Consider the following 57,671-nt stretch of genomic DNA (forward strand, 5'->3'; position numbering starts at 1 on the left):
AGAGAGCGCCGATCAGGTTGTCGCGACGCTCGCTCAGCAATGCCTCATCGGTGACGGTACCCGGGGTGACAATCCGCACCACCTGCCGCTCGACCGGGCCTTTGCTCAAGGCCGGATCGCCGATCTGCTCGCAGATCGCCACCGACTCGCCGAGCTGTACCAGCTTGGCCAGATAGCCTTCTACCGCATGATAAGGTACCCCAGCCATAGGGATCGGATTGCCCGCCGACTGACCGCGTTTGGTCAGGGAAATATCCAGTAATTGGGATGCCTTGCGCGCATCCTCGTAGAACAGCTCGTAAAAATCCCCCATCCGATAAAACAGAAGGATCTCCGGATGCTGGGCCTTCAAGCCCAAATACTGCTGCATCATGGGCGTGTGCTGTTCCAGATTACGTTTTTCCATTCGAGGGTACCGATTGATTGTCTGTCTAGGTCATTGATAAGCGGCGAATTTATATGCAACACCTAGGGTGAGGTCTCGCGCTGCTCATCAGGCATATTACAATTTCACACCGCTGAGCGGGTAGGTTTTTCCGGCGCAGTGTGAGGGAATGGTTCGGATCATAACTAGAACACCAGGGGATAGAGGGAACAGCCGAAACCGCTGTGCTTCAAGACGCAGCAGATTCCTCAATTCATCGGCTAAGGCGTCGGTGCATTGAGGAGCTTAGTGCTTCAGAACGTGGAGATAAAAGCGAAATGCCAGTCAGAATGATCTGACTGGCATTTTTGCTATGGCTTATCTACCAATGAGATGAGGTGGTTGCAACGATATAAGGTCATTCTGTACTTCTGGCGATGACCTCATATTGAACGGCTCTAGCCATTGTCCTCGACCTCAACGGAGACCGCTAAACCATCTTGATGTGGTGCCGGTGTTGTTACCTTGATCTCTAGGCTACCTTTGGTTTTCTTATTTGGCTCGTCTTCCGGGAATATTGCCACGCAGTAAAACATCGGGCGTGTCGTGGATGGGTACGGACTGTATACATCGGAATTACAGTTGCCACCAGAAAATGCCAGAGTCTTTACTTTGCCGCCATTGTCGTTGGTGACACTGAAGGTGCTGCCTGCCGGGATTGGGTTTACTCCCCGCAAATCGTAGTAGGCGGTTAAGTCTCCGAAATTGCTGATGTCACCGAGGCTCTTGGGAATTGGATTTGCCAATCGCAAGTCTTCGTTATCACTGGCATCGTGTGGAATATGCATGGGCAGGATCCGCACATACTTGACTTTGTTATCCCGTAAGTCGACATGAACACCATTCTCTGGGGTTGGTGTTACCCATATTCCATCACCTTGTTTGGGATTATTGGTCACAACAAAAACTTGCAAAGGTAGAGCGCCGTTACCTGCTAGTGAACTGTTCAATCCAGTAAAGATAAACTCGGCGTTGCGGAATAGGGTGGTCAGTTCACGTTTGCAGAAGCCGCGGCCGATGGTTTCTTTATCGCATACCAGACCGGTGTAGACTCCATCGCCCAAATCTCGGTTGCCGTTACCATTCAGGTCTTCATACAAGTCAACACCAGCACGGAAACCATCAATGTCAGCACTTGGATTCGTTTTCGCCGTGTCATCGACGTTCACATCCATGAAGCGTTCACCGATATCGTTGTAGGCGCGGACGTAATTGGGAACGTCAGATGCATATTGATCATCCGATACCCCGGTCAACTCTCCCTTATCGAAGATACCGTTGCCGTTATAATCGAGGAAACTCTCTTCACCTGAAATATAGGCACTGACAGTAACCCGACCATCGGCAGGACGTGGGTCCTGTGAGCTCAGCGTTGCTGTGCAGACCCCTGCCTTGGAGGTGCAGACACCTGTCACATCCCCATCTTCACCGGGCAGGTCGCTCTTTATGCTGCCACCTTCGGTGGTGAAGTAAACCTTGGTGCCGTCGGCGACTGGGTTGTTGAAGCGATCCGCCAGCCGAAGAGTGATTTTCGCTTCTTCACCGTCGTAACCCGCACCATTGATGTTGTATTTATCCGCAGAGAAAGAGACGCTGTTGTCGTCGGCATAGCCGATACCGACACCAATCTGCTTGGATGCCGCACGGATTTCAGGATTTTCATCGAAGGTCGCGATAACGCTGATGGGGGTTGGCAAGTTACCTGAGTTGATGGTCACAGTTGCCATGCCGTCAATGTTGGTGGTCGCGTTCAACGGGCTCAGGGTGTAGTCCTGATAGTTGACGTTGTTGCTGATGTTGCCGCCGAAGGTGAAGTTCAGCTGCTTGCCGCTTACCGGTTTATTCTGGGCATCCTTCAGGGTAAAGGTTACTGTTGATTTTTCGCCCTTTCCTGAACCACGCAGATACATAAATTCAGGATTGGGTGTCCCAGCGGTGATGGAACGAGTCTCGGCTGTCTGGTTGGCGATGGTCACGGATGCCAGTTCATTCAGTCCAGCCACAGTTGCGGTAATGGTGTCATTGCCGGCACAGGCGTAAGTATCCGTCATCCCCTTATAGGTTGCGATGGCTGTGCCTTGTTGCGTGGCGACTTTAGCATCCAGAGTCGCCTTATCCGCGCTGGCGCAGGCAGAGCTGAAGTTGACATCGATGGGATAGGGATAGGGTTGATCATTGAGTGTCACGAGAGCCGTTAATACCGCTACACTCCCGGCAGGAAGCGTGGTTTTATCGCTGGTTAACGAGATCTTGAGATTGCTGGCTCCAAATTCATAGTTTTTAGCTGCGGTGATATCCCCGGTGGGCACAGTGGTACTGACGGTAAAAGTTCCGGCCGTTTGAGCCGAGTCTGTTGTGCTAGCCAGCAGGAAGGTTGCCTTACCTGCGCTGTCGGTGAGACGGGCATCAGAGGGTCGAATTTCACCCTTGGTCGCGATTGCATTGATGATCGCATCAACGACTGGTTCACCTTTGGGGTCCAACAGGATGGCCTCAGCCAAGCTGGCCCGCTCGGTCGGCAACTTGGATTGCTCTGTGCAGGTGCTCAGATCGGATATATCGGTACAGACCTTGAGGGTTAATGTTAATTGGTAATTATCACTACTGGTCGCACCCGGTTTATAAGTAAAGACCTTGTTCCCTGTATAATCTTTACCATCTTGGGTATAAGTCAAAGTGACGGAGCCGGCACCTTCGGTATTGGCGGCTGGTGCGGTCAGGGTGAAGACCGCAAGGCCTTGGCTATCTGTGATTTGTTTGGCCGGGGTAATGGAGCCGTTATCTGTGGTTGCGGCGACAAGAACGCCTGCGACGGCTTTACCATCGGCATCAACGACCAGACCCTCTACACGATTGGGCTTTTCTGCTGGCAGTTCAGTGGCAGCAGTGCAGGTGGTCGGCGTTGCAATATCGGTACACGACTTGGTGGTTACGGTTACGGATGGTGTTCCTGAATTGTCGCCGCCGCCATTATCGGTATCACCGCCACCGGATAAATCTTTGGCGCCACCGCCGCCACACGCGGCTAACACTAGCGAGCCAAATAGAATGGCGAAAAGTCGTTTGGATTGGGTCATCTTTCCCTTCCTTGGTAAACCTTAAAAACGGATGTCTTTATCCTAATCGCTCGAAGGTTCGCAGTTAAGGGCTCACCTGGGAGCAAACTGAGAGCTACAGCACCAAATTCAATCTCTGGTGTTAGTTCAGGATAAACGAGGTTAAGCAATGCAAATGTTTGGCATCATTTTTAGCATAAATCGATAAACCATGTTTGGTTTCAAGTGAATTCTATAGGGCAAATAACACAAAGGCACCCTCAGGTGCCTTTGTCTGACGATAATTTGTGATCTGGGCTCAAGCCATCTGCACTAACAAGGTCAGCGCGGCGGCCGAGACCAAAAATGCAAATCCGTAACACAGGTAGTGATGCAGGCGTGTAGTGCGGATCCCCAGATCGTGCAGCCCATGATAGATACGGTGCATACCGTGAAAAATCGGCAGCGCTATGATTGCCAACAGTATGGGGGCTCCCCACCAGGAAGTTGCCAAGCCATGGAGCTTATCGTAGCTGAGCGTATCGGCAGGCAAGATCCCGATCGGGACCAGAATGCCAGTTATCAACACGACGATAGGTAACAGCATGGCGGTGACAACACCACCTGCGCCAAACAATCCCCAGTAAATAGGTTCATCAGAACGTCGCATCATTCTCTCCTTCAAGCGACCAGCGCTACGACAAGCACCAGCAGCGACACAGCCGCCAGCGCTATGTACTGAGCCAGCACTATGGGTTTATCCGGGATCGGCTCTTCCCCATGCATGATGCGCATGGCTTTCGGTGCCAATTCAAACCAGGTTTTGGCATGGAATAAACAAGCGGCCAGAACCACCAGGTGAAACAGCACGGCTAGCGGATGACTCAAGGCATCCAGCCAACCTTGAAACGCGCTAGCGCCCTGGCTCAGACGTAGTAATCCCATCAGAAGTATCACTGCATAGATGGAGACAAATACGCTAGTGCCTTCACGCAGCATGTAGTGAATATAAAAGTTGTTCTTCAACCACCACCCTTTTTCAACGGGGCGGAGATAGGGCTTACGTTTACTTTGCGTGCTATCCATCGAGTTATTCCCCTGGTTTGAACATGGCAATCAGGTAATCCTTACTGCTTTCCACCTTACCCAATTGAATGGCGGCAGCCGGATCGACGCCTTTTGGGCAAACCTGTGAACAGTAACCGACGAAGGTACAGCTCCACACGCCGGAGTCTTGATTGACGATCTTCATTCGTTCAGCCTTGCCGCCGTCGCGACTGTCGGCGTTATAGCGGTGCAGAAGCGCTAATGCTGCCGGACCCGTAAAACTCTTGTTGATCTTGTACTGCGGGCACGCGGAATAACAAAGCCCGCAGTTGATGCACATCGAGAACTGACGATACTTGGCCAGTTCAGCCGGGGTCTGTATGTATTCCCCCTCGCTGAGATCCCGCGTAACCTTGGGGATAATATAGGGCTTGATCGCTTCCAGTTTGTCGATGAAATCGCTCATATCTACGACCAGATCCCGTTCAATAGGGAAGTTGGCCAAGGGTTCGATCTTCATCTTGCCGGACGGATAGTCGCGCAAAAAGGTTTTGCAACCCAGCTTGGGGATGCCGTTCACCATCATGCCGCAGGAGCCACAAATGGCCATGCGGCAGGACCAGCGAAAGCTCAGCGTCTGATCCAACTCATCCTTAATATGGTTCAAGGCCTCCAGCAGCGACATTTCATGGCTGAAGGGAACCTTGAAACTTTGCCACCAAGGTTCGGCATCCTCTTCTGGACGATAGCGCAGTACCTCAATATCCATCATCTCAGTCATGTTTTGCGGCCTCCTGTTTGTCGGCTTCGGCGCCATAAACCCGTTTGGCCGGTTGTGATTTGGTAATTTTCACCGGACTATAATCGATGGTCGGTGTTCCTGCGGCGTTATGGAAGGCGAGAGTATGTTTTAGGAAATTGACGTCATCCCGCTCTTCATAGCCATCCAGGCGCTGGTGCGAACCGCGGGATTCTTTCCGGGCGATGGCGGAGTGGGCCATCGATTCTGCGACGTCGAGTAAGAAACCGAGTTCAATGGCGTACAGCCAGTCGGTATTGAAGACAGATGATTTATCTTTGATCTGGATATTCTTGTAACGCTGTTTGAGTTCGGCCAGTTTGTCGATGGTTTCTTGCATCAAGGTTTCGGTGCGATAAATACCGACCCCTTTTTCCATGGCGTCGCCCATCTCGTTACGGATGTCGGCCGGGTTTTCCGTGCCATCGCCTTCCATCAGCGACATGGCTTTGGCTACAGAAGCAACCGCTTGTTTATAGAGTGTTTCGGTATTGCCGTGGGGGCGAGAGCTGGCGAATTTGGCTGCTTCTTCACCAGCTATTTTGCCGAAAACCACGATTTCAACCAGTGAGTTAGATCCTAAGCGATTAGCACCATGAATACCGACCGATGCGCATTCGCCGACGGCATACAGACCGGGCATCCGAGTGGCACAGCGACCATCGGTTTCGATCCCGCCCATGGTGTAGTGCACCGTCGGACGCACCGGGATCGGATCCTTGGCGGGATCCACACCGACGTAAGCCTTGGACAATTCGCAGATGAAGGGCAGGCGCTCTTCCAGATATTTGGCACCCAAGTGACGCAGATCCAGGTAGACCACATCGCCCAGTCGAGTTTGCACCGTGCGGCCCTTTTGCTGCTCGCCCCAAAAGGCTTGGGACAACCGATCCCGTGGACCCAACTCCATGTATTTGTTCTTGGTCTGTCCGACGGGAATTTCCGGCCCGAGGCCATAATCTTGCAGATAACGATAGCCATCCTTGTTGATCATGATGCCACCCTCTCCCCGGCAGCCTTCGGTCATCAGGATGCCGCAACCGGGCAAACCGGTGGGATGATATTGTACAAATTCCATATCCCGCAGCGGCACGCCATGGCGATAGGCCAAGGCCATACCGTCACCGGTGACAATGCCACCATTGGTATTGAAACGATAAGTGCGGCTGCCACCACCGGTCGCAATGATGACCGACTTGGCCTGAATCATCCGAGTGACGCCATTTTGAATATCGAAGCAGACCACACCCTGGACGCGCCCATCCTCGACTAGCAGGTCGAGACAAAAGTGTTCATCGAAACGTTTGATTGATGGGTATTTGATCGAGGTTTGAAACAGGGTATGCAGCATGTGGAAACCGGATTTGTCGGCAGCAAACCAGGTGCGGGGGATTTTCATGCCACCAAAAGGGCGTACGTTGACCTTGCCATCTGGTTTCCGGCTCCACGGGCAACCCCAATGCTCGAGTTGGATCAGCTCTTTGGTACAGTTCTCGACAAAGTTCTGCACAACATCCTGCTCACAGAGCCAGTCGCCCCCTGAGACCGTATCGTTGAAGTGATTTTCTAAACTGTCATCTTCCCGGACCACGCCAGCCGCTCCACCTTCGGCCGCCACTGTATGGCTGCGCATGGGGTAGACTTTGGAGATCAGGGCGATCTCGAGAGATGGATTGGCTTCGGCAATGGCGATGGCAGCACGAAGGCCACCACCACCAGCACCAACGATGGCAACATCGGTCTTTACTATGTCCACTTCTGCCTCCTTGAGAAAAGATGCACAACAGACTCCGGCACAGAGCCCATGGTGAATAGCATTCCAAGCTTGGATGTTGAGATGAAGCTCGACGCCTATAAACAGCCGGATCAGGAATCGAACGACGAAAATTGTTACGAAATTGTAGGCAAAATCCCACGACAAAAATGAGAAACAACTCTCCTTTTACCTGATACAAAAGGAGCCTATGTTATCGAGTGGGATTGTGGCGATGATTACAATGTAACGCTTTGTTTTATATCAAATTAGCAAACAGTCTGCCCTATTGCGCTAGAAAACTCCCCGGCCTCGGTGGTTCTGAGGCCGGGGATGAGGGATCAAACGTGGAAGTTGTTCACCTGTTCGTTGATGCGACGCGCAATATCTTTGAGCTGGGTTGCTAGTTGATTCGCATTGGTAGCGGCGTAACTGAGTTCGTCGGTCACATCCTTGGTGGCTTGAATGTTACGACCTACTTCATCGGTGACGGCTCGTTGTTCCTCGGCGGCACTGGAAATCTGGGTTGCCATGTCCGATATTTCGCCGATAGATTGGGTAATTTGCTCCAGGGCGAGTGTTGCATTCTTCGCATCATCGACGCTGTTTTGCGCTAGCTGCTGGCTCTGACTCATGGTCCCAACGGCTTGTTGTGTGTTGCGCTGCAGAGTTTCGATCATGGCCCGGATCTCCTCTGTTGAAGAGTGCGTCCGTTTCGACAAGACTCGAACCTCATCCGCCACGACAGCAAAGCCGCGTCCTTGTTCTCCCGCTCGCGCGGCCTCGATGGCCGCATTCAATGCCAGTAAATTGGTTTGCTCCGCGATGCCTTGGATGGTTGAAAGGATGGTATTGATTTGCTGCGCATTTTTTTCGAGTTCCTGAATGATATTCGAGGCGCACTCGACCTGCTGGGCTAGGTTGGTAATCGAGCTTTGGTTGCGTGCTATCACCTGTTTGCCATGTTCACAGTTGCTGGCTGAGGCATGGGCGGCGGCAGCTGCTTGTTCAGCATTGCTGGCAACCTCACTGGCGGTAGCCGACATCTCGTGGACTGCGGTCGCAATCTGCGAGATTTCCGATTGCTGGCGGGCGAGGCTCTGGTCGTTATGACCAGCCATGCTATGAGACTGTTTGGCCTGTTCATCCAGCTCGCGGGCTGAGTTGGCCAAGTCACTGACCATAGTTTGCAGCATGTCGATAAACAGGTTGATTTGTCGGGCAACCATGCCTACTTCGTCATCCCGCAGGATTTTGAGTCGACGTGTCAGGTCGCCGTTACCTCGGGATAGTTCGGCTACCGCATCTCCCATGGCAGACAAGGGCTGCAGAGAACGTGAAATGCTATAGGCGGCGCCACCGGCGACGATCAATAGCTGTAACAAGGTGGCGACCAAGGATTGCTGCAAGAGTCTATTGCTGTCGGCAAAGGCGGTATTTTCATCGTACACAAGTCCGAAGTACCAGTCATAGCCGGGAACCGGAGCGAAAAATAGAATACTGTCCTGACCGGAGATGTTCATCTTCACCGGTTTGCCCTGAGTGGCCAGTTGTTGAATGGTTGTTTGATCCAGTTGTGAGGCTAGTTGAGTGGCTGGCTTTAGCGTCAAAGCCGGGTCTTTATGGGCGATCAGGTTTCCCTGTCCATCGACCAGCAAGCCATATACGCCCTCACGGGCAATACTATTTATATTTTCAACCAGGCTCTTGATGCTGATGTCACCGGCAATTACCCCCTTGCGGCTGCCATCGTGAAATGGCTCGGCGAAGCTGATGATGAGTTCCCCTGAGCTGGCATCGGCATAGGGGGCGGTCACCACCATGCGATTGGCGGCGGTCGCATCCTGATACCAGGGGCGTTGTCGCGGATCATATCCATCCGGCGCTTTCCAGCCCTGGGTCGAGGCGATCATCTCTCCTTGGTCAGTACCGACATAGATCATGTCAAATTTACCGCCCTGAGCGGCCTGGGCAAGCGCCGTTTCTGGGTCTTTGGCGGCAGAAAATCCTTTCTGGGCACTACTGACGATGGCGGCGCTGGTGTCCAGCCAGTTTTTCAAGCCATTGATTTGTACTTCGGCCACACTGGTTTCGAAACGCTCTACTCCCTCGTTAGCCGCAGAAATTAATGCTTGTCGGTTATACAGTTGTTGCAGCCCCGCCGTAACAATCAATAACGCAGCTAGCGCCAATAGCAGCTTTTGTCGAATATTCAGCTTCATTGTATGCACCTTATCGAGTTTTTATCGTCAGGAGCCTGGTGACGGCTCGTCCATGAACCAGTTTTTCGTGTCAAGTCATGTAATTGGATGATTGATCCGTTAGTCAGTCGAGCGGTTGAGACCACGCTTTGGCCGGGACATTTGTATTGGCGTGGAGTTATTGCTGTAGCCAATACGGCCGTTATGAAAACTATAGTGCAGAAAGGAATAGTCGGTGCAGGGTTGTAAGCAGGTGGTATTTGGAGCGCGAGATCATCCAGGTATCCGCAGTTGATAACGGGTGATCGGTCTGGCAATAAAAGAATAAAGGGCCCATCGTGAGCCCCTGTGACCTTGGATTTGGGCCTAGCGAATGCGGCCGAAGATTTGCCCCATGCGGGTTGTTGCGCCCGGTTGCAGGTTGTCGGCAAAGCTGATGGTTTCTGGTGGAAACAGACACACCACGGTACTGCCCAATTTGAACAATCCCATTTCCTCGCCCTTTTTCAGGGTGATGGCTTGTTCGCCCGAATAATCCCAACGGGTTACCGTCTTCCCCGCCGGGGGGGTGATAGTACCGGCCCATATGGTCTCGATGCTGGCCACTATGGTGGCTCCGACCAGGACCAGAGCCATGGGGCCCAGCTCCGTTCGGAAGAGACAGGCAACCCGTTCGTTACGGGCAAACAGATTGGGTACATGCTCTGCAGTTAATGGATTGACAGAAAACAGATCACCAGGAATGTAAATCATGCTCTCCAGTACACCATCCAGAGGCATATGAATGCGGTGATAGTCCTTGGGAGAGAGGTAGATGGTGGCAAACTTGCCGCCCTGGAATGGCGCCGCCAGTTTGGCATCACCGCCGAGTAACTCTCTGGCGCTAAAATCATGCCCTTTGGCCTGCACGACACGACCTTGACTGATATCACCAAGTTGGCTCACACAGCCATCAACGGGGAGGGCCAGGAGCAGGGGATCATCCACCACAGGCCGCAGCCCGGGCTTGAGGGCGCGGGTGAAGAAGGCATTGAAAGTCTTGTAGTGAGCCGGATCCTCGTGCGCGGCTTCGCTCATGTCGATGCCGAAGCGAGCGATAAACAAGCGGATCAATCGGGTCGTCAGACTTCCGGCCTCGGCGGCAGCCAATTTGCCAACCCAGCGCGAGAGTGCATGTTTGGGCAGGCAGTACTGACCGGCGATTTTCAGGGCATCAATCAGAGTCATGGTCTTCTTCTCATCGGTAAGAGGCTTAACGCCCTGGTTGGGCGCTAAGCGTGGTTAGCTTTTTTTAATGTGACGCGTCGGCCGAGCCTCATCCATCGAGGCCAGGATCCGGTGATAATTCTGGTAGCGTTCCTGACTGATGTCACCTGCTTCGACGGCTTGGCGGATCAGGCATCCCGGATCATCACCATGGGTGCAATCGCGGAACTTGCACCCACCAAGGTAACGACGAAATTCGATGAAACACCAAGTGATGCGCTCCGCCTCCAGATGCCAGAGTGCAAATTCGCGGATACCCGGTGAATCGATCAGAATTCCGCCACTGGGAAAGTGGTAGAGGCGGGCTGTGGTGGTGGTATGTTGCCCCAGTCCTGAACTATCGGAAATCTCTCCGGTTAAGGCGGCTGCTTCCGGCATCAGGCTGTTGACCAGGGTCGACTTACCGACCCCGGATTGGCCGACAAAGACATTGATCTTGTCTTTGAGTCGAGCCTGGAGTTCCTCCATCCCCTCATTGCTTTCGCAACTGACTAGTAGTACCTCGTAACCAATGTGGCGATATTGAGCCAACTGCGGTTCCAGTTGCTGGCGAGCTTCAGCCGTCAGCATATCGATTTTGTTCAGCACCAACAGGGGCGGAATTTCCATGGTTTCGGCGGCGACCAGATAGCGATCGACCAGGTTGGTCGAGAACTCGGGCATCACGGCTGAAACGATCACAATCTGATCGATGTTGGCCGCAACCGGCTTGAGGCCATCGTAATAATCCGGACGAGAAAACTCGGTGCGGCGAGGATGAACAGCCTCGACCACACTACTGATGCCGTGCAGATGTTCATCTCCGAGCCGGAAGACGACCCGATCGCCGGTAACCAGGCTGCCCACGGTACGGCGTAGGTTACAGCGATGGACGATGCCGGATTGGTCTTCGACATCGGCGTGCTGGCCGAAACGACTGATCACCAAGCCTTCCTGAGGCGCGCCCAGCAGGCTTTCATCAACCTCTGGCGCTTCCTTTTTCAGACGGCGGGTCTGGTTGGCATTGACTCTGCGCTGCTGACCTTGAGTTAACTTGCTCTTTTTTGCCACGCGTTTGCTGCTTTCGTAATTTTGCAATCAAGGGTTTATGATACATGGGAGCGAGCTGACTTGTCCCACAAAGGTGAAAAGATGACGCAAGATGCGCAAAATTTGATTTGGGTTGATATGGAGATGACCGGGCTGGATCCGGATACGGACAAGGTGCTGGAAATCGCCATGATAGTGACAGACAAGGAGTTACGAGTCCTGGCGGAAGGGCCTGTCATAGCCGTGCATCAAACCGATGCTGTTCTGGCCGCAATGGATGATTGGTGCACCCGGACACATACCGAGTCAGGACTTGTCGCCCGTGTCCGGGCTAGCGCTTATGACGAAACGGCTGCCGCACGAGAATGTCTGGAGTTTCTCCGGGCTTGGGTGCCGGAGCGCAGCAGCCCCATGTGTGGCAACAGTATCGGCCAGGACCGTCGTTTCATGGTGCGCCATCTGCCAGAGCTGGAGCAGTTTTTCCACTATCGCAATGTGGATGTCAGCACCATTAAGGAACTCGTTCGTCGTTGGCAGCCTGAATTGCTCAATGGCTTTAAAAAGCAGGGCACCCATCTGGCCATGGATGATATTCGCGAGTCGATTGCCGAATTGCAGTTTTATCGGGAAACCGTGTTTAAAGTGTGATTTTGCAGAAAAAAAGAGCAGCCGCACCCGTGGTTGCTCTGTTCTTGAGCGAACGAGAAAAAAGCCCTTGCAATCAAGCGGTCGCTCCTTATAATTCGGCTCCCGTGCTAGAGAGCATATTGCGGGAATAGCTCAGTTGGTAGAGCACGACCTTGCCAAGGTCGGGGTCGCGAGTTCGAGTCTCGTTTCCCGCTCCAAAAACTCTCTCTAACACACCCTTGTGATGCGGGAATAGCTCAGTTGGTAGAGCACGACCTTGCCAAGGTCGGGGTCGCGAGTTCGAGTCTCGTTTCCCGCTCCAATCACAAGTTCCGGTTTGCGGGAATAGCTCAGTTGGTAGAGCACGACCTTGCCAAGGTCGGGGTCGCGAGTTCGAGTCTCGTTTCCCGCTCCAACTCCGGACTTGCTGATTTCACAAGAATTTACGTTGCGGGAATAGCTCAGTTGGTAGAGCACGACCTTGCCAAGGTCGGGGTCGCGAGTTCGAGTCTCGTTTCCCGCTCCAATCACGACAGTGAAACGTAAAGCCCATCTTTCAAGCGGGAATAGCTCAGTTGGTAGAGCACGACCTTGCCAAGGTCGGGGTCGCGAGTTCGAGTCTCGTTTCCCGCTCCAATCTCATATCTCCTCAAGCATTCGTTATGTGCTGACTATGGTCGGCTGTTGTTGTTTTGGTTATTTTTTCTTCAAGCGACACAAAAAAACCGGGCGCTATCGGCCCGGTTGCAGTTTGTATCACACTCTTTCAGCTCAAATTACTGTGTTTGTCGACCTGCTCTTCGGCATATAGGGCTGCACCTATGATGCCCGCCTGATTCAGGCTTTGCGCTGGAACCACCGGAGCGCGCACATGAAGTTCATCTTCGAATCGGTCGAAGCGTTGTGCCGTGCCGCCACCCAGAATGAAGAGATCCGGATTGAATAGGAACTCCAGACGTTGCAGATACCGGTTAAAGCGGCGTCCCCACTTGCCCCAGCTCAGATCCTCGCGCTGCCGGACGGCGTCGGAGCAATAGTGTTCGGCAATGCGCCCCTTCATCTTCAGATGACCCAGTTCGGTATTGGGATGCAACTGACCATTGACAAAAATGGCGCTGCCCAGACCGGTACCAATAGTGATCAGCATGACCACGCCATCGCGATTCCTGCCCTGGCCAAAGCGCATTTCGGCAAGCCCTGCGGCGTCTGCATCATTGAGAACGAAGCAGGGACGGCCCGTGGTCTGACTGAACAGTTCCTCGACACTGGTATTGACCCAACTGGCGTCAATATTGGCGGCACTGAATGCGACGCCATGATGAATGGTGGCCGGGAAGCCGCAACCGATGGGTCCTTGCCAGTCGAAGTGAGTAACCAATTCCTTGAGCGTTTGTGCCATGGCGACCGGGGTTGCAGGTTGCGGGGTGGCTATCCGGTGTCGCTCACCGATGACCAGGCCACTGTCGGTATCCACAATGGCTCCCTTGATGCCTGAGCCACCAATGTCCACTCCTAGAATCATCATATCCTGTTGCTCTCCTTCAAGCGTGATCGGGCATGCCCTTGTCGATACAGCGGATCAAGCGTTCTGTTTTGAGCGTGCGCGGATCCAAGCTCCGCTTGCGCTCCTGTTCCTGCAAGGCCCAGGTGATATGTTCCTGCACCAGCGCAGATGCGCTATCAAATTGATGGCTGAGTGCCGAGACAATTGCCGACGAGTATGGCGCGTTGCCTAAGGCAACGGCAAGATTTCGTTGCCATTTTTCAAAGCCAATGCGGCGAATGGGGCTGCCTTCGGTATGTTGCAAAAATTCGGGTTCATGCCATTGCCAGAGGGTGAGCAGATCCGGGGTGTGCAAGGCCGAGCGCGCTTTGAAATCAGCCTCCGGACTGGCGCTGGCATAACGATTCCAGGGGCAAATGAGTTGGCAATCATCACAGCCATAGATGCGATTCCCCATCAGCGGCCTTAACTCCAGGGGAATAGCGCCTGCGTATTCAATGGTGAGGTAGGAGATGCAGCGCCGGGCATCGACGGTATAGGGGGCCACGATAGCGGCGGTCGGACAGATGGTCATGCAGGCCACGCACTTGCCACAGCTGCCGCTGCCGGGGGAATCCACGGGCAACGGCAGATCAACCAGTAGCTCGCCCAGAAAGAAAAAGGATCCGGCTTGTTCATGAAGTAGCAACGAGTGTTTGCCAATCCAGCCTAAACCGGCTTTTGCCGCCAATGGCCGCTCCAGCACCGGGGCTGAATCGACAAATGGTCGAGCAGCCAAGGGACCCGCTCCCAAGGTAGTCATCGCGTGCTCTATCCGCTGGGCCAGCTGTTTCAAGCGTTGGCGCATGACCTTGTGGTAGTCGCGGCCGAGGGCATAGCGGCTGATATAGCCTTTTTCGGGCTGGCCCAGGGTTCGGGCTATGCTGGCGGCTGGAGGGAGATAATTCATGCGAACCGAGATCACCGCCCGGGTACCGGGATGCAATTCGGCTGGACGAGCGCGCATCATGTCATGCCGTGCCATATACTCCATATCACCGTGGTAGCCGGCATCCAACCAGGCTTGCAGGCGCGGCTCCTCATCACCCAGATCGGTTCCGGTGATGCCTATCTGGTCGAAACCTAGCTCGTGTCCCCAGAGCTTGATATCGTGGGCCAGTTTCTCCAGTTGTTGGTACGTCATGACTTCCATACTCGATGAATCGCAGCTCACTTTAGCATATCGTCTCTGGCTCCCGGAGCAGATCCGCATGCTGGAACAGCAACTGGCGTTGCACAATCCTGAAGGCCTCTATGGGCTCATGGAACGAGCCGGTGCGGCGTTGGATGCCCATCTGCAGCGCGATTGGCCTCACGCGCAACGGCTGTGGATCTTCTGTGGACAAGGCAATAATGGCGGCGACGGCTATGTCCTGGCCCGCTTGGCGCGCCAGCGTGGGCTCACTGTTGAGGTCTATGCCCTAGGGGCGCCCAAGCCGGATAGCGAAGCCGCCCGGGCCTATCAGTTATGGCTAGCCGATGGTGGTCAGGTGCAGGCATCCCTGCCCATGGATCCTGACGCCACCCATCAGCCGGATTTGCTGGTGGACGCTTTATTGGGGATCGGCCCACAGACCTTGTTACAAGGCCGGATTCTGGAATGGATTGATTACATCAATCGACAGTCGGCTCCTGTGCTAGCCGTGGATCTGCCGAGTGGTTTGCACTGCGTGAGCGGGACTCCGTTAGGTTCGGCCGTGCGAGCCTCCCGAACGCTGACCTTTATCGGCTGGAAGCCCGGTTTGTTGACAGGGCAGGGACCGGAGCTGACGGGGCCGATAACGCTTTGTCCGTTGGTTACTGAATCAATGGTTACTGAGTCGATGGCGGCGGTAGCGTTGGGACATGATGAGGTTGCTGTCTCCCGCTTCGGGACGCTATTGCGTGCTGATTATGGGCTGGCTCGTTATGCCCTGCCTCCCCGTGCGCGGACGGCTCATAAAGGAAGTTGTGGACGAGTTTTGGTGTTGGGTGGTGGTTTGGGTATGCCGGGGGCTATCCGTTTAGCTGCGGAGGCGGCCTTGCGGGCAGGGGCTGGACTGGTGAGGGTCGCGTCTCGAGCTGAACATCAGTTGCTGGTTCTCGCTGGGCGACCCGAGTTGATGTGGTCAGCCTCCGGTACCAGCAATACTGATTATGCCGCCTCTGCAGCCTGGGCCTCGGTGCGGGTGTTAGGTCCGGGGCTGGGCCAGGATGAGTGGGCGAGAACCCTCTGGGCGGCGCAGCTGGCATTGCCGGGGCCCCTGGTTTTAGATGCTGATGGTTTGAATCTGCTGGCCGAGGCTCCCGTCTATCGGGAGGAGTGGATCCTGACGCCGCATCCAGGCGAGGCGGCCCGCCTGTTAGCCTGCACTGTGGCTGAAGTTGAGCAGGATCGATTGTTCGCTGTGCGCCGCTTACAGCAACGATACGGCGGTGTGGTGCTGCTCAAGGGCGCAGGAACTCTGGTATGTGATGGTAAAACCATCTGGTTGTGTCAAGAAGGTAATCCCGGCATGGCCAGTGGCGGCATGGGGGATCTGTTATCTGGTATAATCGCCGCGCTTTGGGGGCAGGGGCTATCACCGGCGACCGCCGCCTGGGTGGGGGCTTGTGTGCATGGCGAGGCTGCCGATATCGCGGCGCGTGATGGAGAACGTGGCATGTTGGCGTCCGATCTGCTTCCCTTTATTCGTCGACTGGTTAATCCTGTGGAATCTTTGGATGAGTATTGAATATATCGAGTTACTGCATGATGAAGCCGCTACCCTGGCTTTTGGTAAACGGCTGGCTCATGCCTGTCAAAGTGCAGCGACATTTTTTCTGCATGGGGACCTTGGCGCAGGAAAAACCACCCTAACCCGTGGTTTTGTGCAAGCGTTAGGGCATTCTGGACGGGTCAAGAGTCCAACCTATACCCTGGTCGAGGCGTATGAATTACCGGCATGGCAGGTGTATCATTTCGACCTGTATCGGCTTGCCGATCCGGAAGAACTGGAATTTATGGGCATTCGTGATTATTTTGGGCCCGATTGCCTATGTCTGGTCGAGTGGCCAGAGAAAGGGGAAGGGTGGTTACCGCATCCTGACCTGGATATCACACTGAAGTACGAGGGAGAACAGCGCGAGATCCATGTCCGCGGCTGTACTTCCAAGGGTGAAGCCATACTGAGATCTTTGTAGTCGCCGTGAAAAAATTTCTGATCAGTTGTTTGTGTTGTCTGCTGGCGTTGCCGGTTTGGGCTAATCAGCTCAAAAGCCTGCGCGTCGCGCCGACGGAAGAAAAGACCCGTGTGGTCTTCGATCTGTCATCGGCGCCTGCTTATCGTTATTCCTTGACCGGGAATCGTCTCACCATAGAAATCGACTCGGTGACGGCTTCACTGGCGAATTTGGAACGGCAGGGGGCCAAGCTCGGTCCTGTGATCAAGTCGATTCACCGTCAAAACTCGGCAACTGACCCAACGTTGCAACTGGTGTTTGAACTCAATGGCAATGTGAAACCTCAGATGTTCACCTTGCAGCCCCAGCAGCGCTATGGACACCGTCTGGTTCTGGACTTTTTACACCGGGATTTGACGACTGCTTCCGCTTCGTCCTCCCCATCGCAGTCGGCAAACAAGGATCGAACTGTGGTCTCTACGCCTACTCGAAGCGCCTCCGCATCGGTGCAGCTGACGAGGAGTAGTGCAAACCCTGCTGTGGGGACATCGGGCAAGCCGACTGCGGGTCGGGTGATCCCGATGAGCGAGTTTTCACCGAATCCCGCCCCGACCAGAATCAAACCCGGAGACGTGTCGATCAAGGAGGAAACGATCTCCTCACAAGTGAGAACCGTATCACCAACTCCTTCAGCAAAGCAGGAAACGCCTGTTCCGGCGGTTCGCTCCACTCCGGCATCGACTACTGTTGAACGAGCATCGAACGGCGTGGTGGTCATTGCCGTCGATGCCGGACATGGTGGCAAAGATCCTGGCGCCATAGGCCCTCGCGGCACCCATGAGAAAACCGTGACTTTGGCTGTGGCCCGCGAGTTAGCGGAACTGATCAATCGACAACCAGGGATGCGCGCCGTCATGACGCGGACCGGTGACTACTTTGTGGATCTGGATGCCCGCTCGGAAATTGCCCGGCGTCAGAAGGCTCAACTGCTAATTTCGATCCATGCCGATAGTGTCGATAACGCGACCGCACGGGGTGCCTCGGTCTGGATCCTATCCAACAAGCGCGTCGATCGGGAAATGAACAAGCTGCTAGGGCAGCAAGATAAGCATACTCAACTGCTGGGGGGGGCCGGGAAGGTGATTGCCGAGGCCGAGCCCAATCCCTACCTGGCGCAGACGATTCTGGATCTTTCCTGGGATAACTCGCGCAGTGAGGGCTATAACATCGGGGAAGAGGTGCTCAACCAGATCGGTCGGGTGGCGCGCCTGCACAAGTCCAAGCCAGTACATGCCAGCCTGGCAGTGCTCAAGGCACCGGATATCCCTTCCTTGCTGATTGAAACCGGGTTTATCTCCAACCATTTTGAAGAGAAACAACTGAGTTCCCATGCTTACCAGCGCCAAATTGCGACTGCAATTTTCCGCGGTGTCCGGGGTTATTATGCCGATAACCCGCCAGAAGGTTCGGTACGCGTAGCGGCTCGTCAAACGGCCACCCAAAGCACACCGGATAATCGTGGCGAGGCGATCCGTCATGTTGTGAGCTCAGGCGAAAGCCTCTCAGGCCTTGCCCAGCGCTACGGGGTCTCCAAGCGCCGGTTGCGGGATCACAACAGTCTGAAATCCGAGAACCTGCTGATTGGGCAGGTGCTCTATATCCCTGCCAGTTAAGATGCCAATTCGTATTCTACCGCCGATCCTGGCAAACCAGATTGCCGCCGGTGAGGTGGTCGAGCGTCCAGCCTCTGTGGTTAAGGAGCTGGTCGAGAACAGTCTGGATGCCGGAGCCTCGCGCATCGAGATTGAGTTGGAGAAAGGCGGCTGCAAGCTGATCCGGATCCGCGATAACGGCAGTGGTATCCCTCAAGCCGATTTGGCTCTGGCGCTGGCGCGTCATGCAACCTCGAAGGTGAGTTCGCTGGATGATCTGGAAGCTATCTGCAGCCTCGGTTTTCGCGGGGAGGCGCTGGCCTCCATCAGTTCGGTCTCCCGGTTGACTCTGACCTCTCGCACTGCGGAACAAACCGAAGCCTGGCAAGCAACGGCCGAGGGACGGGATATGGAAGTTCAGGTTCGCCCGGCCGCCCATCCAGTGGGCACCACCCTGGAAGTCGTCGACCTGTTTTTCAATACCCCCGCTCGGCGTAAGTTTTTGCGCAGTGAAAAAACAGAATATGGTCATATCGATGAGTTGATCCGTCGTCTGGCGCTCAGCCGGTTCGATGTGACATTTATACTGAAACATAATGGCAAAGTGGTGCGCCAGTACCGGAGTGCCGTCCATGATGAAGAGCGGTTACGCCGCATCGCCAGTGCCTGTGGCTCCGCATTTCTGACCGATGCCATCCAGGTGCGCAGCGAGCATCTGGGGTTGACGCTGCAAGGCTGGTTACTACCGCCGGCTCGTCGGACGGATACCACTCCAGAAATCCAGTACTGCTACGTCAATGGGCGCGTGATGCGCGATAAGTTGATCAATCACGGCATTCGTCAGGGCTATCTGGAGGCTCTTGGCCTGGAATGCTCTCCGTCCTATGTTCTGTATCTCACGCTGGACTCCCATCAGGTCGATGTGAATGTGCATCCGGCTAAGCATGAGGTTCGTTTCCATGAATCCCGGCTGGTACATGATTTTGTGGTCGGAGTGGTGCGAGATGGATTGCAGCAGGGATTTGTTGTCGAGCAAACCCGTGACGGAGTGGATCCTCATGTCGCGTCGGCTACGCCACCTGCGACTCGAAATGATGCAGTTCCCCCGACGTTACGGGAACGGCCTGTCGGCGATTACGCTGCCGCCACCCTGCGACCTCGGGAACATGGCTATCAGACTTCCGCGCCTAAGGCTCCGAGTCGCGCTGCAACGGATGGTTACCAGGCATTGATGACCCCTCTGGCCCTGCCTGAAACCAGTCCCCATGGTGCCGAGGTGTCGCCGTCAGGTGAGCTCTGTCGGGCCTTATCCTTTGTGCACCCGCAGATCCTGTTATGGCAACAGGGGAACGAGTTCCGACTGCTACATGTCGCGCATGCTGAGCGACTGTTGCTGGTGGGACGACTCAAGAAGCAACTCCGGACCGGTTTGATCGCACAACCGTTGTTAATGCCGGTGAGCCTAGTGCTTGAGCCTGAGCTCAGGTCTCGGTTGGATGAGCGAGCTGACTGGATTCAGCGTTTGGGTCTGGAGTGGCGAGCTGGCCATGGCTGCAGCATCACCGTGCTGCGGGTGCCTGCTGTTTTACGGCAGAGTAATCTGGTGGCGACTCTGGTGACCCTGTTGGAGCGGCTGGGAGCGCAGGATGAGAGCCTTGAATCGCAAGAACAACTCTGCCAGTGGCTAGCCAGTCTGGCGCCCACTCGTCAGGATGGCTCCTTGTCTGCCGCCATGCAGTTGCTGGTGGAGATCGAGGACGAATGTCCAGAGCTTTTGTGCTTGCCTGAACTAGCCAGGAGCTTGTCATTGGATCCCGTGATTGAGGAGTTATTGCGGCATGAGTAAACCTCTGGCCATTTTTTTGATGGGCCCTACCGCCTCGGGCAAGAGTGCCTTGGCCATGGAGCTGGTGCGGCGTTTGCCATGCGATATCATCAGTGTGGATTCCGCCCTGGTCTACCGGGGCATGGATATCGGTACCGCCAAACCGACTCCGGCTGAGCTGGCCGTCGCTCCGCATCGACTGATCGATGTTCGAGATCCGTTGCAGAGTTATTCTGCTGCCGATTTTTGTCAGGATGCCTTGCAGGAAATGGCGGCTATTAGCGCCCTGGGCCGCATCCCGCTGCTGGTGGGTGGTACCATGCTCTATTACAAGGCACTACTGGAGGGCTTGTCGCCATTGCCGGAGGCGGATCCGCACATCCGCGCCACAATTGAAGCACAGGCAGCCGAGTCGGGATGGGGAGCGTTACACGCCGAGTTGTGCCGGATCGATCCGGTTGCCGGAGCACGTATACATCGCAACGATCCCCAACGTCTTTCCCGTGCACTCGAGGTTTTCCGAATTACCGGTAAAACCTTAACCGAATTGACACAACAGCAGGGGCCCGGTTTACCCTACCAGACGTTGCAATATGCTATCGCGCCTCTGGATCGCCAGATGTTGCGGCAGCGGATTGCTGAACGCTTCGATGCCATGTTAGCGCTTGGTTTTGAGGCTGAAGTGAGGAACTTGGTGGCGCGGGGCGATCTGCATCCGGAGTTGCCGTCCATGCGCTGTGTCGGATATCGTCAAATGTGGGATTATTTGTCCGGGGTGCTAGATTATGCAGAAATGCGGTATCGTGGCATCGTTGCCACTAACCAATTAGCCAAAAGGCAGATGACCTGGTTGAGAGGTTGGTCACATCCTTTGATTTGGCTGGAGACAGGAAGCCAGCTGAATCCTGATATCATTTTGCGCGACGTTGGTTCCTGTGAGTGAGCACGCTATAATCGCTAACGTCTTTTTAAAGAAATGGCAATAATTTAGTACTACAAAATATAAGGATTAAAACATATGGCTAAGGGGCAATCACTTCAGGATCCGTTTTTGAACGCGCTGCGTCGTGAGCGTATTCCTGTTTCTATCTATCTGGTCAACGGAATCAAGCTGCAAGGTCAGATTGAGTCGTTTGATCAGTTTGTCATTCTGCTGAAGAACACCGTCAGTCAGATGGTGTACAAGCATGCCATTTCTACTGTGGTACCTGCGCGCGCTGTGCCGCACCATCAGCATACCGGTGGTACCGGCGTCGATGGTCAGAGCGAAGAGTGATTCGCCTCCCGGCTCGATGTTTCTTGTGATGAGTTTTTTCCTGGAGTGCGTTTTGCCTCTGTTTAAGGAGCGTTTGCTTGTTTGACCGTTATGAAGCTGGCGAACAGGCCATTCTGGTTCACGTTGATTTCACGGATGAAGGCGCACGGGAAGATCTGGCCGAGCTACGGATGTTGGTCAGCTCGGCCGGCGCCAATGTGCTGTCCGTCATTACCTGCCGACGTAGTAATCCGCAACCCAAATTTTTCATTGGCACGGGCAAGGCCCAGGAAGTGGCCATGGAAGTTAAAAATCTGGGGGCTGATGTCGTCATTTTTAACCATGCACTGACTCCTGCGCAGGAACGAAATCTTGAACGGCTGTTTGAATGTCGCGTTCTGGATCGCACAACTCTGATCCTGGACATCTTTGCCCAACGAGCCCGAACCCATGAGGGAAAGTTGCAGGTCGAGCTGGCGCAACTGAGACATATCTCTTCCCGGCTGGTCCGCGGCTGGACCCACCTTGAACGACAAAAAGGCGGGATTGGCTTGCGCGGTCCAGGCGAAACTCAGCTGGAAACGGACCGTCGTCTGATCCGCGAACGGATCACCAATATTCTCAAGCGCCTGGAAAAGGTCGAAAAGCAGCGCGAACAAGGGCGTCGGGCCAGAATACGCAACGAGATCCCGGTGGTATCCCTGGTGGGTTATACCAATGCAGGTAAATCAACCTTGTTTAATCGCCTGACACAGTCTGACGTTTATGCTGCCGATCAACTCTTTGCGACTCTGGATCCGACATTGCGCCGTATTCAGATCGAGGATATTGGCACCGTGATCATGGCGGACACAGTTGGTTTTATTCGTCACCTTCCCCATGATCTGGTCGCCGCATTTAAAGCGACGCTACAGGAAACCCGCGAAGCTGATTTACAACTGCATGTCATTGATTGCGCCGATGAGCGACTGCAAGACAATGTTGCACAGGTCGAGCTGGTTCTGGAAGAAATTGAAGCTAATGAATTGCCACAGCTCCTGGTCTATAACAAAGTCGACATGCTTCCCGACACAGTTCCGCGCGTAGAGCGGGATGATGGCGGCCGACCTCGGGCGGTATGGGTTTCGGCCTTGACTGGGGAGGGGCTGGAGTTGTTATTGCAGGTGATCGGTGAGTTTCTGTTGCCGGGGATTGCACAACATCGACTTGAACTCCCATCCTCGGCGGGCCGCTTGCGGAGCCTGCTTTATCAAATGAAAGCCATACAGTCAGAACAGATCACCGAGCATGGCAGCTTGTTGTTGGCAATCCGGATGCCACAGAGTGACTGGAATCGCTTGTTGAAGCAGGAAGGTGAAGCGCTCTCTGCCTTTATTGTCAGCTGATTGCTTGATAGAGTTCATCAAACTACAAAAATTTGGAGACGCCAATGGCTTGGAATGAGCCCGGAAATAATGGGAAAGACCGAGATCCGTGGGGGAACAGCGGTAAGAACCAGACGCCCCCTGATTTGGACAAGGTGTTTCGTAATTTTTTGCAGAAATTATCCGCTCTTCTTGGTGGCCGTCGCCCTGGTGGTGACGTCAGCAGCCTGGGGATTGTTTTGATTGTCATGGTTGCCTTGGTCGCTTGGGTGATCAGTGGTTTTTATACCATCAAGGAAGCCGAACGTGGTGTGGTGTTGCGGTTTGGTAAGTTCTATCAAAGCGTCGAGCCAGGCCTGCGCTGGAAGGCCACATTTATCGACCAGGTAATCCCCGTCGACGTTGAGTCGGTTCGTTCTTTGCCAGCGGCTGGTTTCATGCTGACTCAGGATGAGAACGTGGTTCGTGTCGAAATGGATGTGCAGTATCGAGTCGCTGATGCTCGTAAGTACTTGTTTAGTGTGACCAATGCCGATGATAGCCTCAGTCAGGCAACGGATAGCGCCCTGCGTTATGTGGTCGGGCATACCACCATGGATGAGGTATTGACTCGTGGGCGCGAGAAGGTGCGTCAGGATACTTGGCAGGAGCTGGAGCAGACCATAGAACCCTATGATATGGGGATTGTGGTGGTGGATGTGAACTTCTTGCCGGCCCGTCCGCCAGAAGAAGTTAAAGATGCGTTCGATGATGCGATCTCCGCCCAGGAGGATGAAGAACGTTTCATTCGTGAAGCTGAGGCCTATGCTCGTGAAGTGGAGCCGAAAGCTCGTGGACAGGTGAAGCGTCTGGAAGAGGAAGCTCAGGGTTACAAAGAGCAGGTGGTGTTGAAATCCAGTGGTGAAGTTGCCCGTTTCAACGAGTTGTTGCCGCAGTATCTAGCCGCCCCTGATCTGACGCGTGAACGTATCTATCTGGAAACCATGGAAGAGATTTACAGCAAGGCCAACAAGGTTCTTGTTGCGCTGCCAGAAGGTTCGAACAGCATGATCTATCTACCGCTGGATAAAATGGCGCCAGGTAAGTCAGCGAATGCACCTCGTCAGCCCGCCTCGGTACCATCCGCTACGCGTTCGGCGGCAGATGAGTTGACACCGGATACCATGGGACAGGCTAGCGTGCCCTTACGCAGTAGCGATCGGACGAGCGGGAGATATTAAGCGATGAAGAAGATTGTATTAGGCGTTGTCGCCATCGCGGCCGTAGTGCTCTCCTCCACCCTGTTTGTGATTGATGAGGGCCAGGCTGGCATTGTGGTGCAGTTTGGTAAAGTCAAACGGGACAATGATTCAGGTTTGCCTCATGTCTATGAGCCCGGATTGCATTTCAAGGTGCCGATGATTGATGAGGTGCGTAAGTTGGATGCCCGTATCCAGACTATGGATGCCCAGGCGGATCGCTTCGTAACCTCGGAAAAAAAGGATCTGATCATCGACTCCTATGTGAAATGGCGGATCGAAGACTTTGCCAAATTCTTCCTGGCTACGGGGGGCGGTAATCGGGTCCAGGCGGAGGCACTGCTCAAACGAAAGATCAATAACGGCTTGCGCTCGGAAATTGGTGGTCGTTCAATCAAGGATATTGTCTCTGGTGAGCGCACTGAGGTGATGCAAAAGGCGTTACTGAATTCGGCCAGCTCTTCCGAACTTGGGATCAAAGTAGTCGATGTGCGTATCAAGCAGATCAACTTGCCGCTGGAAGTATCCAACTCTATTTACCAACGGATGCGTGCTGAACGTAATGCGGTTGCCCGAGAACACAGATCCCAAGGGCGTGAGAAGGCTGAATTCATTCGCGCCGATATTGATCGCAAGGTCACTATCATGTTGGCTGATGCTCAGCGCCGTTCACGGCAACTCCGCGGGGAAGGGGATGCTGAAGCGACCCGGATCTATGCGGACACCTATAAGAAAAACCCTGAGTTTTTCTCTTTCGTCCGCAGCATGGAGGCCTACAAGAAGAGCTTTGAACAAGGTAATGATTTCATGGTCCTCAAACCGGATGATGATTTCTTCCGTTACTTCAAGCAGGCGAATCCCGCAGCTAAACACTGAGTTTATGCTCTGATCCGAAGGGTCTCATTAGATGGGGCCCTTTTTATTTTGGTTTGAAATAGTGCCTTTACCGATATTTACCATGTTTATGACTGGGATCTCCGACTCGATGGCTTCAGCATCTACCTGGAAGATACAAGAGACAGAGGATTTGCGATGAGCCATCCAGCCTAAACGCTCCTGCTATGGGTCGCTTAAGTTGTTTCACTACCCGGATTGCGGTATACGTCTTGGCGCGGCCGAGGCCGAGTATTTTCACTGGTCTGAGTGCTGGGAAAACGACCACAAGATGATTCCGGCATTGCTCAAACTTTGGTAGAATCCTTTTTTAACCACACTGTAGATAATGAAGATGGGACAGAGCGTCGTAATCTTGGGCACCCAATGGGGTGACGAAGGTAAAGGCAAAATTGTCGATCTGTTGACCGACAAGGCACAGTATGTAATTCGCTATCAGGGCGGCCATAATGCCGGCCATACCCTGGTCATCGACGGTGAGAAAACCGTTCTCCACCTTATCCCGTCAGGGATCCTGCGTGACAACTGCAAATGTATCATTGCCAATGGAGTTGTGTTGGCACCTGATGCGTTGCTGAAAGAGATGAAAGAGCTGGAAGCTCGTGGCGTACCAGTGCGTGAGCGCTTGCTGCTGAGCGAAGCCTGCCCCTTGATTCTGCCGTATCACGTTGCTTTGGATCAGGCCCGTGAAAAAGCACGAGGTGCCAAGGCGATTGGTACCACGGGACGTGGTATCGGTCCTGCGTATGAAGATAAGGTTGCGCGCCGCGGTCTGCGGGTTGGTGATCTGTTCAACATGGAAACCTTTGCCGAGAAGCTCAAAGAAGTCATGGAGTTCCATAACTTCCAGCTGACCCAGTACTATGGGGTTGAGGCTGTTTCCTACGAGGCCGTTCTGGCTGAAGCCAAAAGCTATGCTGACCTGCTGATTTCCATGGTGGTTGATGTCACCGATCTGCTGGATAAAGCGCGTCTGCGTGGCGATCGCCTGATGTTTGAAGGCGCTCAGGGCACCTTGCTGGACATCGATCACGGCACCTATCCCTATGTGACCTCTTCCAATACCACGGCTGGTGGTGTTGCTACCGGTTCTGGTTTTGGCCCTCGGTTTGTCGATTATGTGCTCGGTATCGCCAAGGCGTACACCACCCGAGTGGGGTCCGGTCCATTCCCGACTGAGTTGCATGATGAAATCGGTGAGCGTCTGGGTGTCAAAGGACATGAGTTTGGTGCTACAACCGGACGTAAACGTCGCTGTGGCTGGTTTGATGCTGTGGCTATGAAGCGGGCTATCCAGGTCAATTCAGTATCCGGCTTCTGTCTGACCAAACTGGATGTGCTGGATGGGCTGGAAACCGTAAAAATTTGTACGGGTTATAAGTTCCAGGATGGTTCCATTCGTGATGTGCCGCCCATGGCTGCAGATGACTACGAACTGGTGGAACCCGTATACGAAAGTATGCCGGGCTGGAGTGAAAACACCTTCGGTGCCAAGACCCTAGAGGCCCTCCCGGAAGCGGCAAGGAATTATATCCGTCGTATTGAAGCTATTACCGGTGTGCCGATTGATATCATTTCAACCGGTCCGGATCGGGATGAAACGATGATTTTGCGTCATCCGTTTGCTGATTGATTGGTTGCTCCTTCTGCACAAAAAAAGCCGGTTTGACCGGCTTTTTTTTGGTTCGCCGACGTCGTGTGCTTCTATATTTCTTCGGGACGCTACTCCTTGCTTCATGTTTCATCCGCTCATTGAATTGGCGCTTGCGCATCAGGATTTTTAGCACTATCTGTGTCTGCAGATCGCTGCGCGCCATGCTTGCTGTTAACTGTTTGTCTTATAAATCAATATGATAATTTTGTGTCGTTGTAAGGGGCGAGCCAGCAGTTGCGAGGCAAAGTAGCCTGGTTGCATAATGGTCCGCGTTCCTACGACAAGCGGGTCAGCATGAATCCAGATATAGAAACTTGGGCGCGGCAATTGGGGATTAAACTGCAAGCCCATCAATTGAAGGCAACCACGGCAGAGTCCTGTACCGGCGGAGGTGTTGCCTACGCGATCACGGATATATCCGGGAGCTCAGCCTGGTTTGATCGCAGTTTTATTACCTACACCAATGTGGCCAAGATGCAGATGCTCGGGGTGGCAGAAAGCATCTTGCTGGTTCACGGTGCTGTCAGTCGCGAGGTGGTGAGTGCTATGGCGCTCGGTGCCCTGCAGCATTCAGTGGCTCAAATCAGCGTCGCGATTAGCGGGATTGCTGGGCCGCAAGGTGGCACTGTTGATAAGCCGGTCGGTACCGTGTGGTTTGCATGGGCGCGGAGTGCGGACCCCTCCGCGACGCTGGTGACTGAGTGTTTTCATCTCAGCGGTGACCGGCGAGAGATCCGTGAGCAGGCAATCGAGATCGCGTTGCAAGGCATGTGTAAACTTATACAGTAAAATTTACTTGATACTGTATAAGCAAACAGTATACTTCCCCTATCAACTTCCAGTGTGTCAGTGAATCAGCCTTCGGCGGAGATTAGCATGGATCAAAACAAGCAAAAGGCCTTAGCCGCAGCGCTCGGTCAGATCGAAAAGCAGTTTGGTAAAGGTTCAATTATGCGTCTGGGGGATAATCAAATCCTGGATGTGGAAACCATCTCGACTGGTTCACTGTCATTGGATATTGCTCTTGGGATTGGTGGTTTGCCCTGTGGGCGCATTGTCGAAATTTTCGGCCCTGAGTCTTCTGGTAAAACGACGCTGACTTTGCAAACCATCGCCGAGGCCCAGAAGATGGGCAAGACCTGTGCATTTATCGATGCCGAGCATGCGCTCGATCCAATTTACGCCGCAAAATTGGGCGTGAAGGTCGATGATCTGCTGGTGTCGCAACCAGATACGGGCGAACAGGCGCTGGAAATCTGCGACATGCTGGTTCGCTCCAGCGCGGTGGATGTGGTGATCATCGACTCGGTGGCTGCGTTGACACCGAAGGCAGAAATTGAAGGCGAGATGGGAGATACCCATGTTGGTTTGCAGGCGCGTCTGATGTCGCAAGCACTGCGCAAACTGACGGCCAACATCAAGAATGCCAACTGCCTGGTGATTTTCATCAATCAGATCCGGATGAAAATTGGTGTGATGTTCGGTAACCCGGAAACTACCACAGGCGGTAACGCCCTGAAGTTTTATGCTTCGGTGCGCTTGGATATTCGTCGCACGGGCGCCATCAAGGATGGCGACGAGATTGTCGGCAACGAGACTCGCGTCAAGGTGGTGAAGAACAAGGTGGCACCGCCATTCAAGCAGGCTGATTTCCAGATCATGTATGGTGCCGGGATCTCCAAGGAGAGCGAGCTGGTGGATCTGGGAGTCAAGTGCAAGCTAATCGATAAATCAGGTGCTTGGTACGCCTATAAAGGGGAGAAGATTGGTCAGGGCAAGGCGAATGCCATGAAGTTCCTGCAAGAGAATCTTTCTGTTTCCCATGAGATTGAGCAGCAGCTTCGAGCCTTGTTGTTGAACAAAGAGGGTGCTAAGCCTGTTATTGAGGCCGATGTCTTTACGCCGAGTGCCGAAGAAAAAGATGACCTGGCGTACGACGAAGAAGCGCTGTAATTCAACCCATCAGGCCGACATTATGTCGGCCTGATTGTTTATAGAGGTTTTACCATGGAGTGTGGGTTTGAACCTTGAAAGAAAAGAGGATCTGTCGGCTATGTCGTTTTCCGCCGAGGCTGACCAGGTGCAGATGACAGCTGAATACAAGCAGGCCTTGTCCAGGGTCATGCGTCTGCTGGCCCGCCGTGAATACAGTGAACAAGAGATCTGCAGAAAGCTGGGGAACGAGTATCCTGCCACCATTCTGGCGGTGGTGATCGCACGCTGCCGGGCTCTGGATTGGTTGAATGAGGCACGGATGATGGCGGTCTTTATCCGCTCCCGCGCCAATCGTGGTTACGGGCCGATACGAGTGATGCAAGAGCTCCGATTCAAAGGGTTACCGGCTGAACCAATCAAGCTGGCGTTGGATGCCTGCGAGATCGACTGGTTTGCGATGGCTAAACAGCAGGCTGTGCGTAAGGTTAGCGAACCGGCTACGTTAGACCGGATTGCGCGCGGGAAGTTGCTTGCCTATTTACAACGTCGAGGCTTTACCTCCGAGCAAGCTCGCTATGCGTTAACCCCGAGTGATGACGAATAAGCTGGTGTTCTTTTCATCGATATAGGTTTTCAAGTTTGTGCGCTTACGACACCTTATCCAGTAAGGAAGACAGTGATAAGCCACCAAACTACCGCCAAATGCTCTCTCTTCGTGCGCTTTTCCTGCTCATGGTTTTACTTTGGGCGGGATAACTCTTAAATTATGGCGGTTAAGCGCCAACCCCATTTCAGAACCAAGCAGGTTTATTCATGTACATGTCGACATCAGAGATCCGCACCGCGTTTCTCGAGTATTTTCGCTCCGAAGGCCACCAAGTTGTGGCTTCCAGCTCGCTGGTACCCCACAACGACCCGACGCTGCTGTTTACCAATGCCGGGATGAACCAGTTTAAAGATGTGTTCTTAGGCAGTGATCTTCGCTCCTATAACCGTGCCGTCTCGTCACAACGCTGTGTTCGTGCCGGTGGTAAGCACAACGATCTGGATAACGTCGGTTATACGGCTCGGCACCATACCTTCTTCGAAATGCTGGGTAATTTCAGTTTCGGCGATTATTTCAAGCGTGATGCCATTACTTTCGCGTGGCGCTTTTTAACCTCGGTGTTGAAGCTGCCACAAGAAAAATTGTTGGTTACCGTTTACGCCACCGATGACGAGGCTTATGACATCTGGGCCAAGGAGATCGGCGTACCGGCAGAGCGGATTGTGCGCATCGGTGACAATAAGGGCGCCCCCTATGCGTCCGATAACTTCTGGCAGATGGGCGACACAGGCCCTTGCGGTCCTTGTACCGAAATCTTCTACGATCACGGTGCTGATATCTGGGGCGGTCCTCCTGGTTCTGCCGAGGAAGATGGTGACCGTTTCATCGAGATCTGGAACGTGGTGTTCATGCAGTTCAACCGTCAAGCTGATGGCGTGATGGAGCCGTTACCAAAGCCTTCGGTCGACACTGGGATGGGAATTGAACGGATCTCTGCCATCATGCAGGGCGTCCACTCCAACTATGAAATTGATATCTTCCAAGCGCTGATCAAACAGGTTGCTGCTGTTGTCGGGATCGAGGACTTGGCTAACAAATCCCTGCGCGTGATTGCGGACCACATCCGCTCCTGTGCCTTCCTGATTGCCGATGGGGTCATGCCCTCCAATGAAGGGCGAGGGTATGTGTTGCGGCGTATTATTCGTCGCGCCGTACGTCATGGTCGCAAGCTGGGTGCGCAAGAGGTCTTCTTCTATCGTCTGGTAGCCGAATTGGCACAGCAGATGGGAGATGCCTATCCAGAATTGCACAGCCAACAACCGGTTATTGAGCGTGTACTCAAGCAAGAAGAAGAGCAGTTTGTGCGCACTCTGGATCGGGGCTTGGCGCTGCTCGAAGAGGCGCTGTCCGCGCTGGGTGATGTGAAGGTGGTTCCGGGTGAGGTGGTGTTCAAGCTGTATGACACCTATGGCTTTCCGGCAGATTTGACCGCCGATGTGGTGCGAGACCGCAACTACAGCATCGATGAAGCAGGCTTTCAGAGTGAGATGGAAAAGCAGCGTGAGCGGGGCAAGGGTGCTTCGAATTTTGCCGTCGACTACAACAAGCGTCTCAAGATTGAACAGACCAGCCAATTCACCGGATATGAGCATCTGACTGCGCAAGAAACCATTACGGCTCTTATCAAACAGGATGCCGAGGTGGAAACCATCCACGAAGGCGATGAGGCGCTGGTGATTCTGGCCAACACCCCTTTCTATGCCGAATCGGGTGGTCAGTTGGGGGATGCAGGCCTGCTGCACCATGGCGATAACGTCTTCGCCGTCACCGATACCATCAAACTGGGTCAAGCTATTGCCCACAAGGGCTATGTGGAACGTGGGCAGTTCAAGCTGAACGATTTGGTTCTGGCTGAGGTGGATGGCGAGCGTCGTCTGGCGACGGCAGCCCATCACTCTGTCACCCATTTGCTGCATGCTGCACTGCGCAAAGTGCTCGGTGAACATGTGGCGCAGAAGGGGTCGCAAGTTGGGCCTGAGCGCTTGCGCTTTGACTTCTCGCATTTCGAGCCGCTGACCATGGCAACCATCCGTCGGGTCGAGGAGCTGGTGAATGCTGAGATCCGGAAGAATCATCCGGTCGAAACCCGTCTGATGTCGGTGGACGATGCCAAGCAGAGTGGGGCCATGGCGTTGTTTGGCGAAAAGTATGACGACGAAGTCCGCGTGGTCGGCATGGGAGACTTCTCTACCGAGCTGTGTGGTGGAACTCATGCATCTCGCACCGGGGATATTGGTTTCTTCAAGATCATCGCCGAAAGTGGTGTTGCCGCCGGTATTCGCCGGATTGAAGCCGTAGCCGGACAGGTGGCTATTGATTACATGCATCAGTTGGGTGAGCAGATCGATGAGACTGCCTCCCTGGTCAAGGGCGATCAATTCTCCATTGCCGCCAAAGTGCGCCAGGTGATGGATCGCACCCGCTCTCTGGAGCGTGAGCTGGAACAACTCAAGGCCAAGCTGGCAGCCCACGCGGGTGCTAACCTGCTGACCCAGGTGGTGCAAATCAATGGGCAGAAAGTACTGGTTGCCGAGTTGGAAGGTGTCGATCCCAAGAGCCTGCGTACCACTCTGGATGAACTGAAGAACCGCCTGCAATCAGGGGTCTTGTTGCTGGCCACAGTTGCGGATGGCAAAGTCAGTTTGATTGCCGGGGTGACCCATGATTTGACTAGCAAGGTGAAAGCCGGAGACTTGGTCAATCTGGTTGCGCAGCAAGTCGGAGGTAAGGGCGGTGGCCGTGCCGATATGGCGCAAGCCGGTGGCACCGAGCCCCAAGCTTTACCTGCTGCACTGGAGCGTGTGCTCCCCTGGTTGGAAGAGCGCCTGTAAAACCTCTAGGTGTAGAGGGGCTTCTGCGGAAGCCCCTTTATCATCTTCCACTCTATATCTCATGGGGCGATCTGTGCGTCACAAGCCCGGATCAACGACCCTGCAACCACACCCCATCCATTGGTATCATCCAAGAGTTCCTGATGTCAGATGTTCTCGAATCTAAATCCATGCCTGCTTTATCTACGCTTGCTGTGGTGCGCGATGAGCGCCAGTTTGTTCTCTCTGGGGTGCCAAATAGTCCGGAAACAACGGCTCTGATTCTGTATCCCTTGGTCGAAGCCGGGATCGGCGTGGATGCCATGGCGCTGCATGCTCAGGATGATGGGAGGGCGAGTTTTAGCTTTATCGTTCATCAGGATGATTATCAGCCCGCGCTGGCTATACTCGAACAACTGGTGCCAAGGTGGGGGGATGCGCATATTCAGACGCCCCAGGCAATTGCCAGACTATCGATGAGCGGATCCGCTCTGTGGCTGCAACCCGGCATCATGGATGTCGTGCTTACTGCGTTGGCGGTACTGAATATTCGAGTTGATTCGGTTACAACGTCTGAGCAGACTATCTCGGTGCTGATCGCAGAGGTGGATGTTGAATCTGCGGTCCAGGCATTACAGCAGTCCTTTATTGGGCTGAAGCTGGTGACTGATGAAATGCGGTGCTAGATAGAGCTTATTTTTTTCTGCATTATCAGAGATAATGACTATTCAATAATCTGTTCCATGGGAACCAAGGAGCAACTGAATGCTGATTTTGACACGTCGCGTGGGTGAAACCCTGATGATTGGTGACGACGTAACGGTGACTGTTCTGGGCGTGAAAGGTAATCAGGTTCGGATTGGTGTGAATGCGCCAAAAGAAGTGTCCGTTCATCGCGAAGAAATTTATATGCGTATTCAAGCCGAGAAGGGCGATGATACAGGCGCAGAAGGTAATTATTGATACACAAGGCGGCCACTGGGCCGCCTTTGTTTTAGTACCATGTTGATGGTTGGTCTTAGGTTGTTTTTTCCTCTCCTAGCATAACTCGTGCTCAATCTGCCTAATTGCTGTGCGAACAGAGAGTTGTGGGGAAAAAAGGTTTGACATATTTTCCCTGCACAGTAATATCTGCACCCGCAACGGTGAGGTGGCCGAGAGGCTGAAGGCACTCCCCTGCTAAGGGAGCATGCGGTCAAAAGCCGCATCGAGGGTTCGAATCCCTCCCTCACCGCCATTGCATTGTGCATCCGTAGCTCAGCTGGATAGAGTACTCGGCTACGAACCGAGTGGTCAGAGGTTCGAATCCTCTCGGATGCACCATTTTTGTTTACCTTACTCATGCATCCGTAGCTCAGCTGGATAGAGTACTCGGCTACGAACCGAGTGGTCAGAGGTTCGAATCCTCTCGGATGCACCATCTTTTGAAAACGGGCCCTCTAGCGAGGGCCCGTTTTTTTGTCTCCAACTTTTAACCATGCATTCTGCTTACTCTTTTTCTCTCTGTGAAGATCGCCCGCTTTTTCCCATGCTCATCAACTAGATTTCAGAGGCGGATGTCGAGTCCTATGCTGTCCGCGCGGCATGTCAGGAGGAAATGATGGCAACAGGATCGGGAATGATGCTTGAGGCTTTCAAGCTGCTGGTGCTGGGGATGGGCTTTGTCTATCTGTTGCTCGGTATCATGGTGCTGGCGATCAAGGCGCTTGGCTGGGTAGCGCGGGAGGCTCCTCGCGAACCACCAACCTCCATGACGTTGGTAGAACCACTCCTGGCCGACTCACCGTCTCCCGCTATTGTGGCGGCCATCAGTGCTGCCATCCATTGTCATCAGACCCTGCATTCAGCCTCAGACCACCCGGAGCATCGATAATGAACAAACCATTGGCGATTACGGAAGTTGTGCTTCGAGATGCCCACCAGTCGCTCCTGGCAACCCGATTACGGCTTGCCGATATGCTGCCGATTGCCAGTAAGCTGGATCAGGTTGGTTTCTGGTCCATCGAATCATGGGGCGGCGCGACCTTCGATTCTTGCATCCGCTATTTGGGAGAGGATCCCTGGATTCGCCTGCGCGAGCTCAAAAAATTGATGCCGAAGACGCCTCAGCAGATGTTGTTGCGGGGGCAGAACCTGTTGGGCTACCGCCATTATGCGGATGACTTGGTGCGCCATTTTGTGGAGCGGGCCCATCACAATGGTATGGATGTGTTTCGTATCTTTGATGCGATGAACGATGTGCGGAATCTGCAATGTGCGGTACAGGCCACCCTCGAGGTCGGTGCTCACGCCCAAGGCACGCTCTGCTACACCACAAGTCCGGTGCATCAGATGCAGGACTGGGTCGATCTTGCCAAGAGACTGCAGGACTTGGGGTGTCACTCCTTGTGTATCAAGGATATGGCGGGATTGTTGAAGCCTTTCGAGGCAGAGACGTTGATCCGGGCTATCAAGGCGGAGGTTGATTTGCCGCTGGCACTCCATTGCCACGCCACTACGGGTCTGAGTCTGCCAACTCATATGAAAGCCATTGATGCCGGTGTGGATATTCTGGATACCGCTATCTCAACCATGAGTATGACATATGGTCATTCGCCCACTGAAACCGTGGTGGCCATGGTTGAGGGAAGTCCCTATGCCACCGGGCTAGATTTGACCTTACTCGAAGAGATCGCCACCTATTTCCGCGATGTCCGTAAAAAATATGCGCAGTTTGAAGGTGCAATGCGGGGCGTTGATTCCCGGATCCTGCTGGCACAAGTGCCAGGCGGTATGTTAACCAATATGGAAGCCCAGCTGAAAGAGCAGGGGGCCGCCAATCGTCTGGATGAGGTGCTAGCCGAGATCCCCAGGGTCCGAGCCGACTTGGGATACATACCTCTGGTGACGCCAACGTCACAGATCGTAGGCACTCAGGCTGTGCTGAATGTGCTGGCAGGAGAGCGCTATAAAACTATTACCAAGGAAACGGCTGCCATTCTGAAAGGCGAATATGGTGCTGCGCCAGCACCTCTTAATGCTGTGCTGCAGGCGAGAGTGCTGCAGGACGCTGAGCCGATAACCTGCCGTCCAGCGGACCTCTTACCGCCGGAGTGGGAACGGTTGGGCGCTGAATTATTACAGGAGGCAGAAAAGGCTGGTATTGAGGCGGCGAGCCTGAATGAGGACGACCGCTTAACCTATGCGCTATTCCCTCAGGTGGCTTTTAAATTCTTCCGCCATCGAGGGGATCCATCTTTTTTTGAACCTATGCCGGGATGTGTCAATAAGCCTGAACCATCGATAGCACCAGTAAACACTGCTCCGGAGTCCGCGGAGTCCACTGTGGCACGTTACGACGTTCGTGTGGATGGAGTCCTGTACCGTGTTGATGTAGCACCAGAGGGGGCGTTGCTGGCTGTACAAACCATTCCTCTGGAGAAGGTCCCTGCACCCAAACCGGTACCCGCGATTGCAGAGACGCCATTCCCGGCTCCGTTAGCCGGCACCATTGTCAAATTGATTGCGGAACCCGGGCAAACGTTGCAGGAAGGCGCCGTGCTGCTGGTGATGGAGGCCATGAAGATGGAGGCCGAGATCCGGGTTCCTTGCGCCGGGATCTTGCATCGCTACCATGTACAGCCGGGTGATTTGATTGCGCAGGGGGCCACGCTGGCCGGGTTTATGCCATTGGAGTCAACTCGCCGTTAGCAGGGCGATAAGGGGGGGAGATGGATGGCTTATTGATCCTGTGGCAAGACACCGGACTGGCTAATTTCCAGTGGCAGCAGCTGGTGATGATAGCCGTGGGCTGTCTCTTGCTTTATCTGGCAATAGTGCGTCAGTTCGAGCCTTTGTTGTTATTACCCATAGGTTTTGGTGCCATTCTGGCCAATATCCCTAATGGTGGATTCAATGAGCCCGGCGGATTGCTCTATTACATCTATGAGGTCGGTATTGCCTCCGGCGTTTTCCCACTACTTATTTTTCTGGGGGTCGGCGCCTTGACCGATTTTGGCGCTCTGATTGCCAATCCGAAAACTCTGTTGCTGGGGGCGGCTGCGCAGTTTGGTATCTTCGCCACCCTGCTGGGAGCCGTCGCATTGAATGAGCTACCTGGCTTTGCCTTCACCCTCAAGGAGGCTGCCTCCATTGCTATCATTGGTGGTGCTGATGGTCCAACCGCAATCTTTCTAACCAGTCGCCTGGCTCCGGATCTGCTCGGTGCGATCGCCGTCGCTGCTTATTCTTACATGGCGTTGGTACCCATCATTCAGCCGCCGATCATGCGGGCGCTGACCCGAGTGGAAGAACGGAAAATCCGCATGGTGCAACTCAGAGTGGTGAGTAAGCGGGAGAAGATCCTGTTCCCGATGTTGGTGCTTGGATTGTGTGTCCTGTTTTTGCCTGCCGCTTCGCCCTTGATTGGTATGTTTTGTCTGGGCAATCTGTTTCGTGAGTCCGGGGTGGTGGAGAGGCTCTCTCATACGGTACAGAATGAACTCATCAATATTGTCACGATTTTTCTGGGACTTGGCGTCGGTTCCAAACTCTCTGCGGATAAGTTTCTGAACCTGCAAACCCTCGGTATTCTGGTGCTGGGAGCCCTGGCCTTCGCGATAGGGACAGCGGCGGGTGTTCTGATGGCCAAGCTGATGAACTGCGTCTGTCAGGATAAAATCAATCCACTTATCGGCTCGGCCGGGGTTTCGGCTGTGCCTATGGCGGCACGGGTTTCGAATAAGGTGGGACAGGAGGTGGATCCCCATAACTTCTTGTTGATGCATGCCATGGGACCGAATGTTGCGGGAGTCCTGGGTTCCGCGGTGGCGGCAGGAGTCTTGTTGGCGCTGTTAAAATAGCGATAACAGGCACAAAAGTAGAGGCGGCCCAGGCCGCCTCTACTTTATCTGTGCACCTATGTACTGGCGCGGGTTAGCATTGGAATTACTGCTCGATGCCGACGATGAGCCAGGGCGCATTGGTAGTGCGCAAATCCCGCTCCAGATGCCAGATTTCAGCGATATCTTCTTCAATGCCTTCGACCGTATCGCGATAGCGACCTTTGAACTGGACGCTGATTTGCGCCAGATTTGGATTATGTTCGGCGCGAACCAGTTCGGCATCAACAAACATCACGTCAGTGTGTTGCTCACCCACGTAGTTCTTCCGCTCCTCAACCAGACCATTGTAGAGCTCCGCCGTGACATACTCCTGGATCTTGCTGAAGTCGTTACGATTCCAGGCATCCTGCAAGGTGCGGTAGTGATCCCGGGCGCCATTGAGGAACTGCTGTAAGTCAAAACCTGCGGGCAGATTAAACGGCACATCATTGTTAAAACCGGTGCTGGCTTGCGGGGCTGCACCATTAGCATCGCGATTAAATGCTGGCGATGGGGGCGGCGACATCGAGCCTGCAGGCGAATACGCGGCGGCTGGCTGTTGGGCCATGGCGCTATTTTTTGCCTGACTCATACTGCGGAATAGCTTGAACGCCAAGAAGGCAACGCCGGCCATGATCAACATGTCCATGATTTGCAGCCCTTCAAAGGCTCCGCTACCGAACATCCAGGCCAGCAGACCACCCGCTAATAGGCCACCCATCAAACCGCCGAGCATGCCTTTTTTAGCGGCACCAGCTGCGGGTTGGTTCACCCCTGGTTTGGCGGTATTCACCGGCTGAGCCTGTGGAGCCGGGGCGGTGCGATAACTCTTACCGAAAGAGCGTTTGCCTCCGAACTTGGCGGCATTGGCATCTGCGGCAGTCAGTGCGAGCGTCAGGCTCACTAAAAACACACCGAAGAAGGTCCATAATTTTTTCATCGAATTTGCCCTGTGGGTTGAAATGACGTTACCCATGCTACGGAGCGTAGCTCCGCTGTCAATTCTGTTTGTCCATGCCCTCCTGTTCGGTTTTTCCGAGCAAGATAATGCTGCACTGTCTGTCATGTCGGGAGAGAGAGGTTGGCAGCCCCTGTTCCATATTTCGAGATGATTCGGCGTATGCCGTGGTGGAGCACATTCTGGCGCATCGGGTGACGCGATTTCAGTAACGAAAACATCAGCGACGAGCATCTGCACTCCTGCGCTCTTGGGTGACGGCAGCGCTGAGGCCGAGTTTTCGGCCATTGAATCGGCTCGGGACTTTTCGAAGCGGCGAAAAAGGCCGATAATGACTGCCCTCTCCAGATTCGGTGTTAGTCGTAATGGCGCAGCCTTCCTCCTCCAGCAAAAAAGATCCGCGACTCGAACAGCTCAAGATGCCACCTCACTCGTTTGAGGCTGAGCAGTCCGTACTGGGCGGTCTGATGCTGGATAATGAAGCCTGGGACCGGGTGGCGGAGCGGGTGTCGGCCCATGACTTTTACAGTCGGCCGCATCGCATGATTTTCTCCGCCATGACTCGTTTGTCCGAACAAGGGCAACCGATCGATCTCATCACGCTGCAGGAAGAGCTGGAGCGGCATGAACAGATTGATGACGTCGGCGGCTTTGCCTATCTGGTCGAAATTGCGAAAAATACGCCCAGCGCGGCCAATATCAGTGCTTACGCCGAAATAGTTCGGGAACGGGCTGTGGTGCGCGAGATGATCTCGGTCGCCAATGACATTGCCGAATCGGGGTTTGATCCTCAGGGCCGTAATGCTGGCGAGTTGCTGGATGAGGCCGAGAGCAAGGTCTTCAAGATTGCCGAATCCCGCAGCAGTGCCAGTGATGGCCCGCAACCGCTGAAAGTGGTGCTGGAAAAGACAGTCGACAAGATTGAAGAGCTGTTCCGGAAACCGCATAACGGGGTCACTGGTGTCTCGTCTGGTTACTCGGATCTGGACAAGATGACCTCAGGTTTCCAGCCTTCGGATCTCATCATAGTGGCGGCTCGACCCTCAATGGGGAAAACCACCTTTGCCATGAATCTGGTGGAACATGCCGCCCTGACCCAGGATAAGCCTGCGGTCATCTTCTCGCTGGAAATGCCCTCCGAGCAGATCATCATGCGGATGCTCGCCTCTTTAGGGCGCATCGAGCAGACCCGGGTCCGGACCGGACAGCTGGATGATGATGATTGGGGTCGCCTCTCCTCCACCATGGGCATGTTGCTGGAAAAGGGCAAGATGTACATCGACGATGCTTCAGGGTTGACCCCGACCGAGTTACGTTCCCGGACTCGACGCATTGCTCGCGAGCATGGCGGTGTCAGCTTGGTGATGATCGATTATTTGCAGCTGATGCGTGTGCCTTCCTTGAGCGAAAACCGGACGCTGGAAATTGCGGAAATTTCCCGTTCATTGAAAGCGCTGGCCAAAGAGCTGCAGGTCCCGGTGATCGCTCTTTCCCAGCTGAACCGGAGCTTGGAGCAACGGGCGGACAAGCGGCCAGTCAACTCGGATCTACGGGAATCGGGCTCCATCGAGCAGGATGCCGATCTCATCATGTTTATTTACCGCGATGAGGTTTATCACGATGACAGCCCCGATAAAGGGGTTGCCGAAATTATTATCGGTAAGCAACGGAATGGCCCGATTGGTCGGGTGCGTTTGACGTTCCAGGGGCAGTATTCTCGTTTCGATAATTATGCCGGCCCCGCTTACGACGACGATTATTAAGGACAAGCCATGCAAGCAGTAACGGCGCAGATCAACACCCAAGCCCTCAAGCACAATCTGAAGGTGGTGCGCGCCCAGGCACCTGGTGCCAAAGTAGTCGCTGTGGTGAAAGCCAATGCCTATGGACACGATCTGCTGACCGTTGCCCGAACCCTGCACGATGCTGATGCCTACGCGGTCGCCCGGATTGAAGAGGCATTGACCCTGCGCAGCGGGGGCATCGTCAAACCGGTGATCATGCTGGAGGGGTTCTTCAGTGCCGATGATTTACCGGTACTAGCTGCCAACAATCTGCAAACCGCTGTGCACTCCTGGGAACAACTGGAGGCGCTGGAGCAGGCTGATCTGCCACAACCGATCCGCGCCTGGATGAAGCTTGATACCGGCATGCACCGCTTAGGGGTTCGTCCGGAAGAGGTTCCCGCGTTTTATGCCCGCTTGGCGCTGTGTAAAAATGTGGTGCAGCCCTTCAATTTGATGACACATTTCAGCTGTGCCGATGAATTGGATAATCCGGCGACGCGGGAGCAGATCGAGTTGTTTAACCGGTTGGCGCACAACCATCCCGGAGAGTGTGCGCTGGCCAATTCGGCGGCTGTATTGGCGTGGAAAGATGCTCATGCGGATTGGGTTCGGCCGGGGATCATGCTCTACGGGATCTCGCCCTTTCCGGATCGGATCGGCGCAGATCATGGTCTGCAACCGGTCATGACCCTGAAAAGTAATCTGATTGCGGTACGGGATGCCAAGGCCGGGGAAAGTGTCGGTTACAGTGCCAACTGGACGGCGGAGCGTGATACACGCCTGGGCGTGGTAGCGATGGGATACGGTGATGGTTACCCTAGAATGGCACCGAACGGGACACCTGTGCTGGTGAATGGGCGTCTGGTGCCCATCGCGGGGCGGGTCTCCATGGACATGATGACGGTTGACTTAGGTCCGAATGCGCCCGATGCGGTGGGTGATGAGGTCATTCTGTGGGGAGAGGGATTGCCAGTCGAGCGAGTGGCCGAGCAGGTGGGGACCATCCCCTATGAGCTGGTGCTCAAGCTGACCTCGCGGGTCAGTCTCGATTTTATTTAGCACCGCGCTGGCGGATGTGAGTCTGAACCAGAGTAAAAAGGCGCGAATGATTCGCGCCTTTTCTGTTGAAGCCATCCAGATGAAAGCCGTCTAGAGGTTGTCGTCCTGATCTTCTTTAGGCGGCTGTTTGAAGCGTAAGGTGCCGGGAGTCCAGTAGAAGTAGAACCAGGGCTTTTCAAGCTGCCACTGCGGGAAAATGATCTCGACGCTATTATCCTGTTTCTTGTAGATGGAGGTCTGGATATTGATTTGGGAGACGATGAGACAACCAATCAATGCCACGAATCCCCACTTGATAAGTTTACCCACGGTCGCTCCATGCCTTGTTCATCATCAAATGCCAGTGTGTCGGGAGTCCGTCCCGATGGGGGTTACTCAAAACAAATTTCGATCGTGGCCCGGCCATATTCACTTTCAAACGGCATGAGCAACTTGGTGCTATCGGTTTTATGAGAGATGGTATGACTGGGGCCTGAAACAACCACCGGGCTGGCCATGTTGAAGTCATAACCCTTCTCAGCCAGCATACGTTTGGCGCCCCCTGTGACCATGTTGGTGATTTCACCCACCATGTCAGTGACTTCTTCGTTAATGGTTTCCGGAGCCTCGCCCAGCATGCGGCGCATGATCTCTAGCGCCAAACTCTTATCGAAAGTAATAGAAAAGGAACCTCGGGTCTGCGGTCCAACCATGCCAATCAAACCGGAGACATCGCCTCGGGCCAATTCATCATTTTTTTTACGCGGCGCCCCGGCTTTCAAATCAAGTTGCGCCATGGTGCTGATGACGTGTAGCAACGACACTAAAAAAGGGTTAACGAATTCGGCACGCATTTTTATCCTCAGTGGTAACCCAACCGCAACATCGAATTTTGGTTGGAGGGCTCTGGCGGTCGGATCTTGACCTTTGCAACATAGATTCCGCAAGGGGATTAACGTTTGCCCGGTGGACGATCTCAATTCTCGTTAAAGTTTAACATATAGCATCTAGGCAAAGCGTGACAATATTCATCCTGCGAAATAGCCGAATGGCGGGCATCTTGGGACGAGTATCCGCGGTCGCGGTGCGATCCCAATACTTTGCCATGTCGGGTGCAGCAGGTAGAATCCCTCTTTTCCAAGGTCCGCATTCCACCTATTGGACAAGAGAGAATATGAATCTGCCCGCACTGCGTTTTTCTGTGGCCCCGATGCTGGATTGGACGGATCGCCATTGTCGTTATTTTTTACGCCTCATGAGTCAGCATGCGCTGTTGTATACCGAAATGGTGACGACGGGGGCCATCCTCAAAGGGCGTGGTGATTATCTGGCCTATAACGAGGCCGAACACCCGTTGGCCTTGCAACTGGGAGGCTGCGAGCCGCAAGAGCTGGCGCGCTGTGCGGTCTTGGCTCAGTCCCGCGGCTACGATGAAGTGAATCTGAATGTGGGCTGCCCGTCGGATCGCGTACAAAACGGCCGATTTGGCGCCTGTCTGATGGCTTCGGCTGATCTGGTGGCCGATTGTGTGGCGGCGATGCGGGCTGAGGTCTCCATTCCGGTGACGGTCAAGACCCGGATTGGCATCGACGACCAGGATTCTTATGAGTTCCTGTGCCAGTTCATCGATCGGGTCAGCGCGGCGGGTTGCGATACCTTTATCGTGCATGCGCGCAAGGCATGGCTCAGTGGTTTGAGCCCCAAAGAGAATCGAGAAATTCCGCCGCTGGATTACCCAAGGGTCTACCAGCTCAAGCAGGATTACCCGCATCTGACCATTTCACTCAATGGTGGCATCAAGAGCATGGCCGAGGTTCAGTCCCATCTACAGCATGTGGATGGGGTTATGTTAGGGCGCGAGGCGTACCAGAACCCTTATCTGATGATGAGTGTGGATGAGCAGGTGTTTGGTGATACCAGCCGGCCTTCGCTATCGCGGCATCAGGTGGTGGAGCAGATGGTGCCGTATATCGAGGCCGAGCTGGCGAGTGGCAATCAGTTATCCCATATCACCCGCCATATGTTGGGTTTATTTCAAGGGGTGATCGGTGCGCGCTCCTGGCGACGCCATCTGAGCGAGAATGCGGGTAAACGGGGGGCAGATATCCGGGTGTTGCTCGATGCATTAGCGCTAGTGCCTGATAATCCAGCGCCAATGCCAGAGCTGTGAGTGCCGGATTTTATAGTCCTGATCGCTCCGGATAGCGACTTTGTGTCATCAGACCATGGCACTCCGTGTTGATATCGGTATGGGTCTCCCACTGCTCAAAATCGGGAGATTCATCCAGTAGGGTGAGCAGGGCATCTTGTGTGATGGGACGAGATAATAGATAACCCTGTGCCATATGGCACCCTTTTTTGATCAGCTCCTGCAGTTGTGCCTGGGTTTCGACTCCCTCCGCGATGACTTGGAGATTAAAAGCCTCGGCCAGTTGAATAATAGAGTCGACCAGTTTCGGATTCTCCAATAGTTGATCGGTATAGCTTTTATCAATCTTTAGAATATCCAGAGGCAGTGCAGCAAGATGATTGAGGGAGGTATATCCAGTTCCAAAATCATCCAGAGAGATTTCGACGCCTATTTCCTTGAGGGTTTTGACCATATTTCTGGCGACATCATCCAGCTCGACTAATGCTGTTTCTGTGATCTCGATGCCGAAGAATGCTGGCGATAACTTATAGTGGTTTAAGCATCGAGAGACTTCCTTCGGATAATTGGGGTTGGAGAGTTCAGTCGCGGATGCATTGACAGACAAATGGAATTCGGTGAAACCAAGTTCCTGCAATTTGGCCAAACATTGGCACGCCTGATTCAGCACCCATAAATCAATATCCAGGATCTGCGAGGAGTGCTCGGCAATAGGGATAAACCGATCCGGTGGCACCATGCCAAATTCCGGATGGTGCCAGCGTAATAGTACCTCGGCACCTATTATTTTCTTGGTGATTAATGAATATTGTGGTTGAAAGACTACCCGTAGTTGTTGCAGTTGAATGGCTGAACTTAACTCGGATTCCAGCCATTTATCTTCGCGCAGCTTGGCGGCGATCATGCCATCGAGAAGATACCAATAGTTGCCGGTATAGCGGCTAGCTTGGTGTCTCGCCTGATTTGCCGACTGCATTAACTCCTCGACCCGACTTCCGGCTTCTGGATAGCTGATAATGCCGGCACTGAATCGCAGTTTTAATTCATAATTGCCAACCATCATCGGGGTTTTCACGCGCCGTGCTAATTGCTCACACAGCTGGGCGGCACTGGGTTGGTTTTCTTTCTGGGGCGGTGGGATAATAAAGGCAAATTCATCCGAGCCGATGCGGGCAAGGCTAACTTTGGTATTGTCATACAAGCGGTATTTTTTTAACAAACCCATTAGAACCTGTGCGATTAATTGCAATGCCTGATCGCCAGTGCGTGAGCCGAATGTGTTATTAATGCCACTGAGGTTATGCATTTTTACTTGTGCCATGAAGAAGCTACTGCCTTCCTGCTTGGCCTGAACGACTCGTTTCTGCAAATATTGTAGGAATGCGCCGCGATTATTCAGGCCGGTAACCGGATCCATAAATGCAGAATTCTCCAGCTCCAACTGAGAGGCCTCCAGCCGGGAGAGCATTAATGAAAATTGGTTGCGCAGCTCTACCATTTCATCATCGGGTGGCAGCAATGGAATATGCCGAATTTCCTGTTTAGCAACTTGATGCATCAAACGGCGTAATTTTTCCATCGGATGAACAATTACGCGACCAAGAATCCAACTGCAAAGGAATAATAATACGGTCATACTCAACACTAGCCAAATGATCAATGCCCAGCGAATGCTGTCGATGGGGGCAGTGACTATGGCTTTTGGAATCATGGCAATTAGAGCCATTCCATCTGTCAGATTGGCTCTTTCAATATAAAATGAGGTGTTATCCAAGTTCACCTCTGAGTTGCTTTTTATATTCTCTATCGGTAGCTTTTCATATCGTCTATCCAAGACCTTCCCCTGAACTCTATCGATGAGCAACAATCGATAACCACTGATTTTCTCTTGCTCCTTGATGTAATTTAGTAGTGGAGATAATGAATAGGTTAAAATCAAGGTGTTTGGTTCTGGTTGGTAATTGTACGCCTTTAGTTCAGGGTTGTTATTGCTAAAGCTAATAACCTGTTTAAATACAAATTGTGACAACTCCGGAGAATAAATGAAATCGACATAACTCTTTTCCGCCTGGCTTTGCATCAGCTTCAGTACAGCCTTGTTGGTTGGGCTGATGGGGCTAAATGGGTCAATGCCATCTCCAGCCTGTAGCTCCTCCTCTTGTTTATTATTGACTAATACGATTTGTAAAATGCCGGGGTTGCTTTTCATCATTTGGTGAAATAGCAGTTGCACCATGGGACCCAGGTGAGAGTTTTTATCCTCTATATTTTCTGCGCTGATATAGCGATTCACGGCTGAGGTTTGTGGTAGGAATGCGAGATCAGCATGGTTGGTTTTAATGCTCGCATTTAAAAACGCTTGGCTGTTGCGCAATAATAATTTGAATTGAGCCGCACTGTTTTCCTGACTGAGACGTTCCAGCAGGAACATGCTGTGCAGCCCAAGAGCCAGCAGCGGAAATACCACCACGGGAAGAAGAGCCAGACTGAGTTTGCTACGAATTTTCTTCATTTCAACACCGAAAAATAGATGGCGTTACGGATTCGGTCGCTACTGATTTTGTCCGTGTAGTATTCAGAGGCCTGAAGATGTGTTCCGCTTGGGTAGGCCACACTATCTTGTTTGATTTTGTCGGATATTTCGCTGTCATGCAGCGTGGGCGTAAAGCCTAACCGTTCACCATTGAGCCGTGCGACATCCGGCCGCATCAGAAAGTCGACTAATAGAGCGGCTTCTGCTGGATGCGGGCTGGTTTTGCTGATGGCCAGACAGTCGATCCATAACGGCGAACCTTCCGTGGGGGCGACGTAGCGCCAATCTTGAAATTCAGACATCGACTGTAGAGAGTAAAAATCACCGCTGTAGGTCACGGTGGCGTACACCTGGGCGCTGAGTCCTGGATCCTGAATCGCGGCCAAGGAGAGTGCATACGCCAGAACGTGGGGTTTTTGTGCTTTGAGCAGTTTAAAGGCCTGCTGCAACTCGCTTTGAGTCTCGGTATTGATCGAATAGCCCAGGGTTTTTAACGCAATCGACACCAAGTCGATCGCATCATCAATCATGATGATGTGACCGCTCAGCTCCGGGGCTGGAGTTAACAGATCGCGCCATTGGGTAATAGGTTGTTTCACTTTGCTGGTGCGATAGGCGATCCCGACCGAACCCCAGAAATAGGGGGCGGCATGCTGACCACAGGCCGCTTTATAGCGGGATTCAATATGCGACTCGTTGTGGTAGCCACCGGCTGGTTTGCTCACAAAGAGTGAAGCCCAGGAATTATTTTTCAGGGTGAAATAATCAATGATGGCAATATCGAGAACCGGAGGATGCTCGGAGAGTAACAGCCGATTGCGGGCTTCATCGCTGTCGTAATAGAGCTCTTTGATGGTGATGCCAGTTTCTTGGGTAAACAGGCTCTTCACTTCCGGTGCCAGGTAATACGGCCAGTTGTAGACCACCAGCTCAAGGGCTCGCGGCGATGGCGTGACAAGCATGAAAACCAGGCTGAGCCAGACGGTGCGTATCATCAAGCACTCCTTGGAGGCAGTGAGGGCCATGAGAGCATGGCCCACAATGGAGCTGATGGCTTTACGCAACTATAGTCTTTCGTGATTGCTTCCGACCTGTCAGAAACGCTAATGGACAGAGATATTCAATCGACTAGCGCTCTGTGGTTCAAATTTCCTGCAGCAGATCCTCGACATAGCGCTCCAGCACCTGGCGACGCTGGAGGGCCATGGCGTGTCCGGCACGGGTTTGCATGCTGTCGGCGACCTTATAGAGCTTGACGAAGAAGTGATCCAGGGCATAGGCCAGATCGTCGAGGGGGCGATGGCGAGCCAGCGGGTCGAACGGGTCGAACATGGCTCTTTGCATGCGCCCCGAGGTGTAGAACACCCGCGCCAAGCCGATGGCTCCCAGGGCCTCCATCCGATCGGCATCCTGCAGCAATTTGGCTTCGAGGGTTTCGGCGGGCAGTGCCGCCGAGAAGCTATGGGCTTCAATGGCATGGCAGACCGCCGGGATTAAGGCTTCGGGAAATGCCAGTTCATTCAAAATGAACACGGCTTCCCGGGCGGCGAGGCGGGAGCTCAGGTGGCGCTCGGGATGGTCCTTGGGCAGGCTGATGATGTCGTGCAAATAGGCGGCCGCCAGGAGCACCAGCTCGTCAGCCTGCTGCCCCTCGGCCTGGTTCAGTTGCTGGGCGGTTTTCCAGACCCGCCGGAAATGGGCGATATCGTGGGCCCCATCATCCATGGTGTGGTGTTGATCAAGCCAGGATTCCAGTTGGTTCTGCCAATACGTCAGGGTCATGCCATGCCTTGTCTGTTGTTCCAGTTCAGAGCAGCGCATTATCTATCAAGGCGGCGGCTAGAAACAGGCTCACCAACACCCAGATTGGCAGTCGATAACGTCGCCAGACCAACCAGGCGAGCAGCGGCCACAGCAGATCGCTGGCTTGGCCGATGGCGCTGGTCAGCAGTGGGTGATACAGGGTGGCGGCGAGCAGCCCGACCACGCTGGCATTGATGGCACTGATGGCGGCGCGAAGACGAGGCTGGGTCTGCAATTGCTGCCACACCGGGAGAATGGCTAATACCAGCAAGAATCCGGGCAGGAAGATGGCGAGCGTTGCCACGGTGCCACCAGTCCAGGGGGCAGAGGGAACCAGCATGGCCCCCAGATAGCTGGCCAGGGTAAACATGGGGCCGGGCACGATTTGGGCGGCGGCATAGCCGTTGAGAAACTGATCGGGGGTGAGACTGTCGGCAACCCCTTGTTGCAACAGGGGCAGCACCACATGGCCACCGCCAAAGACCAGGCTGCCGGCTTGATAGTGCAGGGCAAAGAGCGACAGATATCCGGCTCCGCTATCCAGCAGACTGCCCACAAACAGCAACAGAAACAGGATCAGGGGCCAACGGCGGATCCGCATCGCGCCATCGGTGCTGGCCGGGGGGTGGCGTGGATCCGGCTGTGATGTGGCGGCATGGGCTGCGGGCCAGCCGTAACCCAGAGCGCCTGCCAGCGCTAACAGCACCAACTGCAGGGCATTGCTGGGCATGAACACCAACAACAGGGCGGTGAACAGGGCAATCAGGCGATGTTGGGGTTCACGACAGAATTGACGAAACAGGCTGACCACGGCATCCAGCACGATGCAGACCGCAAACAGCTTGAGCCAGTGCCCCAGGATCTGGAAGAGCGGCTGATCACTCACCAGTGCCTGAGCTTGGGCCAGGACAATCATGAGGATAAAAGAGGGGAGGGTGAAGCCGAGAAACGCTGCGACAGCTCCTGAGAGCCCCCCCCGTTGCAGGCCGATGGCAAAGCCCAACTGACTGGACGCAGGCCCCGGTAATAGCTGGCACATGGCGAGCAGATGCTGGAATGCTTCGGCGCTCAGCCAGGCGCGTTTGACCACAAATTCTTCGCGAAACAGGGCGATATGGGCCATAGGGCCGCCAAAACTCAGGCAGCCCAGCCGTAAAAAGCAGATAAAGATCGAGAACATCATCAGCTCAGCCTGTGGATCCGAAGGCTAGTATAACGACGGGATATGACGCGGCCGTGTCAGAATCCCTCCCCTTCGTTACTGTGCCGAGGGCAGCCGCATCATCATCTGCTGGATCAGGGTACGGGCGGTTCTGTCCCGCACCTCATTGGCCTTCAACGGCATATCGCTGCTGGCTTGCAGCGCGGCACTCCACAGCTTGGTGTCACTCTGCCGATCCTTCAACACAAGGGCGACCGTCCCCTTCTTGCTGACCGTGACACCGGGATCCATGCCCAGTTTGCTGAACAGCAATCCGGCGGTATCCTCTTTTTCACCCAGCACCCCGATGGCGACCAATACATTCGCTTCTGCGGCGGGAGCCTCTTTCAGACCCAGCGAGGTCAGATAATCCCGGGCGGCACTCTGGAACAGCGGCAGCCAGGGTCGGCCCTGCTCCTTGCCATACAGCAAGTTGTCCGGCACGGCAAAGGTCACGGGTGTCGCATAGGGCCAGTTAGCCAGCGAGGTGGCGACCATGGTCATCTGCACGGTCGGCTCGTTGAGTGCGCCCTCAGTGCTGCTGTCTGAGGAGCCGGCTTGTTGCGCGCAGGCACTCAATAGCAGAGGAAGAAGTAGAGCCAGTTTACGCATGAGGCCTCCGGGCCGGGATCTGGGAGCAAGATGAAATTTTGTGCATGAGCATAATGCTATTGGCTGCAGCCGTCGCGCACTTTCAGCTGGGATATTGAGGCCCATCAAGCCGTTACGGAAGATAGGGCCGCTGGGCCAGCCAACAGCGAATGGCGCTGCGGCTGGCTTCGAAGTGGGGTTCGGGTAGGTCGGCCGGATCGCACCACTGCCAACCCTCGCATTTATCCGGTTCGCACAACCGTGGCTGCTGGGTCACCCCCTCGGCCAGCAGGGCGATGGAGATGTAGTGCTTGCCGCACGCGGCATGGGTCGCCAGATCGTTACTGACCGCCACAAAGCGTACCTGGTCCAGCCGGATCCCGGTCTCTTCTGCCACTTCACGGATAGCGCAGGCTTCGAAGCTCTCCCCCATCTCCAGATGACCTCCGGGAATTGACCAGTAGGGGGCGTGGCTGTTTTTGCGCTTGCCCAGCAGGATCTGGCCGTCACTATTGACCAGGATGACGCCGATCCCGACGCGAGGATATTCGGTTTGCATGATTAGGTCTCCACTCTTGGTCGGGGGTTATTCCAGATGATCCAGCGGCAGCGCGGTCTGCTGCTTGATCTGGCGCAGCACAAAGCTGGAACGCACCCCTGTAACCCCGTCGATGCGGGTTAACTTGTCGAGCAAGAAGCGCTGATAGTGCTCCATATCTGGCACCATGACGGTGAGCATGTAGTCGGCGTCGTTGCCGGTGATCAGCGCGCACTGCAACACCTCCGGCATCTGGCTCACCGCCTGATTGAAGTTGTCCAGCCGCTCGGGGGTGTGCTTGTCCACGGTGACATGGATGTGGGCGGTGAGCTTCAGGTTCAGTCGCTCGGGGTTGAGCAGGGTGACATGCCCGAGGATCAGGCCCGCATCCTCCAGCGCCTTGACCCGGCGCGAGCAGGGGGAAGGCGAGAGGCCAATCTGCTCGGCCAGCTCCAGATTGCTGATGCGGGCATCCTGTTGCATCAGGGTCAGAATTTTGCGATCGATACGATCCAGTTTGAGCACGATATAACGCCTTTTGTCTTTGAAGGGTGAGTTATTGCGCATTAAGAATAATATGTGAGTTTATATGCCAATATGGAACGAAAACAAGACCAACTTTGCAACCACTCACCCGTCGATCCTCGCTATTATTTCCTCACTTCCAGTGGCAAGCCCAGACCCATCCGGTCTTGCAGGCCGCCCCCTCTCTTACCGGGGATGGGGCACCACCGAACGACCCGCTTGCACCACAAGCCGGGTGGGGGACAAAGACGGTTACCGCCGGATCAGGGGAGCAGGACACGACGACGAACCAGCCTTAGTGCTGGTTTCGTTCTTTTGGCGTTCTGCGATGTGCGGTTAAAAGAACACGGGACCCGCAGGTCCCGTGATGGTGGATATCAGTCAGCGCGCACGCCGTCTGATGACTTCGCGGTTATTTGGCAATCCGCTTGTATTTGGCGCGGTGGGGTTGCACGGCATCGGCACCGTAGGTCTTCTTCTTCCACTCTTCGTATTCGGTGAAGTTGCCTTCAAAGAATTCGATCTTGCCCTCGTCCTGGTAGTCGAGGATGTGAGTGGCGATACGGTCGAGGAACCAGCGATCGTGGGAGATGACCATGGCGCAACCGGGGAACTCCAACAGGGCGTTTTCCAGGGCGCGCAGGGTTTCGATATCCAGATCGTTGGTCGGTTCATCCAGCAGCAGAACGTTGCCGCCTGCTTGCAGCAGCTTGGCCATATGCAGACGGCCACGCTCGCCCCCGGAGAGTTCGCCGACCCGCTTCTGCTGATCCGAACCCTTGAAGTTGAACCGGCCGATATAGGCGCGGCTCGGGATCTCCAGATTGCCAATCTTCAGGATATCCTGACCATCGGCCACCTCTTCGAACACCGTCTTCTTGCCATCCATCTTGTCGCGGAACTGATCCACCGAGGCCAACTGCACGGTATCACCGAGGCTGATGGTGCCGCTGTCGGCCTGTTCCTGCCCGGAGAGCAGACGGAACAGGGTCGATTTACCGGCACCGTTCGGACCTATGATGCCGACGATGGCGCCCTTGGGAATGGCAAAGGAGAGATCATCGATCAACACCCGATCGCCGTAAGATTTGCGCAGGTTCTGGACTTCCACCACCTTGTCGCCGAGGCGAGGTCCTGGCGGAATGAACAGTTCGTTGGTCTCGTTGCGCTTCTGGTAATCGCTGCTGTTGAGCTCTTCAAAGCGCGCCAGACGGGCCTTGGACTTGGCCTGACGACCCTTGGGATTCTGCCGAACCCACTCCAGTTCCTTCTCGATGGACTTGCGACGCGCCGCTTCGCTGGAGGCTTCCTGCGCCAGACGGGCATCTTTTTGTTCCAGCCAGGAGGAGTAGTTGCCTTCCCACGGGATACCCTCGCCGCGGTCCAGCTCCAGGATCCAGCCGGCCACATTGTCGAGGAAGTAACGGTCGTGGGTGATGGCGACCACAGTGCCTTCATAGTCGTGGAGGAAGCGTTCGAGCCAGGCCACGGATTCGGCATCCAGGTGGTTGGTCGGTTCGTCCAGCAGCAGCATGTCGGGCTTTTCCAGCAACAGGCGGCACAGGGCTACCCGGCGACGCTCACCGCCGGAGAGGTGCTTGATCTGGGCATCCCAAGCGGGCAGACGCAGAGCATCGGCCGCGCGCTCCAGCTGGTTTTCCATATTGTGACCGTCATGGGCCTGGATGATGGCTTCCAGCTCGCCCTGCTCCTTGGCCAGCTTGTCAAAGTCGGCATCTGGGTCGGCATAGGCGGCATAGACGGCATCCAGACGGGCCAGGGCGCTCTTGAGTTCGCCCATGGCCTGCTCGACGGCTTCACGCACGGTTTGTTCCGGATCCAGTTGCGGCTCCTGGGGCAGATAACCGATCTTGATACCGGGTTGTGGACGGGCTTCCCCTTCGATCTCGGTATCGATCCCGGCCATGATGCGCAGCAGGGTGGATTTACCGGCACCGTTCAGACCCAGTACGCCGATCTTGGCGCCCGGGAAGAAGGAGAGGGAGATGTTTTTCAGGATATGTCGCTTGGGCGGAACAACCTTGCCCACCCGATTCATGGTGTAAATAAACTGAGCCATACGAATCTCGTTGTCAGCCAGAGGAAAATTCACAGACCCGCATTCTAAACCATGGTGATTAGGGGTGAAAGCGCGGGGCGACAGCCTTTGGTGGCGTGTCACATCGCCATCGACGGTGCCAAGGTTCGGGCTCGCGGCGGCCGAGATCCGGGTCTCCTGTCCCTCCCTGCCAGGCGTCGCGCCAATTGGATCTGCTTGGCGTGAGCCAGTCTGTGCGGCATGTCATGAAATGAGCCACCCCTGACCGGCGATGAGGGAAATAATAGAACGCTCTGTCATGTGGTTATTTCAACGAATATTCTGGGTGCGTCTTTCTGTGCTGGATTATCCGTTGTTTATTGGTCTGGAATAGTATTATTGCTCTTCTATTCCATATTATATTTTGTGAAATGGCTCGGTTATTCCTGAATGACGACACTGTAACTACATGATAAATTGATAAAAATGCGTCAATCACTATTTTTGTTAATTAATAAATGTGACGCTAATAAAAGATGAATAATTTGTGAGTGAATTGTTTTGTTTATTGTCAATTCATTACATATCACCGGGTTTATTAATATGATCTTCGCTGCATGGAGCAATAGATGAAAGTTGTCGTACTGGGTGCTGCAGGGGGGATTGGTCAGCCCTTATCCTTGTTGTTGAAAATGCAATTGCCGGCCGGTTCTGAATTGGCACTCTACGACCCGGCCCCCATGACCCGGGGCGTGGCCGTGGATTTGAGCCATATCCCGAGTCGCGTCCAGGTCGCCGGTTTTACCGGCCGGGACCCTTCAGCGGCACTGGCGGGGGCAGATATAGTGCTGATCCCGGCAGGGATCGCCCGCAAGCCGGGGATGGAGCGCTCTGATCTGTTCAAGTTCAACGCCGGTATCATCATGGATTTGGTGCAGCACTGCGGCCGGGTGTGCCCCAAGGCGCTGATTGCCATCATCACCAATCCGGTCAATAGCATGGTGCCCATTGCGGCGGAAGTCCTGACCCAGCTCGGGGTCTATGATCCGCGCCGGCTGTTTGGCCTCACTTCGCTGGATGTGGCGCGCGCCGAGTCCTTCTGCCTGGATGTGGCGGGGGAGGCGGATGCGCCTGTGGTGCCGGTCGTCGGTGGTCACAGTGGCTTGACCATAGTGCCGCTGTTCTCCCATGTCGCCGAGGGACACTACAGCGACGAGCAGTTACGTGCCCTGATTGCCCGGGTGCAGCAAGCCGGTACCGAGGTGGTCGAGGCGAAAGCCGGTGCCGGTTCGGCGACCCTGGCCATGGCCTATGCCGCGTTGCGCTTCTGCCTGTCGCTGGTACGCGCCAAGCAGGGGGAGGCGAATATCCGCGAATATGCCTATATCGAAGGCGGTCACCCACAGGCACGCTTCTTTAGTCAGCCCATCCTGCTGGGGCCGGATGGTGTGGCGCAGGTGCTGGACTATTCCCCGGTGCACCCGGTCGAACAGGCGGCCATCGACGGCATGCTGCCGACCCTGAATCAGGAGATCCAGCAGGGTATCGACTTTGTGATGCACTGATTCAGGCGCTATCGGCTAGACCAAAAGGCCTCATCGGTGGATGAGGCCTTTTGTTTGTTGCCGCGCGGGAGATTCGGGGTTAGAAGCGGGCCGTGATACCGATATTGGCCTGGATCTGGGTCAGCATCTCACCTTGAACCTTGAGGTTGCAGATCGCCGGATTGCAGATAAAGACGCTGTCATCACTGATGAAGGTGCCATAGCCGCGCACTTCGGCGCGCAGGGCTATGTTGTCGCTCAGCCGGGGCTGTACGCCTAAGGCCAGCGCCAGAGACGGTCGGGTGCTGCTGTCATAGGCGGCGAGGCGGGTAAACCCGATACCGGCGCCGACATAGGGACGAACCCCGTCGGCCAGGGTCAGGGCACCGGCGAAGTGCAGATAATCGATGGCCAGGTCATCCGACTGTGCGGGGGACAGGTCGGTGCTCTCATGGCTGTAGATCAGCTCGATCATCCCGGGATCTGTGGTCTCCTTGCTGATAAACACTCCCCAGTTTTGGTTCTCCTTGCCTGAAACATTGGTTGTCTCGTCGCTGCTATCAAAATCCAGACTGGAGCTGTAGCCAATGAAGGGTGTCACTTGCCATTTGGGGCTGTTATCGACGGGCGCCGAGCCCTCCCCCCAAGCCAGCGAGACGGGAAGTAGTGCCAGTGGCAGCCAGAGCGCGAGTTTGGTGAGTTTCATCCTGTTCATCCATCCGTTGGTCATCCTGATTACAGGCTAATCGTTCGTTGCCACTCTGTCATCGGAGCCAGGACTAAAATGCGTCCCCTCTCTCTTTCTTTCTTGGCTCTCTTCCTCGCTTTGTCACTCTCGATTTCATCTTCTGCGTGTAGCTCAGGAAACGCTATCGAGATGGGGCAAGCGGTGAACCGAGGCATGCTCATCATGCGGGCAGATAATTTTCATCGCTAGATGGGGGGCATTATGAGACTGCTTGAATTTTGAACTAAGCTCTGCCTGTGTCTCCTGAAATGTCGTGGCATGGCGACTGACTGCATCAGAAGACTGTTCGGGGTTTGAATGATCAATGTTTGTCCAAGGAGTAAATCATGAAACGATTTCTGACGATGATCGCGGTGGCTGTGTTCTGCATGGTGGGCTTGGTGGCCTGTAGTTCGCAGTATGTTATTGGTACCAAAGATGGCCGCATGTTAACCACGGATAGCAAACCGAAGCTGGATGAAACCACCGGCATGTATATTTATGACGACGAGGAGGGGCGCGAAACCATGATTAAAAAAGACGATGTGGTCCAGATCCTGGAGCGTTGAGTCGGTTGAGTGCTCTGCAGTGCCCGTCACCGGTTGAGGGGATGGCAGCCCAAGGCCCCGCGTTGCTGCGGGGCCTTGTTGTTGCTCGGGGAAACAGTTAGAAGCTGACCGCCAGGCCCACGGAATAACCGGCCGTATTTTCGCCAAACATATAGCGCCCCACCAAGCGGGTGCGAGAGATGATGATGTCATACTTGCTGCTATCCAATTCAAAACCGGCGCCGAGGGAGTTGAGGGCATCAAATCCCAGCATGCCGCGTTGCGCTCCGAAATACTCGGTGCGTGCCCCTTCCAGCACATAGCGCAGGGGCCTGGATAACAGCATCAGGCCGGTCGGTGCCCGACGGCGTAGATAGAGACCGAGATTCTCGGCATCGGCCTGGCCTTGCACCGCCTCGCTGGTACTGCCAAAGCTTTGTAAGTGGATATAGGAGTAACGGATTTCGGCATCAATATCGTGCTTGTCGGCGAACAGTTCGTAATCCAGCATCAAGGAGCCACCCAGGCCATAGGCGTTGAGGCGGCCATTCTCCAGAAAGGCGGATTCGTTGGCGGTCTTATGCTCCAATATCCAATCGGCAATCCGCAAATCACTGGCAACTGTGCCCAACGACAGATTGGCAATCGGCCGGATGACCCAGTGTTCACTCAGAGCAAAATCCCAGCCCACGCCACCGGAAACTGAGACCGTATTCCATTTGGCGGGGAAGGTATTACGTTCTTCGCCCCTGCTGATGACAAACTGCGGATCATAGCGGCTGAACCCCAGATTGCCTTCCAGATAAACCGGGACCTCATCACTCATGGTGGCACCGCCGCCCAGCTGCGTCATCAGCAGATCGCTGCTGTCGCCGTTCCCCTCATTGATGCTCAGATTGCTGGCGGTAATATCGGGAGTGACGGTAAAGGTCATCAATGACAGGGCGGCATTGACCTGTTGTTGCAAGAGCGAATCTCCGGCATGCACGCCCTGGGCGATACAGGTCATGGCCAACCCGAGAAGCCACCGTCGATCCTGCTGTCTGGCTGATACCATGCCGAGATCCCTTCTGCTATCCGTCCTACCTGTTCAGTGTATCGTGCATAGCCGGTGGCAAGTCCACCTCTTCGCGCCATAAAACGCAAATTTGAGTCCTTAAGCAGTTATGCTGGGGTGACAGGCGCTACGGCACAGAGGACGACGATGCTTTAGCGAAACTCAAACTGCTCGTAATGCAGCTGCTGGTGGGGCAGATACTGCAGCAGCATCTGCCGCATCCCTTCCGGACCACAGAACCAGCAGGGACCCGGATCGTGAGCCAACAACTGCCGGGCATCCAGCAGACCATGGCGATCACGCTCCAGAATGGTCAGGGAAATGGCGCAGGTGGCGGCCAACCGGGTCAACCGCTGGTGGTACAGCAGATCGCTGTGGCGCTCGACACAATAGATGAGACGGCTGTCGGGCCTGTGTTCTCCGCGCCGGGCCAGCTCTTCCAGCCAGGCGACGAACGGCGTGATGCCGATGCCACCCGCGATCCAGTAGTGAGTCTGCGAGCTGGCCGCAGGCAGGGTGAAACCACCAAACGGCCCTTCGACCCGGGCGCTGTCCCCTGGATGCACGCGATCGGCCAGCGTCCGGGTGTAGTCGCCCAGCGCCTTGATGGCAAAGGTGGCGATGCCGGTCCGGGGGTCCAGATCGACCAGGGTGAAGGGGTGCGCGCCTTCGTCCGGATGCAGGGTCAGCAAGGCAAACTGACCGGCGCGATAGCGTTGACAAAAGGCGGCCGGAAGCCGGATCGTCAACTCGAGCACCTGCGGTGTCAGGGGCTGGATCGTCAGCAGCTCTCCGGTGACTTGTTGCGCACGCCCGATGCGGCCGCTCAGGCTCCACAGCGCGGCCCCCGCAGCCACCAGACAGAGTAGCTGTGTCAGAATACCGAACGATGTCCAACGCAGCGCCGGTGTCAGCAGATAGAGACTATGAAGACAGGCCAGCAGCGCCAGCACGGCACCGGCTTTATGGATCAGCCGAAAGCGGCCATAGGGCAGGGCGCGGATCAGACTGACAATCAGCAGCAGGATCAGGCCATAAAACGCCAGTTCGCCCGCTTCCTGAGCCAGACCCCGCCAGGCATCGGCCACATGGGCTCGCGGGGCTCCCGGCTCCAGCCAGCCGAGCTGGATCAGCCAGCGTGGCGACTTGCTCAATACCCAGTGCATCAGCACCAGAATGCCGCTGCTGATGCCACTCCACTTGTGCAACTGATAGAGCTTATCCAGCCCGCCCAGCCGTTGCTCCAGCCAGCGAGGGCGGCTGGCCATCAGCAGTAGCGCGCTCATCAGTCCTATGGCCAGCAGGCCGGTGAGTTGAATGCCTTGGCCGCGCCAGAAGAAAAAGCCCTGGCTCAGGGCATCGGCCGGCAGACTCACCCCCCAACACAGCAGGCTCAGGGTCAGTAGTCCAATCAGGTAACGCATACCATATCTCGAGGTCGCTTGCAGATACCCTGAGCCTAGTCGTTGCTGGTGACAGAAGTCTGCCAAAAGGGTAACCAAATGTGTCTGGCACCGTAGATTTTCAAGCGTTGCTCGGATTGCTGGTGGATGTGTTACTCGAATGCGCGGATCAGCCGGGCTGGATTACCGGCATAGGTGCCGGGGATCTCGATATCCCGGGTAACGACCGCACCGGCGCCAATCACGGCTCCGGAGCAGATGTTCACCGGT

Annotated in this window: 51 protein-coding genes and 8 tRNA genes (2 of these 59 only partly in view); 33 read left to right on the forward strand and 26 right to left on the reverse strand. The window is 54.6% G+C overall.

All coding sequences use genetic code 11. The annotated features are described in order from the left end of the window. From mutS to rsgA, 9 genes are all read right to left on the reverse strand, one after another. Window positions 1-406, reverse strand: the start of a protein-coding gene (gene mutS / locus ACZYUB_RS02645; protein ID WP_463945315.1) for a DNA mismatch repair protein MutS. 2,153 nt of this gene lie to the left of the window's left edge; 406 of the gene's 2,559 nt are visible here — the first part of the coding sequence; its start codon is at window positions 404-406; the stop codon falls past the left edge of the window. Between the two features lie 416 nt (window positions 407-822). Then, window positions 823-3,501, reverse strand: a complete 2,679-nt coding sequence (locus ACZYUB_RS02650) for an Ig-like domain-containing protein (protein ID WP_463945317.1) — start codon at window positions 3,499-3,501, stop codon at window positions 823-825. 277 nt (window positions 3,502-3,778) lie between these two features. Continuing rightward, the gene (gene frdD / locus ACZYUB_RS02655) at window positions 3,779-4,129 is read right to left on the reverse strand and encodes a fumarate reductase subunit FrdD (protein WP_463945319.1); all 351 of its coding nucleotides are present in this window, start codon (window positions 4,127-4,129) and stop codon (window positions 3,779-3,781) included. 11 nt (window positions 4,130-4,140) lie between these two features. Next, complete coding sequence (locus tag ACZYUB_RS02660) at window positions 4,141-4,545, reverse strand: fumarate reductase subunit C (protein ID WP_463945321.1); 405 nt, start codon at window positions 4,543-4,545, stop codon at window positions 4,141-4,143. A gap of 4 nt (window positions 4,546-4,549) precedes the next feature. Further along, window positions 4,550-5,287, reverse strand: coding sequence for a succinate dehydrogenase/fumarate reductase iron-sulfur subunit (locus tag ACZYUB_RS02665; RefSeq protein WP_463945322.1), 738 nt, complete (start codon window positions 5,285-5,287; stop codon window positions 4,550-4,552). Further along, on the reverse strand, window positions 5,280-7,061 hold the full coding sequence (gene frdA / locus ACZYUB_RS02670) for a fumarate reductase (quinol) flavoprotein subunit (RefSeq protein WP_463945324.1): 1,782 nt from the start codon (window positions 7,059-7,061) through the stop codon (window positions 5,280-5,282). Before frdA ends, ACZYUB_RS02665 begins: the two co-directional genes overlap by 8 nt. 338 nt (window positions 7,062-7,399) lie before the next feature. Continuing rightward, on the reverse strand, window positions 7,400-9,280 hold the full coding sequence (locus tag ACZYUB_RS02675; RefSeq protein ID WP_463945326.1) for a methyl-accepting chemotaxis protein: 1,881 nt from the start codon (window positions 9,278-9,280) through the stop codon (window positions 7,400-7,402). Window positions 9,281-9,625: 345 nt separating this feature from the next. After that, complete coding sequence (gene asd, locus ACZYUB_RS02680; RefSeq protein WP_463945328.1) at window positions 9,626-10,486, reverse strand: archaetidylserine decarboxylase; 861 nt, start codon at window positions 10,484-10,486, stop codon at window positions 9,626-9,628. A 54-nt stretch (window positions 10,487-10,540) separates the two neighbouring features. Next, on the reverse strand, window positions 10,541-11,575 hold the full coding sequence (rsgA, locus tag ACZYUB_RS02685; protein WP_463945330.1) for a small ribosomal subunit biogenesis GTPase RsgA: 1,035 nt from the start codon (window positions 11,573-11,575) through the stop codon (window positions 10,541-10,543). An 81-nt stretch (window positions 11,576-11,656) separates the two neighbouring features. Here rsgA and orn point away from each other — a divergent pair, with 81 nt between their 5' ends. The 6 genes from orn to ACZYUB_RS02715 all read left to right on the forward strand — a co-directional run bounded on the left by orn (window position 11,657) and on the right by ACZYUB_RS02715 (window position 12,817). Beyond that, a complete protein-coding gene (gene orn, locus ACZYUB_RS02690; protein WP_463945332.1) occupies window positions 11,657-12,202 on the forward strand; it encodes an oligoribonuclease in 546 nt (181 codons plus the stop codon). A gap of 121 nt (window positions 12,203-12,323) precedes the next feature. Continuing rightward, window positions 12,324-12,399: transfer RNA gene (locus tag ACZYUB_RS02695), tRNA-Gly, on the forward strand. Window positions 12,400-12,427: 28 nt separating this feature from the next. After that, window positions 12,428-12,503 (forward strand) — tRNA-Gly (locus tag ACZYUB_RS02700). A gap of 17 nt (window positions 12,504-12,520) precedes the next feature. Further along, a tRNA-Gly gene (locus ACZYUB_RS02705) sits at window positions 12,521-12,596 on the forward strand. Between the two features lie 35 nt (window positions 12,597-12,631). Further along, a tRNA-Gly gene (locus ACZYUB_RS02710) sits at window positions 12,632-12,707 on the forward strand. A gap of 34 nt (window positions 12,708-12,741) precedes the next feature. After that, window positions 12,742-12,817: transfer RNA gene (locus ACZYUB_RS02715), tRNA-Gly, on the forward strand. Between the two features lie 130 nt (window positions 12,818-12,947). Here the strand turns inward: ACZYUB_RS02715 and ppgK are convergent. Further along, entirely contained in the window at window positions 12,948-13,706 is a 759-nt protein-coding gene (ppgK, locus tag ACZYUB_RS02720; RefSeq protein WP_463945334.1) for a polyphosphate--glucose phosphotransferase, read from the reverse strand. A 16-nt stretch (window positions 13,707-13,722) separates the two neighbouring features. Then, a complete protein-coding gene (queG, locus tag ACZYUB_RS02725; protein WP_463945336.1) occupies window positions 13,723-14,868 on the reverse strand; it encodes a tRNA epoxyqueuosine(34) reductase QueG in 1,146 nt (381 codons plus the stop codon). Between queG and ACZYUB_RS02730 the strand changes: the two genes are divergently transcribed. From ACZYUB_RS02730 to ACZYUB_RS02835, 22 genes are all read left to right on the forward strand, one after another. Beyond that, window positions 14,867-16,438 carry an NAD(P)H-hydrate dehydratase gene (locus ACZYUB_RS02730; RefSeq protein ID WP_463945338.1) on the forward strand — a complete coding sequence of 524 codons (1,572 nt, stop codon included), beginning with the start codon at window positions 14,867-14,869 and terminating at the stop codon, window positions 16,436-16,438. The two genes, queG and ACZYUB_RS02730, sit on opposite strands and share 2 nt — an antisense overlap. Further along, the gene (gene tsaE, locus ACZYUB_RS02735) at window positions 16,428-16,886 is read left to right on the forward strand and encodes a tRNA (adenosine(37)-N6)-threonylcarbamoyltransferase complex ATPase subunit type 1 TsaE (protein ID WP_463945340.1); all 459 of its coding nucleotides are present in this window, start codon (window positions 16,428-16,430) and stop codon (window positions 16,884-16,886) included. Before ACZYUB_RS02730 ends, tsaE begins: the two co-directional genes overlap by 11 nt. Before the next feature lie 5 nt (window positions 16,887-16,891). Then, window positions 16,892-18,538, forward strand: a complete 1,647-nt coding sequence (locus ACZYUB_RS02740) for an N-acetylmuramoyl-L-alanine amidase (RefSeq protein ID WP_463945342.1) — start codon at window positions 16,892-16,894, stop codon at window positions 18,536-18,538. Between the two features lies 1 nt (window position 18,539). Next, window positions 18,540-20,363 carry a DNA mismatch repair endonuclease MutL gene (gene mutL / locus ACZYUB_RS02745; RefSeq protein ID WP_463945343.1) on the forward strand — a complete coding sequence of 608 codons (1,824 nt, stop codon included), beginning with the start codon at window positions 18,540-18,542 and terminating at the stop codon, window positions 20,361-20,363. Beyond that, window positions 20,356-21,285 (forward strand): tRNA (adenosine(37)-N6)-dimethylallyltransferase MiaA, encoded by a 930-nt coding sequence (gene miaA, locus ACZYUB_RS02750; protein ID WP_463945345.1) that lies wholly within the window; start codon window positions 20,356-20,358, stop codon window positions 21,283-21,285. Before mutL ends, miaA begins: the two co-directional genes overlap by 8 nt. 75 nt (window positions 21,286-21,360) lie before the next feature. After that, window positions 21,361-21,618 carry an RNA chaperone Hfq gene (gene hfq / locus ACZYUB_RS02755; protein WP_463945346.1) on the forward strand — a complete coding sequence of 86 codons (258 nt, stop codon included), beginning with the start codon at window positions 21,361-21,363 and terminating at the stop codon, window positions 21,616-21,618. Between the two features lie 77 nt (window positions 21,619-21,695). Then, entirely contained in the window at window positions 21,696-22,982 is a 1,287-nt protein-coding gene (gene hflX / locus ACZYUB_RS02760; RefSeq protein WP_463945348.1) for a ribosome rescue GTPase HflX, read from the forward strand. A 44-nt stretch (window positions 22,983-23,026) separates the two neighbouring features. Then, entirely contained in the window at window positions 23,027-24,181 is a 1,155-nt protein-coding gene (gene hflK / locus ACZYUB_RS02765; protein ID WP_463945350.1) for an FtsH protease activity modulator HflK, read from the forward strand. A 3-nt stretch (window positions 24,182-24,184) separates the two neighbouring features. Then, window positions 24,185-25,075 (forward strand): protease modulator HflC, encoded by an 891-nt coding sequence (hflC, locus tag ACZYUB_RS02770; protein ID WP_463945351.1) that lies wholly within the window; start codon window positions 24,185-24,187, stop codon window positions 25,073-25,075. 352 nt (window positions 25,076-25,427) lie between these two features. Continuing rightward, window positions 25,428-26,726: an adenylosuccinate synthase gene (locus tag ACZYUB_RS02775; RefSeq protein ID WP_463945353.1), complete on the forward strand. Its 1,299-nt coding sequence runs from the start codon at window positions 25,428-25,430 to the stop codon at window positions 26,724-26,726. 315 nt (window positions 26,727-27,041) lie between these two features. Further along, window positions 27,042-27,536, forward strand: coding sequence for a CinA family protein (locus ACZYUB_RS02780; RefSeq protein WP_463945527.1), 495 nt, complete (start codon window positions 27,042-27,044; stop codon window positions 27,534-27,536). Window positions 27,537-27,623: 87 nt separating this feature from the next. Further along, complete coding sequence (gene recA / locus ACZYUB_RS02785; protein WP_463945354.1) at window positions 27,624-28,700, forward strand: recombinase RecA; 1,077 nt, start codon at window positions 27,624-27,626, stop codon at window positions 28,698-28,700. Between the two features lie 67 nt (window positions 28,701-28,767). Next, window positions 28,768-29,286, forward strand: a complete 519-nt coding sequence (locus ACZYUB_RS02790; RefSeq protein ID WP_463945355.1) for a regulatory protein RecX — start codon at window positions 28,768-28,770, stop codon at window positions 29,284-29,286. Between the two features lie 209 nt (window positions 29,287-29,495). Next, window positions 29,496-32,120 carry an alanine--tRNA ligase gene (gene alaS / locus ACZYUB_RS02795; protein ID WP_463945357.1) on the forward strand — a complete coding sequence of 875 codons (2,625 nt, stop codon included), beginning with the start codon at window positions 29,496-29,498 and terminating at the stop codon, window positions 32,118-32,120. A 143-nt stretch (window positions 32,121-32,263) separates the two neighbouring features. After that, a complete protein-coding gene (locus ACZYUB_RS02800) occupies window positions 32,264-32,785 on the forward strand; it encodes an ACT domain-containing protein (protein WP_463945358.1) in 522 nt (173 codons plus the stop codon). 79 nt (window positions 32,786-32,864) lie between these two features. Continuing rightward, window positions 32,865-33,062 carry a carbon storage regulator CsrA gene (csrA, locus tag ACZYUB_RS02805; RefSeq protein WP_460882673.1) on the forward strand — a complete coding sequence of 66 codons (198 nt, stop codon included), beginning with the start codon at window positions 32,865-32,867 and terminating at the stop codon, window positions 33,060-33,062. Between the two features lie 181 nt (window positions 33,063-33,243). Continuing rightward, window positions 33,244-33,336 (forward strand) — tRNA-Ser (locus ACZYUB_RS02810). A 9-nt stretch (window positions 33,337-33,345) separates the two neighbouring features. Continuing rightward, a tRNA-Arg gene (locus ACZYUB_RS02815) sits at window positions 33,346-33,422 on the forward strand. A 20-nt stretch (window positions 33,423-33,442) separates the two neighbouring features. Next, window positions 33,443-33,519 (forward strand) — tRNA-Arg (locus ACZYUB_RS02820). A gap of 198 nt (window positions 33,520-33,717) precedes the next feature. Further along, the gene (locus ACZYUB_RS02825) at window positions 33,718-33,972 is read left to right on the forward strand and encodes an OadG family protein (protein ID WP_463945360.1); all 255 of its coding nucleotides are present in this window, start codon (window positions 33,718-33,720) and stop codon (window positions 33,970-33,972) included. Then, window positions 33,972-35,789 carry a sodium-extruding oxaloacetate decarboxylase subunit alpha gene (gene oadA / locus ACZYUB_RS02830; RefSeq protein WP_463945362.1) on the forward strand — a complete coding sequence of 606 codons (1,818 nt, stop codon included), beginning with the start codon at window positions 33,972-33,974 and terminating at the stop codon, window positions 35,787-35,789. Before ACZYUB_RS02825 ends, oadA begins: the two co-directional genes overlap by 1 nt. A 20-nt stretch (window positions 35,790-35,809) precedes the next feature. Further along, window positions 35,810-36,940 (forward strand): sodium ion-translocating decarboxylase subunit beta, encoded by a 1,131-nt coding sequence (locus tag ACZYUB_RS02835; RefSeq protein ID WP_463945363.1) that lies wholly within the window; start codon window positions 35,810-35,812, stop codon window positions 36,938-36,940. Window positions 36,941-37,025: 85 nt separating this feature from the next. Here ACZYUB_RS02835 and ACZYUB_RS02840 read toward each other — a convergent pair whose 3' ends face one another. Further along, on the reverse strand, window positions 37,026-37,901 hold the full coding sequence (locus ACZYUB_RS02840) for a Tim44 domain-containing protein (RefSeq protein WP_463945365.1): 876 nt from the start codon (window positions 37,899-37,901) through the stop codon (window positions 37,026-37,028). A gap of 383 nt (window positions 37,902-38,284) precedes the next feature. Here ACZYUB_RS02840 and dnaB point away from each other — a divergent pair, with 383 nt between their 5' ends. Next, window positions 38,285-39,682, forward strand: coding sequence for a replicative DNA helicase (dnaB, locus tag ACZYUB_RS02845; RefSeq protein ID WP_463945367.1), 1,398 nt, complete (start codon window positions 38,285-38,287; stop codon window positions 39,680-39,682). Window positions 39,683-39,691: 9 nt separating this feature from the next. After that, a complete protein-coding gene (alr, locus tag ACZYUB_RS02850) occupies window positions 39,692-40,765 on the forward strand; it encodes an alanine racemase (protein WP_463945369.1) in 1,074 nt (357 codons plus the stop codon). 90 nt (window positions 40,766-40,855) lie between these two features. Here the strand turns inward: alr and ACZYUB_RS02855 are convergent, their stop codons facing one another. Both ACZYUB_RS02855 and ACZYUB_RS02860 read right to left on the reverse strand, forming a co-directional pair. After that, window positions 40,856-41,074 (reverse strand): hypothetical protein, encoded by a 219-nt coding sequence (locus tag ACZYUB_RS02855; RefSeq protein ID WP_460882681.1) that lies wholly within the window; start codon window positions 41,072-41,074, stop codon window positions 40,856-40,858. 62 nt (window positions 41,075-41,136) lie between these two features. After that, window positions 41,137-41,598, reverse strand: coding sequence for a chemotaxis protein CheX (locus ACZYUB_RS02860; protein WP_463945371.1), 462 nt, complete (start codon window positions 41,596-41,598; stop codon window positions 41,137-41,139). 326 nt (window positions 41,599-41,924) lie between these two features. Here ACZYUB_RS02860 and dusA point away from each other — a divergent pair, with 326 nt between their 5' ends. Further along, entirely contained in the window at window positions 41,925-42,914 is a 990-nt protein-coding gene (gene dusA / locus ACZYUB_RS02865; RefSeq protein WP_463945529.1) for a tRNA dihydrouridine(20/20a) synthase DusA, read from the forward strand. Between the two features lie 10 nt (window positions 42,915-42,924). On the opposite strand, the gene ACZYUB_RS02870 is transcribed toward dusA, so the two are convergent. The 8 genes from ACZYUB_RS02870 to ettA form a co-directional block, all read right to left on the reverse strand. Beyond that, complete coding sequence (locus tag ACZYUB_RS02870) at window positions 42,925-45,405, reverse strand: putative bifunctional diguanylate cyclase/phosphodiesterase (RefSeq protein ID WP_463945372.1); 2,481 nt, start codon at window positions 45,403-45,405, stop codon at window positions 42,925-42,927. Then, the gene (locus ACZYUB_RS02875; RefSeq protein ID WP_463945374.1) at window positions 45,402-46,421 is read right to left on the reverse strand and encodes a polyamine ABC transporter substrate-binding protein; all 1,020 of its coding nucleotides are present in this window, start codon (window positions 46,419-46,421) and stop codon (window positions 45,402-45,404) included. The genes ACZYUB_RS02870 and ACZYUB_RS02875 overlap by 4 nt, the downstream gene beginning before the upstream one ends. A gap of 148 nt (window positions 46,422-46,569) precedes the next feature. Continuing rightward, the gene (locus tag ACZYUB_RS02880; RefSeq protein ID WP_463945376.1) at window positions 46,570-47,247 is read right to left on the reverse strand and encodes an HD domain-containing protein; all 678 of its coding nucleotides are present in this window, start codon (window positions 47,245-47,247) and stop codon (window positions 46,570-46,572) included. Then, complete coding sequence (chrA, locus tag ACZYUB_RS02885) at window positions 47,234-48,412, reverse strand: chromate efflux transporter (RefSeq protein WP_463945378.1); 1,179 nt, start codon at window positions 48,410-48,412, stop codon at window positions 47,234-47,236. The genes ACZYUB_RS02880 and chrA overlap by 14 nt, the downstream gene beginning before the upstream one ends. A 75-nt stretch (window positions 48,413-48,487) precedes the next feature. Then, complete coding sequence (locus tag ACZYUB_RS02890) at window positions 48,488-49,042, reverse strand: DUF4136 domain-containing protein (protein ID WP_463945380.1); 555 nt, start codon at window positions 49,040-49,042, stop codon at window positions 48,488-48,490. Window positions 49,043-49,154: 112 nt separating this feature from the next. Beyond that, window positions 49,155-49,580 (reverse strand): nucleotide triphosphate diphosphatase NUDT15, encoded by a 426-nt coding sequence (locus ACZYUB_RS02895; protein WP_463945382.1) that lies wholly within the window; start codon window positions 49,578-49,580, stop codon window positions 49,155-49,157. Between the two features lie 27 nt (window positions 49,581-49,607). After that, window positions 49,608-50,084, reverse strand: coding sequence for an Lrp/AsnC family transcriptional regulator (locus ACZYUB_RS02900; protein WP_460882689.1), 477 nt, complete (start codon window positions 50,082-50,084; stop codon window positions 49,608-49,610). A gap of 412 nt (window positions 50,085-50,496) precedes the next feature. After that, window positions 50,497-52,164: an energy-dependent translational throttle protein EttA gene (gene ettA, locus ACZYUB_RS02905; protein WP_463945383.1), complete on the reverse strand. Its 1,668-nt coding sequence runs from the start codon at window positions 52,162-52,164 to the stop codon at window positions 50,497-50,499. 587 nt (window positions 52,165-52,751) lie between these two features. Between ettA and mdh the strand changes: the two genes are divergently transcribed. Then, on the forward strand, window positions 52,752-53,687 hold the full coding sequence (mdh, locus tag ACZYUB_RS02910; RefSeq protein WP_463945385.1) for a malate dehydrogenase: 936 nt from the start codon (window positions 52,752-52,754) through the stop codon (window positions 53,685-53,687). 79 nt (window positions 53,688-53,766) lie between these two features. Here the strand turns inward: mdh and ACZYUB_RS02915 are convergent, their stop codons facing one another. Next, window positions 53,767-54,372, reverse strand: a complete 606-nt coding sequence (locus tag ACZYUB_RS02915) for an outer membrane beta-barrel protein (protein WP_463945387.1) — start codon at window positions 54,370-54,372, stop codon at window positions 53,767-53,769. 368 nt (window positions 54,373-54,740) lie between these two features. On the opposite strand from ACZYUB_RS02915, the gene ACZYUB_RS02920 reads away from it, so the two are divergent. After that, entirely contained in the window at window positions 54,741-54,962 is a 222-nt protein-coding gene (locus tag ACZYUB_RS02920) for a YgdI/YgdR family lipoprotein (protein WP_463945389.1), read from the forward strand. Window positions 54,963-55,059: 97 nt separating this feature from the next. Here ACZYUB_RS02920 and ACZYUB_RS02925 read toward each other — a convergent pair whose 3' ends face one another. From ACZYUB_RS02925 to ACZYUB_RS02935, 3 genes are all read right to left on the reverse strand, one after another. After that, window positions 55,060-55,950, reverse strand: coding sequence for an autotransporter domain-containing protein (locus tag ACZYUB_RS02925; RefSeq protein ID WP_463945531.1), 891 nt, complete (start codon window positions 55,948-55,950; stop codon window positions 55,060-55,062). 200 nt (window positions 55,951-56,150) lie between these two features. Next, window positions 56,151-57,422 carry a ferredoxin reductase family protein gene (locus ACZYUB_RS02930; RefSeq protein WP_463945391.1) on the reverse strand — a complete coding sequence of 424 codons (1,272 nt, stop codon included), beginning with the start codon at window positions 57,420-57,422 and terminating at the stop codon, window positions 56,151-56,153. A gap of 131 nt (window positions 57,423-57,553) precedes the next feature. Then, window positions 57,554-57,671 carry the end of an acyltransferase gene (locus ACZYUB_RS02935; RefSeq protein ID WP_463945393.1) on the reverse strand. It continues 347 nt past the right edge of the window, so only the last 118 of its 465 coding nucleotides appear in the window; the start codon falls outside the window, past its right edge — the gene reads right to left on this strand; it ends in the stop codon at window positions 57,554-57,556.

Source organism: Pseudaeromonas sp. HNCC25DJ182 (assembly GCF_055413365.1).

Excerpts from the sequence above, each read along its gene's own strand:
- ACZYUB_RS02650 (WP_463945317.1), bottom strand. The coding sequence starts at position 3,501 with ATGACCCAATCCAAACGACTTTTCGCCATTCTATTTGGCTCGCTAGTG.
- frdD (WP_463945319.1), bottom strand. The coding sequence starts at position 4,129 with ATGCGACGTTCTGATGAACCTATTTACTGGGGATTGTTTGGCGCAGGT.
- ACZYUB_RS02660 (WP_463945321.1), bottom strand. The coding sequence starts at position 4,545 with ATGGATAGCACGCAAAGTAAACGTAAGCCCTATCTCCGCCCCGTTGAA.
- ACZYUB_RS02665 (WP_463945322.1), bottom strand. The coding sequence starts at position 5,287 with ATGACTGAGATGATGGATATTGAGGTACTGCGCTATCGTCCAGAAGAG.
- ACZYUB_RS02675 (WP_463945326.1), bottom strand. The coding sequence starts at position 9,280 with ATGAAGCTGAATATTCGACAAAAGCTGCTATTGGCGCTAGCTGCGTTA.
- asd (WP_463945328.1), bottom strand. The coding sequence starts at position 10,486 with ATGACTCTGATTGATGCCCTGAAAATCGCCGGTCAGTACTGCCTGCCC.
- orn (WP_463945332.1), top strand. The coding sequence starts at position 11,657 with ATGACGCAAGATGCGCAAAATTTGATTTGGGTTGATATGGAGATGACC.
- ppgK (WP_463945334.1), bottom strand. The coding sequence starts at position 13,706 with ATGATGATTCTAGGAGTGGACATTGGTGGCTCAGGCATCAAGGGAGCC.
- ACZYUB_RS02730 (WP_463945338.1), top strand. The coding sequence starts at position 14,867 with ATGACTTCCATACTCGATGAATCGCAGCTCACTTTAGCATATCGTCTC.
- queG (WP_463945336.1), bottom strand. The coding sequence starts at position 14,868 with ATGACGTACCAACAACTGGAGAAACTGGCCCACGATATCAAGCTCTGG.
- tsaE (WP_463945340.1), top strand. The coding sequence starts at position 16,428 with ATGAGTATTGAATATATCGAGTTACTGCATGATGAAGCCGCTACCCTG.
- mutL (WP_463945343.1), top strand. The coding sequence starts at position 18,540 with ATGCCAATTCGTATTCTACCGCCGATCCTGGCAAACCAGATTGCCGCC.
- miaA (WP_463945345.1), top strand. The coding sequence starts at position 20,356 with ATGAGTAAACCTCTGGCCATTTTTTTGATGGGCCCTACCGCCTCGGGC.
- hfq (WP_463945346.1), top strand. The coding sequence starts at position 21,361 with ATGGCTAAGGGGCAATCACTTCAGGATCCGTTTTTGAACGCGCTGCGT.
- hflK (WP_463945350.1), top strand. The coding sequence starts at position 23,027 with ATGGCTTGGAATGAGCCCGGAAATAATGGGAAAGACCGAGATCCGTGG.
- hflC (WP_463945351.1), top strand. The coding sequence starts at position 24,185 with ATGAAGAAGATTGTATTAGGCGTTGTCGCCATCGCGGCCGTAGTGCTC.
- ACZYUB_RS02775 (WP_463945353.1), top strand. The coding sequence starts at position 25,428 with ATGGGACAGAGCGTCGTAATCTTGGGCACCCAATGGGGTGACGAAGGT.
- ACZYUB_RS02780 (WP_463945527.1), top strand. The coding sequence starts at position 27,042 with ATGAATCCAGATATAGAAACTTGGGCGCGGCAATTGGGGATTAAACTG.
- recA (WP_463945354.1), top strand. The coding sequence starts at position 27,624 with ATGGATCAAAACAAGCAAAAGGCCTTAGCCGCAGCGCTCGGTCAGATC.
- alaS (WP_463945357.1), top strand. The coding sequence starts at position 29,496 with ATGTACATGTCGACATCAGAGATCCGCACCGCGTTTCTCGAGTATTTT.
- ACZYUB_RS02800 (WP_463945358.1), top strand. The coding sequence starts at position 32,264 with ATGTCAGATGTTCTCGAATCTAAATCCATGCCTGCTTTATCTACGCTT.
- csrA (WP_460882673.1), top strand. The coding sequence starts at position 32,865 with ATGCTGATTTTGACACGTCGCGTGGGTGAAACCCTGATGATTGGTGAC.
- ACZYUB_RS02825 (WP_463945360.1), top strand. The coding sequence starts at position 33,718 with ATGATGCTTGAGGCTTTCAAGCTGCTGGTGCTGGGGATGGGCTTTGTC.
- oadA (WP_463945362.1), top strand. The coding sequence starts at position 33,972 with ATGAACAAACCATTGGCGATTACGGAAGTTGTGCTTCGAGATGCCCAC.
- ACZYUB_RS02835 (WP_463945363.1), top strand. The coding sequence starts at position 35,810 with ATGGATGGCTTATTGATCCTGTGGCAAGACACCGGACTGGCTAATTTC.
- ACZYUB_RS02840 (WP_463945365.1), bottom strand. The coding sequence starts at position 37,901 with ATGAAAAAATTATGGACCTTCTTCGGTGTGTTTTTAGTGAGCCTGACG.
- dnaB (WP_463945367.1), top strand. The coding sequence starts at position 38,285 with ATGGCGCAGCCTTCCTCCTCCAGCAAAAAAGATCCGCGACTCGAACAG.
- alr (WP_463945369.1), top strand. The coding sequence starts at position 39,692 with ATGCAAGCAGTAACGGCGCAGATCAACACCCAAGCCCTCAAGCACAAT.
- ACZYUB_RS02860 (WP_463945371.1), bottom strand. The coding sequence starts at position 41,598 with ATGCGTGCCGAATTCGTTAACCCTTTTTTAGTGTCGTTGCTACACGTC.
- ACZYUB_RS02870 (WP_463945372.1), bottom strand. The coding sequence starts at position 45,405 with ATGAAGAAAATTCGTAGCAAACTCAGTCTGGCTCTTCTTCCCGTGGTG.
- ACZYUB_RS02875 (WP_463945374.1), bottom strand. The coding sequence starts at position 46,421 with ATGATACGCACCGTCTGGCTCAGCCTGGTTTTCATGCTTGTCACGCCA.
- ACZYUB_RS02880 (WP_463945376.1), bottom strand. The coding sequence starts at position 47,247 with ATGCGCTGCTCTGAACTGGAACAACAGACAAGGCATGGCATGACCCTG.
- chrA (WP_463945378.1), bottom strand. The coding sequence starts at position 48,412 with ATGATGTTCTCGATCTTTATCTGCTTTTTACGGCTGGGCTGCCTGAGT.
- ACZYUB_RS02890 (WP_463945380.1), bottom strand. The coding sequence starts at position 49,042 with ATGCGTAAACTGGCTCTACTTCTTCCTCTGCTATTGAGTGCCTGCGCG.
- ACZYUB_RS02895 (WP_463945382.1), bottom strand. The coding sequence starts at position 49,580 with ATGCAAACCGAATATCCTCGCGTCGGGATCGGCGTCATCCTGGTCAAT.
- ettA (WP_463945383.1), bottom strand. The coding sequence starts at position 52,164 with ATGGCTCAGTTTATTTACACCATGAATCGGGTGGGCAAGGTTGTTCCG.
- mdh (WP_463945385.1), top strand. The coding sequence starts at position 52,752 with ATGAAAGTTGTCGTACTGGGTGCTGCAGGGGGGATTGGTCAGCCCTTA.
- ACZYUB_RS02915 (WP_463945387.1), bottom strand. The coding sequence starts at position 54,372 with ATGAAACTCACCAAACTCGCGCTCTGGCTGCCACTGGCACTACTTCCC.
- ACZYUB_RS02920 (WP_463945389.1), top strand. The coding sequence starts at position 54,741 with ATGAAACGATTTCTGACGATGATCGCGGTGGCTGTGTTCTGCATGGTG.
- ACZYUB_RS02925 (WP_463945531.1), bottom strand. The coding sequence starts at position 55,950 with ATGACCTGTATCGCCCAGGGCGTGCATGCCGGAGATTCGCTCTTGCAA.
- ACZYUB_RS02930 (WP_463945391.1), bottom strand. The coding sequence starts at position 57,422 with ATGCGTTACCTGATTGGACTACTGACCCTGAGCCTGCTGTGTTGGGGG.